The 57,671-nt window shown below is 59.8% G+C and carries 38 protein-coding genes and 1 tRNA gene (1 of these 39 running past the window's edge); 16 read left to right on the forward strand and 23 right to left on the reverse strand.

Going from position 1 to position 57,671, the window contains the following annotated elements:
• Nucleotides 1–401, forward strand: a 401-nt coding sequence (locus ACEW8N_RS04915; protein ID WP_373498690.1) for a HEAT repeat domain-containing protein, incomplete at its 5' end; no start/stop codon positions are given.
• The gene (locus tag ACEW8N_RS04920; protein WP_373498691.1) at nt 377–1,018 is read left to right on the forward strand and encodes a lysostaphin resistance A-like protein; all 642 of its coding nucleotides are present in this window, start codon (nt 377–379) and stop codon (nt 1,016–1,018) included. The genes ACEW8N_RS04915 and ACEW8N_RS04920, both read left to right, overlap by 25 nt.
• Here ACEW8N_RS04920 and ACEW8N_RS04925 read toward each other — a convergent pair.
• On the reverse strand, nt 1,009–2,256 hold the full coding sequence (locus ACEW8N_RS04925; RefSeq protein ID WP_373498692.1) for a lipoprotein-releasing ABC transporter permease subunit: 1,248 nt from the start codon (nt 2,254–2,256) through the stop codon (nt 1,009–1,011). The two genes, ACEW8N_RS04920 and ACEW8N_RS04925, sit on opposite strands and share 10 nt — an antisense overlap.
• A 27-nt stretch (nt 2,257–2,283) precedes the next feature.
• Entirely contained in the window at nt 2,284–4,029 is a 1,746-nt protein-coding gene (locus tag ACEW8N_RS04930; RefSeq protein ID WP_373498693.1) for a YcaO-like family protein, read from the reverse strand.
• 130 nt (nt 4,030–4,159) lie between these two features.
• On the opposite strand from ACEW8N_RS04930, the gene ACEW8N_RS04935 reads away from it, so the two are divergent.
• Nucleotides 4,160–4,235, forward strand: a tRNA-Ala gene (locus ACEW8N_RS04935).
• Between the two features lie 180 nt (nt 4,236–4,415).
• The gene (locus tag ACEW8N_RS04940) at nt 4,416–5,642 is read left to right on the forward strand and encodes a tyrosine-type recombinase/integrase (protein ID WP_373498694.1); all 1,227 of its coding nucleotides are present in this window, start codon (nt 4,416–4,418) and stop codon (nt 5,640–5,642) included.
• Nucleotides 5,643–5,810: 168 nt separating this feature from the next.
• On the opposite strand, the gene ACEW8N_RS04945 is transcribed toward ACEW8N_RS04940, so the two are convergent.
• From ACEW8N_RS04945 to ACEW8N_RS05040, 20 genes are all read right to left on the reverse strand, one after another.
• On the reverse strand, nt 5,811–6,773 hold the full coding sequence (locus tag ACEW8N_RS04945; RefSeq protein ID WP_373498695.1) for a transposase: 963 nt from the start codon (nt 6,771–6,773) through the stop codon (nt 5,811–5,813).
• Nucleotides 6,774–6,943: 170 nt separating this feature from the next.
• Nucleotides 6,944–8,167 (reverse strand): patatin-like phospholipase family protein, encoded by a 1,224-nt coding sequence (locus ACEW8N_RS04950; protein WP_373498696.1) that lies wholly within the window; start codon nt 8,165–8,167, stop codon nt 6,944–6,946.
• A 34-nt stretch (nt 8,168–8,201) separates the two neighbouring features.
• On the reverse strand, nt 8,202–8,405 hold the full coding sequence (locus tag ACEW8N_RS04955; protein ID WP_373498697.1) for a hypothetical protein: 204 nt from the start codon (nt 8,403–8,405) through the stop codon (nt 8,202–8,204).
• Nucleotides 8,406–8,664: 259 nt separating this feature from the next.
• Nucleotides 8,665–9,714 (reverse strand): AI-2E family transporter, encoded by a 1,050-nt coding sequence (locus tag ACEW8N_RS04960; RefSeq protein ID WP_373498698.1) that lies wholly within the window; start codon nt 9,712–9,714, stop codon nt 8,665–8,667.
• A 318-nt stretch (nt 9,715–10,032) separates the two neighbouring features.
• Nucleotides 10,033–11,385, reverse strand: a complete 1,353-nt coding sequence (locus ACEW8N_RS04965; protein WP_373498699.1) for an OmpP1/FadL family transporter — start codon at nt 11,383–11,385, stop codon at nt 10,033–10,035.
• A 243-nt stretch (nt 11,386–11,628) separates the two neighbouring features.
• On the reverse strand, nt 11,629–12,084 hold the full coding sequence (locus ACEW8N_RS04970; RefSeq protein ID WP_373498700.1) for a hypothetical protein: 456 nt from the start codon (nt 12,082–12,084) through the stop codon (nt 11,629–11,631).
• A gap of 19 nt (nt 12,085–12,103) precedes the next feature.
• Nucleotides 12,104–12,886 carry a DUF2092 domain-containing protein gene (locus ACEW8N_RS04975; RefSeq protein WP_373498701.1) on the reverse strand — a complete coding sequence of 261 codons (783 nt, stop codon included), beginning with the start codon at nt 12,884–12,886 and terminating at the stop codon, nt 12,104–12,106.
• Between the two features lie 74 nt (nt 12,887–12,960).
• Entirely contained in the window at nt 12,961–13,350 is a 390-nt protein-coding gene (locus tag ACEW8N_RS04980; protein ID WP_373498702.1) for a hypothetical protein, read from the reverse strand.
• A 125-nt stretch (nt 13,351–13,475) separates the two neighbouring features.
• Nucleotides 13,476–15,236 carry a SulP family inorganic anion transporter gene (locus ACEW8N_RS04985; protein WP_373498703.1) on the reverse strand — a complete coding sequence of 587 codons (1,761 nt, stop codon included), beginning with the start codon at nt 15,234–15,236 and terminating at the stop codon, nt 13,476–13,478.
• Nucleotides 15,237–15,302: 66 nt separating this feature from the next.
• The gene (locus ACEW8N_RS04990) at nt 15,303–15,827 is read right to left on the reverse strand and encodes a hypothetical protein (RefSeq protein ID WP_373498704.1); all 525 of its coding nucleotides are present in this window, start codon (nt 15,825–15,827) and stop codon (nt 15,303–15,305) included.
• Nucleotides 15,828–15,864: 37 nt separating this feature from the next.
• Entirely contained in the window at nt 15,865–16,425 is a 561-nt protein-coding gene (locus tag ACEW8N_RS04995) for a carboxymuconolactone decarboxylase family protein (RefSeq protein ID WP_373498705.1), read from the reverse strand.
• Nucleotides 16,426–16,461: 36 nt separating this feature from the next.
• Nucleotides 16,462–17,139, reverse strand: a complete 678-nt coding sequence (locus tag ACEW8N_RS05000; protein ID WP_373498706.1) for a hypothetical protein — start codon at nt 17,137–17,139, stop codon at nt 16,462–16,464.
• 69 nt (nt 17,140–17,208) lie between these two features.
• Nucleotides 17,209–17,607, reverse strand: a complete 399-nt coding sequence (locus ACEW8N_RS05005; protein WP_373498707.1) for a cupin domain-containing protein — start codon at nt 17,605–17,607, stop codon at nt 17,209–17,211.
• Between the two features lie 284 nt (nt 17,608–17,891).
• Complete coding sequence (locus ACEW8N_RS05010; protein ID WP_373498708.1) at nt 17,892–19,580, reverse strand: FAD-dependent oxidoreductase; 1,689 nt, start codon at nt 19,578–19,580, stop codon at nt 17,892–17,894.
• Between the two features lie 65 nt (nt 19,581–19,645).
• The gene (locus tag ACEW8N_RS05015) at nt 19,646–20,203 is read right to left on the reverse strand and encodes a YSC84-related protein (RefSeq protein WP_373498709.1); all 558 of its coding nucleotides are present in this window, start codon (nt 20,201–20,203) and stop codon (nt 19,646–19,648) included.
• 24 nt (nt 20,204–20,227) lie between these two features.
• Nucleotides 20,228–20,734 (reverse strand): hypothetical protein, encoded by a 507-nt coding sequence (locus ACEW8N_RS05020; RefSeq protein ID WP_373498710.1) that lies wholly within the window; start codon nt 20,732–20,734, stop codon nt 20,228–20,230.
• Between the two features lie 50 nt (nt 20,735–20,784).
• A complete protein-coding gene (locus ACEW8N_RS05025) occupies nt 20,785–21,177 on the reverse strand; it encodes a response regulator transcription factor (RefSeq protein ID WP_373498711.1) in 393 nt (130 codons plus the stop codon).
• A 234-nt stretch (nt 21,178–21,411) separates the two neighbouring features.
• Nucleotides 21,412–22,053: a response regulator gene (locus tag ACEW8N_RS05030; RefSeq protein WP_373498712.1), complete on the reverse strand. Its 642-nt coding sequence runs from the start codon at nt 22,051–22,053 to the stop codon at nt 21,412–21,414.
• Nucleotides 22,050–23,339, reverse strand: a complete 1,290-nt coding sequence (locus ACEW8N_RS05035; RefSeq protein ID WP_373498713.1) for an ATP-binding protein — start codon at nt 23,337–23,339, stop codon at nt 22,050–22,052. The genes ACEW8N_RS05030 and ACEW8N_RS05035 overlap by 4 nt, the downstream gene beginning before the upstream one ends.
• A 242-nt stretch (nt 23,340–23,581) precedes the next feature.
• Complete coding sequence (locus ACEW8N_RS05040) at nt 23,582–24,235, reverse strand: CRISPR-associated endonuclease Cas3'' (protein ID WP_373498714.1); 654 nt, start codon at nt 24,233–24,235, stop codon at nt 23,582–23,584.
• Nucleotides 24,236–24,446: 211 nt separating this feature from the next.
• Between ACEW8N_RS05040 and ACEW8N_RS05045 the strand changes: the two genes are divergently transcribed.
• The 5 genes from ACEW8N_RS05045 (at nt 24,447) to ACEW8N_RS05065 (ending at nt 29,429) form a co-directional block, all read left to right on the forward strand.
• On the forward strand, nt 24,447–24,716 hold the full coding sequence (locus ACEW8N_RS05045) for a hypothetical protein (RefSeq protein WP_373498715.1): 270 nt from the start codon (nt 24,447–24,449) through the stop codon (nt 24,714–24,716).
• A complete protein-coding gene (locus ACEW8N_RS05050) occupies nt 24,691–25,611 on the forward strand; it encodes a hypothetical protein (protein ID WP_373498716.1) in 921 nt (306 codons plus the stop codon). Before ACEW8N_RS05045 ends, ACEW8N_RS05050 begins: the two co-directional genes overlap by 26 nt.
• A complete protein-coding gene (locus tag ACEW8N_RS05055; protein WP_373498717.1) occupies nt 25,608–26,396 on the forward strand; it encodes a hypothetical protein in 789 nt (262 codons plus the stop codon). Before ACEW8N_RS05050 ends, ACEW8N_RS05055 begins: the two co-directional genes overlap by 4 nt.
• Before the next feature lie 244 nt (nt 26,397–26,640).
• A complete protein-coding gene (locus ACEW8N_RS05060; RefSeq protein WP_373498718.1) occupies nt 26,641–26,880 on the forward strand; it encodes a helix-turn-helix transcriptional regulator in 240 nt (79 codons plus the stop codon).
• An 11-nt stretch (nt 26,881–26,891) separates the two neighbouring features.
• Nucleotides 26,892–29,429 carry a hypothetical protein gene (locus tag ACEW8N_RS05065; RefSeq protein WP_373498719.1) on the forward strand — a complete coding sequence of 846 codons (2,538 nt, stop codon included), beginning with the start codon at nt 26,892–26,894 and terminating at the stop codon, nt 29,427–29,429.
• Between the two features lie 300 nt (nt 29,430–29,729).
• On the opposite strand, the gene ACEW8N_RS05070 is transcribed toward ACEW8N_RS05065, so the two are convergent.
• Nucleotides 29,730–30,203 (reverse strand): hypothetical protein, encoded by a 474-nt coding sequence (locus ACEW8N_RS05070; protein WP_373498720.1) that lies wholly within the window; start codon nt 30,201–30,203, stop codon nt 29,730–29,732.
• 100 nt (nt 30,204–30,303) lie between these two features.
• Here ACEW8N_RS05070 and ACEW8N_RS05075 point away from each other — a divergent pair, with 100 nt between their 5' ends.
• The 7 genes from ACEW8N_RS05075 to ACEW8N_RS05105 all read left to right on the forward strand — a co-directional run.
• Entirely contained in the window at nt 30,304–38,322 is an 8,019-nt protein-coding gene (locus tag ACEW8N_RS05075) for a SpvB/TcaC N-terminal domain-containing protein (protein ID WP_373498721.1), read from the forward strand.
• An 86-nt stretch (nt 38,323–38,408) separates the two neighbouring features.
• Nucleotides 38,409–39,575 (forward strand): NUDIX domain-containing protein, encoded by a 1,167-nt coding sequence (locus ACEW8N_RS05080; protein WP_373498722.1) that lies wholly within the window; start codon nt 38,409–38,411, stop codon nt 39,573–39,575.
• A 24-nt stretch (nt 39,576–39,599) separates the two neighbouring features.
• Nucleotides 39,600–48,962, forward strand: a complete 9,363-nt coding sequence (locus ACEW8N_RS05085; protein WP_373498723.1) for a neuraminidase-like domain-containing protein — start codon at nt 39,600–39,602, stop codon at nt 48,960–48,962.
• Nucleotides 48,963–49,913: 951 nt separating this feature from the next.
• On the forward strand, nt 49,914–52,025 hold the full coding sequence (locus ACEW8N_RS05090) for an N-6 DNA methylase (RefSeq protein ID WP_373498724.1): 2,112 nt from the start codon (nt 49,914–49,916) through the stop codon (nt 52,023–52,025).
• Nucleotides 52,022–53,218, forward strand: coding sequence for a restriction endonuclease subunit S (locus tag ACEW8N_RS05095; RefSeq protein WP_373498725.1), 1,197 nt, complete (start codon nt 52,022–52,024; stop codon nt 53,216–53,218). Before ACEW8N_RS05090 ends, ACEW8N_RS05095 begins: the two co-directional genes overlap by 4 nt.
• Nucleotides 53,215–54,852 (forward strand): ATP-binding protein, encoded by a 1,638-nt coding sequence (locus ACEW8N_RS05100; RefSeq protein WP_373498726.1) that lies wholly within the window; start codon nt 53,215–53,217, stop codon nt 54,850–54,852. Before ACEW8N_RS05095 ends, ACEW8N_RS05100 begins: the two co-directional genes overlap by 4 nt.
• Before the next feature lie 157 nt (nt 54,853–55,009).
• Nucleotides 55,010–57,671 carry the 5' portion of a type I restriction endonuclease subunit R gene (locus tag ACEW8N_RS05105; RefSeq protein ID WP_373498727.1) on the forward strand. It continues 581 nt past the right edge of the window, so 2,662 of the gene's 3,243 nt are visible here — the first part of the coding sequence; the start codon lies at nt 55,010–55,012; its stop codon lies beyond the right edge, outside the window.

The following is a 57,671-nucleotide window of genomic DNA, read 5'->3' on the forward strand; positions in this document are numbered from 1 at the left end:
GGGTTTCGGGGGAAAGCGCCCTCCGGTCGCTCCTCGAAGCCGACGATCCCGCCCTTCGGACAGCCGGGCTGGCCTGGACGGTCCGAAATCGCCGCGAGATCGCGGGGCTCGCGGACCTCGAATTCCTGGCCCGCAGCCCGGACCTCCGGGAGCGGCTGTGGCTGGCCAGGGCCCTGGGGGTCAGCCGCCGCCCCGACACCTTTCCGGTCCTCGCGGGGCTCCTGGAGGATCCCCGGATCAATGTGGCCTATCAGGCCTGCCATGCCATGGGCGAGAGGGGGGACCGCCGCGGCGTCGGGCCGCTTCTGTCCCTGATCGGACGATCCGGGGAGTGGTATGTCCAGCTTTACGCTTACCGGGCGGCGAGGAGGCTGGGATGGCACCAGGTCCCGTCGGGCTGAGGCCGCTGATCGCCTGCATTGCCGCCGCCGCCGTCATAGAGCTGGCCATGGCCCGGATGATCGATGCGGGCCGGATCGGCCCCATGGCGGCCCTGGGCTGGGGGCGGACGGCCGAGGCGGCGGCGTTTATGGTCGTCATGAGCCGGTGGGGCGGTGGGCTCGGCCGGATCGGGCTCCTGCCGGAGGCGATCCTCCCCGGTCTCGTCCGGGGGGGGATCTGGGCGGCTTGCGTCGGCCTTCTTACGGCCGCGGGATTTGCCGTCCTGCATCTCCTGAAGATCGACCCACTGGCCCTCCTGCCCGTCCGGCTTCCCCGGGAGGCCCATGCCCGCATCGTCCTGTTTGCCGTGGGAGGGCTCATCGGGCCGGTGGCCGAAGAGATCTTCTTCCGGGGAGTCCTGTACGGCTACCTCAGGCGGTGGGGGGTGATTCCGGCCGTGGCCGTCAGCACCGCCGCCTTCGCCCTGCTCCATGCCGGCGCGGGCCTCGTCCAGGTCGCCGGCGGCCTGCTCTTTGCCGCGGCCTATGAAATCGAAGGGCGCCTCGCAGCGCCCTTGGTGATCCATGTTGCGGGAAATATGGCGATCTTCGCCCTTCCCCTGGTGTTTCAACCGTAGCGGAAGGCCTCGACGGGGTTGTAGCGCGCGGCCCGGCGGGCCGGGTAGAGGGTGGAGACATAGCAGACGGCCAGGGTGGAAACCACGATGAAAAGGACGTCCAGGGCCTCCAGGCTGACCGGGAGGGTGGTGAAGAAATAGACGTCTTTGGGCAGTTCGATGAAATGATACCGCTTCAGGACGGCCGATAGCACAAATCCGCCGATGGTCCCGAGAAGGGTCCCCACCACGCCGATCACCATCCCCTTGTAGACGAAGATCTTCCGGATGCTGCGGTCCGTGGCGCCCATGGCCTTCAGGATGGCGATGTCTCCGGTTTTTCCCATGACCATCATGATGAGCGCGCTGGCGATGTTGAAGGCCGCGACCAGTACGATGAGGGCGAGGATGATGAACATCACCGCCTTCTGGAGTTTCAGGGCCGAAAAGATGTTGCGGTTCAGGCGCATCCAGTCCTGGGCCCAGTATTCGTACCCGAGGCCCGCGGCGGCCCGTCTGGAGATCTCTCCGGCCTGGTAGATGTCGTTCACCCGGATCTCGATTCCGGTGACCGCATCCGGCGTCCGGAGGATCCCCTGTGCGTCTTTCAGCGTCACATAGGCCATGGCCTTGTCGAATTCATAGAGCCCCGATGCAAAGGTCCCGACGACCCGGAACTGGCGGACGGTGGGGAGCCGTCCGAGGCCGCCCGGCTCTCCGCCGGACCCGCCCGGGCCGCTGGGTCCATTGGGAATGATGAGGGAGACGAGTTTCCCGGTTTCCACGCCCAGGATCCCGGCCAGCTCCTTGCCCAGGATGACCCCCGGCACCCCAGCTTCCGGCGGTTCACCCAGGATATCCAGGGTCTTGGGGTCGAGGCTGGGGATCACCTTGCCCGCGGTGGCCGGATCGATTCCCCGGAGAATGGCGCCGGTGAGGCCCGACGGGGACCGGAGCATGACCTGGGTGAAGACATAGGGGGTCGCCGCCGTGACGCCGGAGGTTTGGCGGATCCTGGCGAGGGCCTCTGGGTAATCCGTGAACGCCTCGCCGTGGCGGAGGATGGCGGCGTGGGCGGTAATGCCCAGCATGCGCGACCGAAGCTCGGATTCGGCCCCCGACATGACCGCGATGACCACGATCATCACCATGACGCCCACGGCCACCCCGGTGGTGGACAAAAAGGTGATGAGCGAGACGAAGGCGTGCTTCTTCCGGGTCCTCAGGTATCGATTGCCGATGAAATATTCAAAGGACATGGGTGCTCGATCCCGGCCTGTCCTCCATTAGCGGGAGACCCCGGCGGAGGAGAGGAGCCGCTCCAGGTTGTCCTGGGCGAAGGTGATGGACGGATCCATGGAGAGGGCCATCTGATAATAGAAGATCGCCTTTTCCGGATTCCCCATATCCCGGTAGTTGGAGGCGATGTTGGCATAGTCGATGGCGGAGCCGGGGTTGATGCGGAGCACGGCCTTGAAGCTTTCGATGGCCTGATCGTGCTGCTTCAGCTTGAAATGGCAGAACCCCTTGAGGTTGTGGAGGTCGGTCCGGTCCGGGTCGAGCTGAAGACCTTTTTCGAGCGCCGCCAGGGCCTCCCGGTAGCGTTCGAGGTCCTTGAGGCACACCCCCATGAACGAATAGATGCTCGGGATGTCCTGGGGCGCCGGGTTCAGGTCCATGGCACGCTTCAGGCAGGCCAGGGCCGTATCGGTTTCGCCCATGTCGAGATAGGCGGTCCCCAGATAGAACTGGACGTAGTATTTGTCGGGCATCTGCTTTTCGACATCCCGGAGTTCCATGACCGCTATCGGCGCTGGATTGGTCTCGGCGATGAGTTTGGCGCAGAACATCCCCACGCTGCCCCCCTCGGCCCGCTCCCGGAAATGGGCGCCGGGAATGACGGTGTAGAACGCCGGGATTTCGAGGCCTTTATGGGTGACATCCACGGCGAGAACGTCCATGTGATGCCGGGAAAGGGCCGCCAGCAGGTGGTTGATTTCCACCTTGAGGTTGTCGTGGGACAGGTCGGGCAGGGCGCCTATGGCATGGAAGCGTTCCGGCTGGGTGATGTACTGCGCCTCATCGATGTCGGTGAACTTGGGCAGACCGCTGGCCAGAAAGTTGGACCCGGTATTGAAATCCCCCCCGAGCTGGGCGGTTTCGCTCAAGGCCCGGCTCAAGGCCTTCTGGGGGTTGGGCGTGGTGCCGGCGGTCCAGACGATCTCGCTTTTGTCCGGGAAGGTGGCGGGGTCCCAGGCCAGCACGGCGACCGTGGGGACGCCCGTGTCCAGGGTGAAGTCCGAGAGGTGGATCCGCACCCCGGCCCGATGGAATTTATCGATCATCCCCCGGACCACCGGGTCGGTGACGGAGCCGGGGTCGATCCCGGGGACATTCAGCCGGCCCCGGCTCACCACCGAGGAGACATGCCGCTCCACCACCTCGCAGATCCCCTGGCTCAGGGCCTCCTCCACGCAGTTTCCCGCGCAGGCTCCGTTGAACTCGTTGATCGTGAAAAACCAGTCGAAGGGGAGGAGGACCGGCGCGTCCTGGGTGAGGTTGTATCCTCTGGCCCACCGGAGGGGCATCTCCTCGAAGATCTTCCGGGCCCGGTCGATGTCTTCCGAGGTGTCGTGGACGGACCGGGCGATGGATTCAAAGGGCAGGGACGGCCCTTTGAGCTCCTTCCGGGTGGCGGTGATGAAATTCCTGGGGTCGCGGTAGTAGCTGAAAAAGCTGTAGCGCTCTCCCAACTCCATCACGGCGCTCGCCTCGGCCTGTTCAGGGGTCGCCCCTTTCCCCATCTGCTTCCGGGTGCCGGTGACCTTCTCGGCGTCGGGGCTGCAGTAGCTCATGTAGACGGGAATATCCAGGCGGCCGTTGTCGATGCGGACGACCTCGTCGAGGATCTTGACATCCAACTGTTCGATTTTCTGCTTGAACCGCCGGACGGTCTCCTCCGGCGGCAGGGTTTTGTCCAGGTCGTGGGTCGATTGCTTGTATATGTCTTTCAACACGATTTTATCGGTCATTCGTTTTGTCTCCATGGGGTACGCTGATCTTTACGGGGGCTCATCATGCACCTTTTTCAGGGAATAAAACAAGCGTTTTTTTGAATTGACTTCGCCAATTCCTTTTGGTATAGACACCATCTCATGTTGTGGGGATGTAGCTCAGTTGGGAGAGCGCAGCGTTCGCAATGCTGAGGTCAGGGGTTCGATCCCCCTCATCTCCACCACCATCAAATCCAACAGCGTCCAAAGCTGTCCAGAAAGGCCTGATAAATCGGGCCTTTTTCTTTTTTTGTTGTCCGATAACATCCAATGGGATAGGATAAAATCCAAGAGGTTTGGGGGTACATATGGGGGTATTCAGCCCCTCCCCAAACAGAGATACCCCCAAAAATGAGGGAGGTCCTATGCCTAAACGGATTACGCCGCTCAGCGACACCAAAGTCAGAACGATCAAGCCGGCCGAAAAGCCCCAGAAGCTCTTTGATGGTGGAGGGCTTTTCCTCCTGGTCACCCCGACCGGCGGAAAGCTCTGGCGGCTCAAGTATCGTTTTGGGGGTACGGAGAAGCTGCTGGCCATTGGCTCATACCCCCAAATCTCCCTTGCCGAGGCCAGGCAGAGGCGTGACCAGGCAAGCGCCTCGATAGCCAGCGGCATTGACCCCAGTGACACCAAGAAGGCCCAAAAAGCGGCAGACACCCAGGAGACCGAGACCTTCGAGGTCATCGCCCGGGAGTGGCACACCAAATTTTCACCGACCTGGGCCGACAGTCACGCGAACAAGATCATCCGTCGCCTTGAACTCTATGCCTTTCCGTGGTTGGGAAGCCGGCCGATACGGTCGATTACGGCGCCGGATCTGCTTACGATCCTGCGAAGGATTGAGGCGAGGGGTGCACTTGACACCGCTCATCGGACCCAACAAACCTGCGGGCAGGTCTTCCGGTACGCCATAGCAACGGGCAGGGCCGATCGTGATCCATCCGGCGACCTTCGCGGCGCTATCCCCCCGGCCGCGGGCAAGCACATGGCCACCATCACCGACCCCAAGGAAATCGCCGGCCTGTTGCGCTCCATTGAAAGTTACCGCGGCAGCATCGTTACCCGATGCGCCCTCCAGTTGGCGCCATTGGTCTTTGTCCGCCCGGGGGAACTGAGGCATGCCGAGTGGTCGGAGTTCGACCTGGATGCGGCGGAATGGCGGATTCCCGCCGAAAAGATGAAGGCGGGCGCATTGCATATCGTGCCCTTGTCCAGGCAGGCTTTGGATGTACTTCGGGAGATTCAGCCGTTGACGGGGCATGGCCGGTATGTCTTTCCAAGCCCCCGGACCGATGCGAGGCCGATGAGCAGCAACGCCATATTGTCCGCCCTTCGCCGCATGGGATACGCCAAGGAGGAGATGAGCGGCCATGGCTTCAGGAGCATGGCGAGCACGCTGTTGAATGAACAGGGGTGGAATCGGGACGCCATCGAGCGGCAGCTTGCCCATTCCGAAAGGGACAGCGTCAGGGCCGCCTACAACTACGCCGAGTTCCTGCCGGAACGGAAAAAGATGATGCAGGCCTGGGCCGACTACCTGGACGGACTCAAGGCCGGGGCCAGGGTCATCCCGATCCGGGCGACAGGGTGAATTCGGCGTAATTCCATTGATATAAAAGATCCGGCAACCAGGATAGGGGGACTTAACCAATACTTGGGTTTAATTTTTGTAAAAACACAAAATCGCGCGAGGGCTTGACGCACGGGCATCCGCACGACTGAACGCGATTCAGCGTGTGTCTACAAAATCGGGGGGTTTTCAGGACAGTTTTTCCAGCTCGACGACCTGCTTCGGCGGGGTGATCTTTAACAATTTAAGCATGTTGATGGTTGAGGCGGGCAATTCGTTGCGCATGAGCACACGAAATTTTAAATTGAAAAATTCTGTGATCTGAAGCGCATCCAGCGCCGCCTGAATCTGGTTCCAGGGCTTGCCGCAGGCCAGCTCGGCGACGCGTTCGATCAGGAGCGCCAGGACACAGATTTTGACGTGGGCCTCGATGCGCCGGGATGCCCAGTGGTACATGGGCATCATCTTGATCTGAGTCCGTTTGAGGGAACGGAAGCAGCGTTCGATGACCATCAGACCCTTGTAGCCGCAGGCGGCGTCTTCCAGGCTGATGGTGTCGTCGTTGGTCTCGAGGACCCACTTGCCGTCAAACTTTGCCGCTTCCCGGATTTTGGCGCGATCGATACGGACCTTGTTGGCGTCGGTAACCGACAGGTATCGTTTGAAACGGCGGGAGGCCAGGAGCTCGATGGCCCATTGGGCGGATGCCGACGCATCCTTGTGGGATGCAAGTTCCTTCTCCAAGATGTCGACGGTCATTTCCCGGTGCTTGCGCTGACGCTCCGCCTCCCTGGGATTGTAGCACAGGATGTAGCGCCTGCGCCGCTCGCCGTCGCCCACGACCACCTCCTTTGCATGAAGGTTTTCCTTGAAAACGGTGTAGCGGCCGCGCTTGCTCAGGACATCCTTGCGGATCTCGGCCACGTTGGACATGCGGCATGCCAGGAGATACTTGCCGCAGGCTCTGGCCAACTCCTTGCGGTTTTCCTCGGAGTTCATGCCCGAGTCGGCGACAAACAGCGCACGGCCCAAGTTCCAGCCCCTCAGGTCGGCGCGGACCTTCTCGACGGTCGCCACGTCGGAGGTATTGCCCGGCAGAACCCAGCTGCGCACGGGGATGCCCTCGCGGGTCACCGCCAGGGCGACCACCACTTATACCCACTATTCTCGGGCCTCCGCAAGTTTCTTTTCCCTTTCTTCCTCACAATTTTATGCAACTACAGGGATAACCTATTGAACTGAACCAGTGCCGTGCGCACTCGGTGGGTCAATTTATCTGAGCACAGGTGGATCCGTTTTCTTTAGCGTCCAGGACCTGCGCGCTACGGCGCCGTTTTAACTGCTGCCGCAGCGTCCGCTTGAGCGAATCCCGGCGGTACTTTGATCCACGGGAAACCCTTCAACATCATGTCATAACCAGTTTTGTAAAGCGCGCGCATGTACTCGGTGTCGAATTCCTCCTTGTGGGGCGCTTTGAAACTCGCCGGTATGAACCCGAGGTTGAAATCCACGTCGTCGCGCTGGGCGGTGGCGTAGATTCGGTAGAGATCACCAATGCCCTGACTGTGGATCAACGAAGTGACCGCACGCCCGGCGATGCTGAGCGTGCTGCGTTCGACCTCGGCCCATTCCGGGTCGAGCCGCGCGTTGCGAATCACGTAAAGCTTGCGCTCGCGAGTTACGCCCATTTTCGCCGACGCGTCTTTCACGCGGATTGCCGCCGGATACGCGAATACCTGCGCCATGATGCCGCCGTCCACGTGCATTTCCTGATAAGGCTTGCCGTCGGCTTCCACATCGACCATGATCGGCGGAAAACCGCCTGGAATCGCGGCGGATGCAATCATGACCTTCACAAACAGATCCAAAGCCCTCGGGCCGCCGTAGGTCGCGATTTTCCCCATGTCCCACATGATAGCGCGGCGCGCATCGAGATCGGCGGTGGCGATCAGGAGAAAGCGGCCTTTCGCGTATTCCGCGGCGATCCGCTTGAGCAATGCCTCGTCGACAATCTTGCGCGTCAGGTTCACCAGCGGTGTATTGTCCGCCATGGCGTCGCTCAAAACGCCGGAGATGAAATTGCGCGGTGCGATGACGTCTTTCGGAGAGAGGGTGGTATAGACCTTTTTCAGCGTCGCATCGTAATCCGGACCGAGGAAGGCAAAAGGCCCAATCAGGGCGCCGGTGCTGATGCCGGTAACCAGTTTGAACTCAGGGCGCGTGCCGGTGGCTGTCCAGGCATTCAGCACCCCCGCGGTGAAGGCGCCATTGTCGCCCCCACCCGAAATCGCCAGGAAAACCGCCGGAGGTATCGGCCCTTTATGCCCTTGTTTCAAAAGGGTATCCTGCTCCCGCCGCAGTGCTTCCCCCGCAACCTGGAGGAACCCGGTCATGTCGCCGCCTCCGACATACCGTACCCCGGGCATTCCCGGGATCTCCGCTTTGGATGTCAGCGGGGGCGGAACCGCCGACAGGCGCGACGGTGTCATCGCGCAGCCCTGCACCAGCAGCAACAAGATCGCCATCAGATAAGTGGTTTTCATCATCCTTCATTTCCTTTTCGTTGGGATAAGGTATCTCTCATTCGACCTTCACAACCACGTACTGTGTGCCGCAGGGCTGATAATACGTTCCGCCGCACTGGTGAAGGGTAACCCCTTCGATAACGACGGTAGAGCAGCCCCCCGGCAAGGCGGCGGCGTAAACCGCCGTTCTGCGGATGGTTCGCCGGGTCGTACGGCGGGCAACGCCGGCGACACTGACCGGCGTCAAGGGTCTGTTCAAACCCCATGAGGTTCTTTTCCCATGAATAACCGTTTCCGGCAAGTTGATATCTCAGCCCCGAAAACACCGCCGACCAGGCCAAGAACTTTTCGTTGATCCGTTCGGGACCCGCCGACCGTCGGCCGAGCCTTCTAATCCGATCGGTTCCCGAGATCAGCAGTTTGGGATTTGACGGCCTCCAGAAATCGGTCCGGGTCGTCCGGCGTGAACCGGATGTGTCCTGTCGGTGGCGTTGAGGATGGCAAAATAGGGATTTCTGTCAGTTCTGCCCTTCGCTGACCCAGTGCATTATCAGGTTGTAACCTACTGAAAGAACGATGGCCCCGGTGAACAGCCCGATCAAGCCGGAGAAGACAAACCCACCGATGGCGCCGAGGAAGATGACCATCATTGGCACGGTGGAACCTTTTCCCATCAGCAGGGGTTTCAGTACATTGTCGGAGAGGGCACTGGCCAGCAGCGGGATCGTCCACAGGATAGCCGGCGCCAGCTCTTTTACCGAGAAAAGGTAAATGATGACGGGTAGGATGACAATGATCGAAGGCAATTGAAGAATGGCAAAAACCAGCACAGCAAAGGCCCAGAGTCCTGGAAGAGGTACATTCGCCAACACGAACACCGCACCGGCTGTAAGAAACTGAAAGAATGCAACCCCGAGGATGCCTTTGGCGACATTCTTGACAGTCACTCCTGTGATAGAGATCATTTCATCGCTGCGTTCTCCGGCCAGGCGATGGATCAGCTTTCGCGCAAAATCGGCCGAAGTATCGGCTTTAATAAGAAATGCGCCGGCGATGATCACCGAGACGAAAAACATGAGGAGGCCCTTCCCGAAACCGCCTATCGGCCCGATAAGGGTCATGCCGAGTTTCGACAGGGGTTCCCTGTAAGTCGTGATAGCCGATTCCAGGCTCTGGGAGGCCAGCAACCATATTTGGGAAATAGGTTTTCCGATCAGGGGCCATCCAGCCACAGACGGGTCGGGGGGAGGGATCACAAGGGTCTGACTCCTGAACTGGGTGGCCAGGCTTTGTATCCCCTCAACCAGCGATTTGACAAGCAAGGCGGTTGGCAGCAGGAGGATAACAAGCATCAGTAGGGTCAACAAGACCCCTGCCAGGGTATCCCGTTTCCCCACCCAGCGTTTTACCATCGCAAAGAAGGGGTGCAGCCCGATGGCAATGATGGCACCCCAGATCACGGGCTCGAGGAAGGGGAGGATGATCCCGATGCACCAGGCGATGAGCAGGAAAAGCACGACGATCCTGAGAATGGTGTCGATTAAAGGAGTTTTAACGGTTTGGTTCATACGCTTATTTTACCTCACAAGGGAAGACGTAGAGGCCGGGGACCGCCTCGATAATTAGGCCGGACACAAGATCTATTGCCGGCCCAACACCATGAACAGCAAGATGGCTGTCACCAGATCGGACGCCCACTGTACCGGCGGCGCGAGCGTAAAAAAACCGAGAGCCCGTCCGCCAGCGCAGCCACAGTGAAGGCCAAGGTCGGCCTTCTCCTGGAAAAGGGTTTGCGGGGCGGACGCTGGGGTTCCTCGCCAGGCTGAATTGGTGTTTCTGCCGACATAACCTCGCCTGGTACCTCTGGAATCATGGATAATCTCCTTTCAGAAGGCCCAGTTGAAGTTGGCGGCGATGAAGAAAATGCCTGTATCCGGGTACGATCCAACGAGATCGCCTCGGCCGCCCCCCTCGACTGGCGATGTGCTTTGCTCGTTCACGTCGAGGGTGCCTCCGTAAGCGTACTCGGCCGCAACGCCCCAGCTGAAAGTCTTGCTCACTTGGTTCTGGACGCCGGCACCGAAACGCCAGGCATCATTCACCGGAAGGATCGGGGAAACCGTTGAGCCGCTCTGGAATTTTGAGTCATAGGCCACGCCGAAATTGAGCAGCCACGGGTCACTCAAGCGGTATTGCGCGCCCGCCGCGAAGTGCCAGGTATCCTTGAAGTCGAGGTCCTGCGTGAGGCTGGTGGGATTGGCCGTGTTGTCGATGCCGAGCTGCAGCTGGCCGAACTTCGACCACTGCTGCCAGCCCACACTGCCCAACACCGCCCATCGAGGGTTCACCTGGTGGAAGACGCTCGTCATCAGCTGCTGGGGAACCTTGATTCCCATGTTGATGTTCGGATTCAGCAGCCCAGCGTTCTGAAGAGTGGTCCCGAACTGACCCAGGTTGGAGAACTCGGGCGGGGCGCTGAAGTCGAGGTCTATCTGCGAGTTCCAGGTGAACCCGAGCCGGGTGCCGGCGTTGAACTCGTAGAGCAGCCCCAGGATAACGCCCCAGCCCCAGGTCTGGTCCTCGAAGTTCATCCCTGCATCGGTTTCCGCCCGGTGAGTCGGCACGAAATTCCCGGGCCGCTGCGCGTTCGGGATGTTGATCGCCAACTTGTACTCGGAGATGCCGTACATGGCATTCACGCTCGCCCCGAGCGAGAGCTTGTCGGTCGCCTTGTAGGCGATCGAGGGCAGGAAAGAAAGTCCAAGCATCGTGATGTCCTGGACATAGTAGCGGCCGACCCAGTCTTCGTCGTAACTCCCGGCAAGACCGAGGTTTCCCGTCATGGCGAAGCCGAGCTTGAGGTTGGCCGAGGCGCTGTAACTGAAGAACGCGCCGCCGCCCGGGAACCAGCCAATAGGATTGCCGCCGTCACCGGTGCCGAGGCTCGACGAAGTCCCGGACCCGATCGAAAATCCATAGTCGCCATAGAGCGCCTGTACTCCGAGAAGGGCCTGCGAGCCCTCGAGGCGCGTCATGCCGGCCGGGTTGCTGAGTATGGCCGAGGCATCCTGCGCGCGCGCGCCCCAGCCGGCCGAAGCAAGGCCTACGTCGGCTGTGCCGACCTCGTAAAGCAGGAGCCCGCCCGCAACGGCCTGACCGGCGCCGAACACGCCCAACCAAAGCACTGAGGCGATTAGAATAAGTTTCGTGCTGCGAATTGCTCTCTGCTGCGTGTGCATACGATCCTCCTCTTGGTTCTTAAGTTCGTCGGGTCACTGCCTGCGTCGCAGCGCTCCGCCCTCCTCACATATCACCGGACCGGCGGCGATAACGGTTTCTTGAACGACAGGCCCGGCCGCCAGGATGAACCTGATTCGCAGCATGCCCCCTAACCCCAACGTCTCGACCAGGGGCGGCTGTTTGAGGACCAGGAAGACGGTCCGGCGGATCGAGTTCCACTGCTCATTAGGTTCGCGATGCTTTCATTTCGGGTTCGTCGTTACATACTTCAGGGTGCTTCCCTCATATGCGGCCTGGTAGTAGTTTCGGCCGCACTGGTAGTAATTCACCCCGCCCACCGGGGTGGAAACACATCCTGGAGGAAGAGAGGAAACGACGGTCCCTAGCGGCAACGGGTTCCCGGAGGCGGCGGCCTGCTGCTGAGCCACTGCGGTCTTTTCTTTTTCAATAGCGAGCTGCTGCTCAGCCGCTGCGGTCTTTTCTTTTTCAATGGCGAGCTGCTGCTGAGCCGCTGCCGCCTCGGCCTCGGCCGCTGAGGATCCTGCTGAGCCGGCTGCGGCCCCGACGACGAAGGCTGCACCTCGGCCACGGAACGCCTGCGCTTCGGGCACCAGTTTTTCGGACAGATTCGGTAGACCAGTGATAAACATCAAGAAAACAATAATGACTGCTCCTGAAATCTTGCATATCAGTTTCATGGTTTTCCTCCTTTCGGTTTCAGCGGTTGGACACGCCGGTTGTTACGGGTGGCAAGAAAGAGATCGCCTGGGCATCCTTGGGCGGCACGAAGCTGAACCGGGCCTCGTCCACGGCAGGTGCAAGGTTCCAGTCGCTCAGGAACGTCGTGATGCTCGGCATCGAGGGGATTGCCGTTTCAGTAACAACATACTTGCGCGGCCATGGCCGTTCGCCTTCGGCAACCCAGACCTGGAAATCGACACCCGGCCGGCTGAAGAGCACATGATCGCACTTGACCCCGCCTACGAATGTCTTGCCGACCACCGCCGCCAGGGTCACATCCTGCATCAGCAGCGGAAAGGCATTGCGGTAGAGCAGATCGGCAGCGGGGAGCAGGATGCCGACCGTTTCGCGCGCGAAATCGATCGTCTTCTCGATCGTTTCGGGCGCTGTCTTGGTCGCATAGACCTTTTGGGATGGGTTGTACAGCGCCAGGGTTTTGCCGTCATAGAAAAAGCGCTGGTTCATCAATTCGCCTGTGCGCGCGGCGCGCAGCTTGTTCGGCCGCTTGACGGTCACATCCGCTGAGAGGTCATAATCAACCCGGTGCCCCGAAACGTGCAACTCCTCGATGATGCTCTGCGTCTTCACACTGAACTGCTGCAATCCGTCGAGAAAATCGGTCATCCGTTTCAATATCTGGACAGCGGCCGGATCCACCGCCGGCGCCTGGGCCTGGGCGTCCGTAGAAACGGTCACCAACAGGGCCAACACCCCGAGGGCGAACCAGGCCGCGACATTCCGTCTTTTCCATGTGTTCATTTTTTGCCTCCTTCTTCGATTGGTTTAGTTTGACAACCGGGGAGATTCCGGCCTTGTTCAGGGGGTTAACCTCACTAACGGCGGATACCTCTCCTATTTCCCGCCGCACCCGGCTGGTTGATTCCGGGGTCCCGCCCGACATTTCCCGCCGCACCGGGCTGGTTGATTCCGGGGTCCCGCCCGACATTTCCCGCCGCACCCGGCTGGTTGATTCCGGGGTCCCGCCCGACGTTGCCCGCTGCACCGGGCTGGTTGATTCCGGGGTCACGCGCGACATTGCCCACTGCACCCGGCTGGTTGATTCCGGGATCACGCCCGACGTTGCCCGCTGCACCGGGCTGGTTGATCCCGGGGTCACGCGCGTTCGACGTACCGGGCAGCGCCGCGACCATCGCAATGCTAATAACAATGGTCAGAATGAAAAGCGCTGCACTATCCAGCCAGTTGGATCGATAGTTGCTCATGTTCTTTCTCCTTTCTATGGTGCCGGTTTGTCTGTACAACTAAGCCCGGCCGCCTGCATGAACCTGATTTACCGCATGCTGTTCTGATGTTATCGAGTTCAGCTTTCACTGATTACGAGCGCGTCTCACTCCGCTCCCGTTTCCCCCGTCTCCCGGCGAAACGCCTCGATCGCATGGCGGTTGGTCGGGTACAACCGATTTTCCCCGATCAATTCCAGCAGCTGATAATGCTTCAACAAAGCTGAGGTCGGCTGATTGGCACGGCTCAGGGCTACAGTCACGCCGCGTTTGGCCAGCCACTTCAGGACCTGATGCAGGGTTTGCTCGCCGGTGGTATCAATATCAACCATCGCTTCCGCATCCAGCACGAACCATTTGACGGGTGTGGCGGCTTGCGTGATCAGCTTCTCTACCTCTTCCTCAAAAAGAGTGGCATTGGCGAAATAGAGTGGTGCCGCAAACCGATAAATGATGATCCCGGAAGGTTCAGGGGCATGGTCTGTTTCCTCAGGCACAAAATGACTGCCGTCCGGTGCTTCCCGCAAGGTCCAGGTGCCGGGCCGGGAGGCCCGCCGGAGCAAATCGATCGTAGCCATCAGAAAGGCAATGATGACAGCCTGCAGTGGCCCAAACACCAGGACACTGAGCAGACAGACGGCAGCAACCCAGAACTCAGACCGGCGCATCTGCCACAATTCCCGAAGCTCCTTGACTTCAATCAGGTTTAACACAGCGTTGGCGACAACACCGGCCAATGCCGCCGTGGGCAGGTACGCCAGCTTATCTGTAAAGAAAACCATGACCAGCGCAACCGCTGCTGCCGCCACCAGGCTGGAGAGTTGAGTGCGGGACCCTGCAGCTTCCATGGCCGCGGTACGCGAGGCACTGTTGCCCATGACCAACGAACCGGTGAACCCGCTGGCGATGCTGGACATGCCGAAGGCGAACAACACCTGATCACCATCCGCCTTGGTGTTGTGCTTGCGGCTGCAACTGCGGACCAGCAGCAAGCCCTCACACAGGGTGATGCCGACCACGGCCATGGCGCCGGGCAGCAGGCGCAAATAGTCGGTTAGCGGCACGTTGGGCAGTGTCAGGGATGGCAGGCCCGACGGCATTGCGCCCAGCACTCTAACCCCTTTTTGATCCAGGCCGAGCACGGCTACGATCACCGTTGTCAGGATTAGTGTTATCAACGCCGCCGGTGTTTTAGGTGAGTATTTTTTCATTAAACGCACAATAACAAAAGCGCCCAGCCCAATCGCGACTGAGTAAAGATTCGCATGAGGTATTGACTCAATCAGGGCGATGAGTTCCACAAAATAACCAGTAGTGTCAATGGAAGTTGCCATCGCATCATGGAGTTGCTGTGCGATCGCCTCCAATCCCGATCCACCCCCATGAACCGCTCCAAGAATTTTCCTGACCTGGTTGGTCAACACCTCGATACCCAGACCGGTAATAAAGCCTGCCAGCACGGCTCGCGATAAAAAATTGGCCAGAAATGCCAGCCTGAAAAACCAGAATACAAAAAACAGCAGACCGCAAACCAAAGCGAGGGCCAGGGCATATTGCAGACGCAACGGGTCTCCTACAGGAGCAAAACTAATAAGTATCGCTCCCACGATCGCGGAACTGGCGGCATCTGGGCTTCCCACAAGATGCCGGGAGCTTGTGAATATCGCAAACACAGCGAGTGGAATAATCCCCGCATAAAGGCCGAGCACAGGAGGCAACCCGGCCACTTGCGCATATCCTATATTGAGAGGGATGATCAAGGCTGCCAGGGTTATGCCGGCAGAGATCTCGCGGGGCAAATTGCCCCAAGTGAATCCCTGCAGACCTGAAAACATCTTGGGCCATTGAAACTTATCTGCAGCACTCATGCATCATTCCTCTTTTAGTTTGCGTGTTTATCTTGTTTTTCGCACTCCCGACCACGCATACTCAATTCACTGCGCCTCTCTTCTCCGGAAAAAGAGATTCGTCATTTTGTCCTGTCCTAATACCCGCCCCAACTCCTTGAAGGCGAAGAAGGGGATAAAGGCTACCAAAATGATCATACACCCGGCAAGAAATTCATGGGGTCCTTGCTCAAAGTAGTCAACCAAACCTCCCGTGAACCCCTTCCCCGTCAACAGGCCCTTGATCGCGTTCTCCATAAGGGTAAAGACAGCGACAAAGATCGTAAAGACGACAGTCTTGTGAAGGGTGGGATAGATCAAGGGCTTGTTTTCAAGGCCGCGACCGAGGCGGAACACAGCTCCGATCATGATGACTTTTGCAAAAATCAACGCTTCAATTACGGCCACCCAGTAATTCGTGTAGGTGATATCATGGGCAGCCAGAACGATTCTTCGGTACTGCGTAAAGGCGGCGAACACAAGGGCGAGATAGGCGACATTTATCCAGTACTCGACCAGCTCCTCGAATAGAATTTTCTTCCAATTCCTTTTTTTCTTAACAGGGCTGCTCATGATTTGTGACCCTCCCACGAAACATCGTTACCCCCACTCAGCGGAACCGGCCGAGAAAGGCGTCCACAGTGTTGCCCGTGAGGCTGCCGAGCGTGATTGCGCGCACATAGGCGAGGATCTCGGCTATCTGGGCGTCGCTGTAGTAATTGCGCAGGTTCTCTATTGATTCCGGGTCGAACCGATCGAGATTCTCCGCGTAGTGCTGAGCGAAAAGGATCGCTGCGGCCTCGGCCGGGTTCTTTGCCTTCAGCGACTCGATCTGATGGCCGAGGATCTGGTTGACCTCCTCCAACGGCACGCCTTGGGCCATGGCCCAGTGGGTGTGACCCCACTGGCAGTAGCGGCAGTCGGTGATCGATGTCACGCCGAGCATGACCTTCTCACGCAGCGCAGCAGAGGTTTTCGGCCTGAACAGCGCTGCGAGAAGGACGGGGCCCGAGGCCAAGACGTTGGCGACCGTCTTGAAGAAGTTGCCAGGTGTCAGCGTACGCTTCATCTTCCCTGGGTGCGTCGGCGGTGCGTTTGCGTCACTCTTCGGGTGCTGATCATCCACAGGCACTTCGCCCCTGCTGCCGGTGAAGTGGCGAGACTCTGCCATCACTTCACCTCCTGGTTCACCTCCACGCACGACGGGTTAGGGCACGTAGTTGGCGCTGGTGTCTTTTCCGTAGCCGCAGCCCTGATAGGTGTTGCCGAGTTCGTCGCGAATGATGGCCGCCCAGCCGCCGGCGCGACCCGTATCCAGCGAAAGGTTCTTGTCGAGCACCTTGGTCTCGAACTTCCAGCCCTTCGGCAGGGTCTTCAGCTTGCTGCCCACAGTGTTCAGGTTGTCAGGGGTCAGACTCGGATCAACGGCCTTGGTGTATTCCTGCAGGACCCAGACTGTGCCGCCTGGCTCGCGCAGCAGGTGCAGGGGCTTGCCCGCATGCCAGATCCAGTTGGTGTTACGTTGGATCAATGAGGGCACGTACGCGCTTTGGAATTGGGCGATCATTTCGGCCCCGGTCATGTCGCCGGCCCAGTTCATTTTGACGCCGTGAAAGTCCACGGAGTCTCCGCCGGCGTAATCCACTTCGTCCATCATCCAGAAGCGGCCATGATTGACCGCGCATTTATCCACTTCGAGTTCACGGGCCAGCCGCTCCGGATCGATCTTCTTGTAGTCGTCCGGGCCCACCGGGAGGGTTGCCGCCGTATAGACGTGAGCCCGCTGGGTCTTGCCGATGCCGACAAAGGCGCCCATGCCGCAGAACGCGGCACCACGGGTGTTGTTGGCGTGGACTCTTCGAGTAGGACCTGTTTTCAGTTTCATTTTGTTTTCTCCTTCTTGGGGAATCGGGCGCGGGAGCACCGCGCCCCGATGTTTGGGGCACATCAACACTTACTTCTTCATCTGTTTCTCGACAAACTCCTGGACTCTCTTGCCTTGCTCAGCCAACCCTCCAGCGGTGCTGAACTGGAGGATCTCGGCCCCTTCCTTCGACTTGAAGTTGTGCGGAGCCGGCCAGTAGCACACTTCCCCAGCGCGGCAAATCTCAACGGTCCCGTCAAGGTAAATGACCTCCACCGAGCCCTTCAAAACGTAAGCCCAGTGTTCAACCCCGCACAGATCGTGCTCCAGTCCCTTTCCCTTCAGAATGTCTGTGAAGTCAGTACCCGGGGCAAAGATGTGGTAGGCGCACTGCATGCCGCCCCATTGCTCATCCCAAATTTTGAGGCCCGGGGTGTTCCGGGTGACGAAGTCATCTACGGGGCGCATATCCGTCAATTTCTTTCTCATATGTTTCCTCCTTTTTGTTTTTGTGCCTCATCGGGCCGGCGGTGATGGCGATTTGTTCAAAGCCAGACCCGGTCGCTTGGACAAACCTGGTTATGCACCAACGATCATCGGTTACGGTATGTAGTTGGCACTGGTGTCGCGGTAATTCGAAAACCTGACGTGGTTGAAGGAATCAAAGCCTGAATGTGATAATTTCAGTTTGCTTTCTCCTTTCGTTTCAATGTTGAGGTTTTGAAGCAGCTTGAATCGGTTGTGAAACCTTTTCATTTACGAAAATACGGTTTTCACTTTGGCACGAGCATCGAGCGGGACAGCATACCGCCGGAGATGATTCGAGCCTTGAACCCGTTCTGCATCAGGATGCGCGTCGCAAAGTAGGCGCGCCCGGCGGAGCGGCAGATGATATTGATCTCGCGATCGCGGGGCAGTTCACCCAGCCTTGCGCGGAGCTCCGGCAGCGGGATGTTGACCGCGCCTGGCACTGACTCTACGGCGAGCTCCGGCGGATTGCGCACATCGAGGAGGAACCCGCCATCCACAGAATTCCAGTGGCAGAGCGGCATATCGCCCCGAAGGACGTTGGCCGGAACCATCCCCGCGAAGTTGACGGGATCTTTTGCGCTTCCGAACTGAGGCGCGTAGCACAGTTCGGCTTCTTCCAGGTCATACACGGTCGCACCCATCTGGATCGCCATGGCCAGGGCATCGATCCGCTTCTCAACGCCATCCAGGCCCAGGGCCTGCGCCCCGAGCAGACGCCCGTCGGATTTCCGGAAAATGACTTTCAGCACGATTGTTTTAGCGCCCGGGTAATACCCGGCGTGCGAATTCGGGAAGATATAGACTTTTTCGAAATCCTTTTGCCCCAGCCGGGTGAGAAGCTTTTCGTTGGCGCCGGTCATGGCAACCGTGGCCCCGAAGATCCCGAGGACCGAGGTACCCTGGGTGCCGCGGAACTTGGAGTCGCGGCCCGCGATCACGTCGGCCGCGATCCGGCCTTGACGGTTCGCCGGCCCGGCGAGCGGGATCAGAGACCATTCCCCGGTGACGAAATCCTTGACTTCGACCGCGTCGCCGACGGCGAAAATATTCGGGTCGCTCGTGCGCATCTGCTCGTCGACGCGGATCCCGCCGCGCTGTCCGATCTCGAGACCGGCCGCCTTTGCCAGCGAGGTCTCAGGACGCACGCCGATGGCGAGGATCACGATGTCTGCCGGGTGCGACTTCCCGGACTTCGTGAAAACCTCCAGCGAGCCGCCCGCCGTCTGCTTGAAGCCGGCCACCGCGTCACTGAGCGCGAGGCGGACACCGTTCTTCTCCAGGTATCGCTCGACGAGGTGGGCGCATTCCGGATCGAGCGGGGCCATGACCTGATCGAGCATCTCGACGATTGTCACTTCGAGACCGCGATGGACCAGGTTTTCCGCCATCTCGAGACCGATGTATCCGCCGCCCACCACCACCGCATGCTTCGGCTTCTCCAGCGTCTGGAATGCTGCGGACGTTCGCTCCTCGGGCAAATCACTTGAACCCCGTTCAATCCACTCCCGGATTACCTTTGCATCCGGCACGGTCCTCACTGAAAAGATCCCCGGAAGATCGATTCCGGTCAGGGGAGGACGGATCGGAGCCGCCCCGGGGGAGAGCACAAGCTTGTCGTATTTCTCGGTGGTGACCTCGCCGGTCGTTGCATTCCGCAGGTCCACGGTCTTCTTCTTCGGCGAGATAGAGATTGCCTCGGTGTTCGTCCGCGCGTCGATCGCGAACATTGCACGGAACATCTGAGCGGTGAACACGAGAAGGCTCGACTCCTGCTCAATCACGCCGCCGACATGGTAGGGCAGCCCGCAGTTGGCGTACGAAACATAGGGTCCTCGCTCCACCATGAGGATTTCGGCCTTTTCATCCAACCTGCGCAGGCGTGCCGCACACGATGCACCCCCTGCCACTCCGCCAACGATGATGACTTTCATGTGTTTGTTCCCCTCCTGATGACATTTTGTTTACCATTCTGGCCTCTCAATGCTTTATCCAGATACTATTTCTCTATCTTTGTTATTTTGGTTCCCTGTAATCCAAGGCCTCCCATCAGTCCCTTCTGATTAAAAGTGAAGGCGTAAACGTCAGACTTTGCTGTAGTGGTTGATAGGCTGCGGGCTGCTCCTTCGTCTACAATGACAATGCTTGGCCCGGTGCCCACTTCCCAGCCATCGCTTCTGTCGAGGTACGCCCGCGCGGAGTCTGTCATAAAAAACAACGCATACCCGTAGGTCTGGACACCCGCCTGCAGACCGTACGAGACCGAGACCGTGTTGTAGTAGGCTATGGTCTTTCCCGCCTTCATGAGGGCGCCTTCCCCATACTGCCCACCCACCATAAAACCCCCCTTGGTAATTGCCGGAAAGACGAGGATAGCCTTTGCCTTTTCGCCAAGGGCTTTTGCTGAGCCTGATATTTTGTACAGTTTCTGCAGAACCCTATTGGCGTCACGGTTGATTTCTGCTGCGGACGCTGCATGTGCAGGATTCGAACACAGGAGCGTGAACGCAGCGAACGCCAGGCCTAAAAAAACAGTTGTCAAACGTAAGTGTCTCATCAGCGTATCCTCCTTTTCTGATAACTACTGCGCCGCTTTCATGAGCGGGATGTTTGCAGCGAGTTCATACATCAGCACCGCATTGATCTTGTTCTCGATCTGGTAGTAGCGAACGACTTTTACCTCCGGCAAAACCTGGCGCAACTTTGGAAGATAGGCCTGACGAAGCTTCAGGCCCAGGGAATCGATTTCCATCAGTTCATCGAGCAGCGCTTTCGCCTTATTGTTGCTCATCTTTTCATGGGCCTCAGCATAGTCATTGATCAATTTCAGGGTGCGTGTGCGCAGAAGGAACAGTTCATCCTGATACTTCTCATAAACCGGCCAGAAAGCCTTGGCCTCCGAGTCGGTTAAAATAATGTTTGAAGCAACAAGCAGCTTCTTGTCCACCATGATTTTTTCGCGCAGGATCTGCATGTTGTCTGCCGGCTTGTCCTGCGACAGCGCGGGGAGGGGGATAGCTGTGATGACCACCAATAATGCGATCACAGAGAGTGGTGTCCATAATGCTTTAACCCTTCTTGTGCTCATACTTGTCTCCTTTTTGAGTTGATTTTCTGATTCACGACAGTGCCTTGTAATCAGGTTATGCCCGGCGAAATGTAGTTGCAGCCCTGCAGTATTCCGCGAATGGCCGGAATCAAATCGATCACCGCTCTGTGCTTCAAAATAAACCCCTCAACTCCTGCTGCCATCACATCGTCCAGCACCGATTTTTCATCATGGACGCTCAGGATAATCACTTTTATTTTGGGAAAATTTGTCTTGAGCACCCAGGCAATGTTTTTTTCCGTTGAACTGGGGAGCGAGAGATCTGCGACGACCACATCGGGGCTGTGGGTCTCCAAGGCATGGTTGAGCGAAATCTCGTCGGTCACCATCAAAACCGTCTCAACCTCGTCTTCCAGAAGACGACGAATCCCTGCCAGCACATTTGAATGTTTATCGGCGAGAATGATACGTCCTTGTCGCATGGTTGTTCCCTTCTGGGGCGCTTTTTAGGAATGCTTACAAGTACTTGTAGAAATGTTTGGGACGGTATGCGCAGCTAAGATCTTCGAAAGCCCAACCGACCGGTGTAAGCCGAGTCGAGCATATGAATCTTTTGGGGTTATAGTTGCCAGAAGGTGGGGAATAAGACAACTCGGAAAATTACCTGGTTTTGGAGGGAAAATTTACTAGTCTGTCACCCAGCAATTTTACGAGCGCTATATGGAGATGATCCCGTGTTTCACGGCGTACTGGACCAATTCGGCACTGGTCTTAATGTTGAGCTGTTCCATCATCTTGTATTTATGGAATTCAACGGTCCTTGGCGAGATATTCAAGACGGATGCGATCTCTTTACCGGACTTCCCTTCAGCCAGGAGCTGTAGGATCTCCCGCTGGCGGGGGCTGATTTTCTTAAATAAATCCATTTCCGGGGAATCTCCTTGCCGATAGGTGCGGATAAGGTCTCCTGCAATCAGGGGACTCACGTACGTTTGTCCTTTCATTGCTTCATGAATCGCCGTGGCCAATTCGGATGGGGCCGAGTGTTTCAAGACGAAACCTGAAGCGCCGGCCTCGAAGGCATTCGCTGCATAGGTGGCGTCTAAATGCATGGTTAGAAACACAATCTTGATATTTTTATCGGTTTTCTTAATCTGTCGGGCCGCTTCAATGCCGTTGAGTTGGGGCATTGAGATATCCGCCACAATCACATCCGGATGCAGTGTGGCAGCTTGATCCACGAGGGCTCGTCCATCCCCCACGCTTCCTACAACCTCAAAATTGTCTTTCAGAAGGCTCTTCAATCCCTCGATCACGATTTGGTGATCATCCGCCAATAGAACACGCGGTTTTTTCATTCTCCCTCCCTCGCTAAAGGCACCCTGAGGGTGATCACCGTTCCTTTTTCCGGCTGGGAATGAATGGAGAGCTCGCCGTGGATGAGCCTTGCCCGTTCGCGCATACTCGAGAATCCCAGACCCGGGTTTTCCTTTACTTCCGTCCAATCGAAGCCAATACCATCATCCTGAACCGATAACAAGACGTCATGATCGAAGCCTTTTAAAGAAACAGTGATGTGCTCCGCACAGGCATGCTTGGAGATGTTGGTCAGTCCCTCCTGGATCATCCGGTATAGGGGGAGAGAAACCTCCTTCGGGATGACCCTTGGAATATTCTCATGCTTGAAGACGACTTCAATCCCTTCCCTCCTCGAAAAGCGGGTGCATTCCGATTCTGCTGCCTTGATCAACCCCAGATCGTCCAGGATGGATGGGTGAAGTTGGCGCGAGAGGCTATGGACGTCTTGAGAAATTCTCACAATGCTGTTCTGCATCTCACGAAGCTCTTCCCGAACAAGGGCCGGCGAATCCATCAACCGTTGCTCTATCCGCCCGACATCGATCGCAAAAACCGTCAAACGCTGCGCTAAATCATCATGGAGCTCACGCGCTAAACGGCTCCGTTCCTCCTCCTGGGCGTGAATCAGTCTCCCCGCAAGCTTTCGGAGATCACTCTCATTCTGTCTCAGTACCCTCTCACTTTCTCGGGATGTCTCCTCCGCGTGCTTGCGCTGCAGGGCGTTTACAAAGATCTCCCCGAGCAGGCGCAGCCGCGGGAAGAATTCCTCCGGCCAGACCCGCTCACGCTTTACCGAACTGACGTGAATAAAATCAACGAACTCGCCGATCAGGATGGGGATGTTCACATAGGATCGGATACCCATTTCGATGCATGTTTGCCTGTCTACGTTCGCCTCGGCCGGCAGATCATCAAGCCTCGAAATGGACATCACCTCGTGCTTTTCTACCAGCTTTTCGTACGCCCACGGGAAAATGGATCGGGGCAATTCGACCCTTACGGAAACGGGCGGAACATCATCCGAGGCGGCAATGTGGGTGATCTGCCATGAGGTCTTATCCGACAATATCCGGAGCAGTGCGCAGCGGTCGACCTGGAAGAATTCCAGAACCTGTTTCAGTCCGTCCTCAATCTCAGATTCCACCCGCTCAGGAGGCATGTTCACGAACCTCGCCGAGAGGTTCGAAAGCAACGCCTCAAACCTCAGACGCTCTTGTAGGACCCCCTCCCCCTGCTTGCGGGCGAGCGCGTTGGCGAACACTTGCGCGATAAGCTTGAACCCCATTACGTCCGTCTCCAGTCAGCTTCTCTCTTCACGCATCATATACTCAACTTTCGACATTAGCCAAACTTTGCAGTGTAGTTGTTTAACATGCCGAAATAGAACATAAAAAACTTGAAGAGCCCATTCCTTTGATTTATAGTGAGTTTGCGTAAAACAATATAATATCAAGAGGAAATGGCTCAAAAGGAACATAACAGGATTGGCTCCGAAGCTCAAGATAGTATTCATGTCAGCAGCAAAATTCATGACTTTTTTGACCATTTCCGGATCGGCACGTTGCTGCACCAGTGTGGGGTTCGAAAACGCCACGGGTATAGCGTTCGTTCTTTGATAGCAGCGATATTTGCTCTGCCTTTTCTCGGAAAAAATTTCTTCCGGGGCATTGTGACCAATGAGCAAGCTGGCGTCGGCAAGGATGCAGCGGTTTTATCACTGCTCAGGCTTACTGTATCATCGACGGTGAACGCCGGCCGCCCGTGATGGGAAAGGGCCGCCAGGAAAAGGCGAAAAACGGACTCCGGTCCATCCACCCAACGGATCAGCCGCTCACACTCGAAGATCCGGTAGAATTCCGATGCCAGCGAAGAATCGACAAACAGGGGCAGGGTTTCTCTGGTATGGCCTGCGGTGATGCGCGCCTTCGGATCTTCCTTTGCCTGAAAGCCCCAGTTGCATTTGCCGAGATCATGGACAAAGGCAAACACCCCCAGCCGATCCAATTGCCTTGAAGCAAGGTTCACGCCGGCGGCATGGTTCAACGTGCGAAGGATGGCCGGCATTTCGCAAAGCCGTCTGAACACCATCGCCACATCGAGGGAATGGTCGGAGAGCGCCAACGTATCGAGAACCTCACCGGTTTCTTTGTCCTGCTTCAGCTTGCCCCAGAACAGGTTCAATTAAAAACCTCTTTGAAATAACGCGAAAAAAGACACCTTGCATGTGGGACACGTGCTCTTTCACGGTCTAATCGTTGCAAGGCGATTTTGGTGATTTTAGATGAATATTTTTTTGCCGCGATCAACCCTTTACTACGAATGTGGAGTAATGTACAGAGATGTTCAATAACATACGATAACTATCTAGAAGAAAACGTTAAAGTGAGGAACCATGGCCCGCCACTACTCCACCAAAGATTTCTTCCGTCAAATTCCGAATGCCCTGCTGGCCCGCTACTTCCATGAGCGCGGTTTGTTTCGGGATATGGACTTCGCCGCCATGAAGGAGACCAGGCCGGATGAGTTGTTTTCGGCCCGGCTGGAGCTTCCGGATGGCAAGCGCAATGCGATGGATACGGAGTTCCGGGAGATTTTCGAGATGAGCTGCGAAAAAGTATACCGCATTCATGGAGAGGATGTCCTCCCTTCCCAATCACTATGAGCGGGCCATGACCACCTTTCTCGACAACAACATCTTCTGGAAAGGGGCGACCCGATTCTACCATGCGGATACCCTGCCTTACTGGCGCAAGCGAAAGCTCATGTCTCACCGGCCGGCGGCGGTGGACGAGGCCAGCATGCGGGAGCTTGCCGAACTGATCCGCAACTATTTTCACCGCACCGAGGGCCGGGGCAAAAACTGCGTGGTGGAGCCGTTTTGCCGGGGCGCTCTGGATTATTTTTTCGCGTATCCCGAAGACTATTCAAAGCAAAGCATCGAATGGGTCGATGGGGAGTTCAGCCCGCGTCCGCAAAATCCCGCCTTCGAGGTCATCTATGTCTATTCGGAAAAGGAGGGCTCCCTGGATTTGAATTTTCGCGGATCCTACAAGGCGATAGAGCCGCTTCAGTGGATCTTTGCCACGGCGATTCTCAAACTCGAACAACTGCCGCCCGATCCCAAGGATAACCGGGTTTACGATCTGAACCCGCTGCTCCGGAGGGATTTCCAGTTTATCTACGATGTCGGCAGCGGGATCGAGAAGGTGGTGGTCAAAAAATTGCGCCTCTCTTCGCGAAGCCAAGCCGGTGAGCGCATCACGGTGGAGGTCGATGCCCACGGGAATCCCCATTCCATATATTACTTGCTCGAAAAGCTCGGTCGGTCCATACCGCTGAACATGTATAACGTCACCCAGGCGGAGCTGTCGGCCTCACTGATGGTGGATGCAGATAAGCCCCCAAAAAGGGTGACGATCCGAATCACCCACCCCAACTCCTGTTCCCTCAAATATGACGAGCTGGACCTGAGGCTGCGCGATATGCTCGAAGCCTCCGGGATCGAACTCAAGGAGCCGCCGCAAGAGGCTGGGGCAGATGGGGCGAATAGGCAATGACGCCCCGGGATGCCTTGGTCGAACTCCTGGAGCGCCTGGGCGCTTCCCAAGGGGCAGGGGTTCTGGTCAATGGCGAGGAGTTGGCTCAGTGGCCGTCCGAAGCCGTCAAGGCCATGAAGGCGCAGAAGATCATCAAAAAAGCCCGTCGGGCCGGCAGCGCGGTATGCCCGGGGTGCGAGGAGAACTGTGCCATGCCGGTGGAGGTCCTCCCGGCGGCAGATGGAGCCCCATCATCCTTTATGGTTTGTGACAAGCGAAATGATATCAACCGGGTGCCGGTTCCCCCCGAACAACTGGCCCAGTGGTTGTGCAGCGAGGATACCGTGTGCGGGTTTGTGGCGGCCTGTCTCGGCCTGCGCCGCAGCGGTAAGCAACGGGGCACGGACAACCTTTGGGAAGTCGGCGTTGCCTCCGGTGACAAGCGCACCCAGATGCTGTCCCTACAGAGCAAAGGCACCTTGGCCCTGGCCACTGGAGACAACTCTCTCCCCCTGGCCGAGTTGATTCAATATCAGGACGGCGCCTATGCCCTCGATGAGGCCATGGTCCGCCGGATGGTGGATATGGCAGCCACGGCGGACCCCCGCTATACCCCAAGCGAGGCCAGGCGGGAAGTGCGAAAGCTCGATACCCAGGCCATGTATGAGCGTTGGCGGAAGGAGTACCGCAACCTGAAAAAAAAGTACCCGCACAGGCGCGATAGGTGGATCTCTCAGAAAATTGCCAAGATGGAAATCGGAAAGGGACGAGACGCCGAAACCATCCGAAAAAACATGACAAAGTAAAAAAAACTGGGCGGAATTTTTTCGCCCAATTCAACATGCCCTCAACCCCTTGATTTTCAAAGATTCCTCTCAGGAAACATCCCAGTGTTTGGCATCAAAATCCCCGCCCAGTAAAATTTTAATTAACTGAAATAAAAACGAAAAACTTTAAAACCTGGGGGATTTTCGGGGTCTGTTATCGCCCAAATCGCCCCAATATGGTTCGTCTCAACAATCCACTACCTTTCAAGGAGAGTCGAAGACGATGAATACCATATTAAGAGTTCCAGACGTCAAATCCCAATCCGGCCTTTCCCGTTCCACCCTCTACCTGCGGATCGCTCAGGGGCTGTGGACAAAACCGGTAAGCCTCGGCCCTCGGGCCGTGGGGTGGCCCGCTGAGGAGGTCGCGGCCATCAACGCGGCGCGCATTGCCGGGAAGCCCGACACTGAAATCCGGGCCTTGGTGGAAAGGCTGCATGCCGCCCGTAAAGGTGCGAAGTAATGGTGGCGGCAATGAACGATAATGTGACAGTTTTTCCGATCCCCCGGCTCGAAACCGAAAAAACCGATGAAACCAACTTCGTCGGCAATGAGGCGTTCCTGAAAGAGGTCTTTGGCCTCGGCCTTTCAGAGGTCCTGCCGATCGTGGTGAGCTTCCCGGGGAATCCTGCGGGCGTACCCGGCAGTGTCTGGTTCGGGAGGCCGTGGACGGGCGACATCGATATGGCCGATGGACTGCCCAGGACCGCCAACAATTACTTCAGCCTGGCGGTATTCCGGCCCGACGATGCTGGAAGGTACCGGCGGCAGAAGGCGCGCTTCAAGGCCCTGTGTGCGGTGATGCTCGATGATGTGGGCATCAAGGTCCCCATGGAGCGGCTGACCCTGGCGCCGTCCTGGCTGCTGGAAACCTCCCCGGGGAACTTTCAGGCCGGGTATCTGCTTGGGGAACCGCTTGCCGATGGCTTTGCCGCCGATCGCCTGATGGATGCCATTATCGAGGCGGGGTTGTGCGATCCCGGGGCCAACGGGCCGAGGGCGAGGCTGGCTCGGCTGCCGGTGGCGGTTAACGGGAAGCATTCCCCGCCATTTCGATGCAGGATGGCGGCCTGGTCCCCTGAGCTTCGCTATTCGGTGGAGGAACTGGTCGACGGCCTTCAACTGGAGATGAAAGGGGCGGAACGGCATAAACGCCGGAAGTCCCGCCCGCCTCAAGAGCGCCCTGCCGACGGTGATCCGGTCTGGATTCCGGGTCCCGATGAAAATGCCGTTCTGGTCGCCCTGAAGGAGCGTGGCCTTTACAAGGCGCCGCTCGGCGAGGGGAGGCACGACATCACCTGCCCATGGGTCCATGAGCACACCGGGGAGGTGGACAACGGTACAGCTTATTTCGAGCCGGATGATCTCTATCCCATCGGCGGTTTCAAGTGCCTTCATGGCCACTGCGCCGACCGGCATATCCACGCTCTTCTCGGGGCGCTCGGCATCAAGCCCAATGCGGCCCGCATGAAGCCGACGATCCGCGTCGTGGCGGGGGAGATGAATCGGGTCCTGGACGCGGCCGAGCGAGAGCTGGCTGAAACCGGAAGACATTACCAGCGGGGTGGGCTGATCGTGACCGTGGTGACCGATCCCGGCACCCGGGAGACGCGGATCGAAAACATCAGCCAGCCAAGCCTGGTGAGGGCTTTGGCAAGGGTGGCGAAGTGGGAACGCTATGACGCCCGCAGCGAGGACTGGGTCCGCTGCGATCCTCCGGCCCGCCATGCCACCGTGCTGTATGATTCGACGGCCTATCCCCATTTACCGGTCTTGAACGGACTGGCGCGGCAGCCGTATTTGCGCCCGGATGGCAGCCTGATGACGGCTGCGGGGTATGACCCGGCCACCGGCATGTTCGGCGTTTTCAACGCCCGCGAGTTCTCCGTTTGCGATACCCCGACCCTTGATCAGGCCCGGGAAGCCCTGGCATTGTTGAAAGAGTTGCTCGCGGAGTTCAGATTCGCCGGTGAATCCGATCTGTCGGCCGCCCTGGCGGCGATCCTTACGGCGGCAATCCGGCCCAGCCTCGACCATGCGCCGATGTTTCATGTCCGGGCGCATATGGTCGGCTCCGGCAAATCCTATTTGTGTGAGTTGATTACGGCCTTCGCAACCCCTCAGCGAGGCACCCCGACCACCTTCCCATCCGACGACGAGGAATGCCGAAAGCTTCTCCTGGCCGAGTTGCTCAGGGCGCCGGCTGCCATAGCGTTCGACAACCTTACCGGTGATCTGGTTGCCCACAAGAGCCTGTGCACGGTCCTGACCTCGGAGTTCATGAGCGGGCGCATTCTGGGGGTTTCCAAAACCGCCACCGTCAGCACCAGGACATTGTTCCTCTCCAGCGGCAACAACGTCGGACCGGTTCAGGATATGACGCGGCGCTGTATCTCCATCCACCTGGACCCCGGCTGCGAGACCCCGGCGGCCCGAACCTTCAGGCGGCCCGATCTGGTGCGCGAGGTACTGCGGGAACGGGGACGCTATGTTTCCGCGGCCTTGACCATTGTGCGCGCCTGGATTTCCGACGGCGGGCAGAAGGCCATCTGCAAGTCCCTTTCCGGGTACGGCGACTGGTCCGACCTCTGCCGGCAGCCGCTCTTGTGGCTTGGCTGCGCCGACCCGACGATATCCGTGTTCGAGGCAATAGCGGAGGACCCCGATCGGGAGACCCTGGGGCGCCTGCTGGCGGGATGGCAACTGGCATTTGGAAAGCAGCCAGCTATGGTGCGAAACGCCGTCCATCAGGCGTTTACGTACACCCAACAACTGGAAGAACTTCTTGAGGTCATCCGGGATATCGCCGAGGAGCGCGGCGAGATCAACCGCCGGAAGCTGGGGCGGTGGATCAAACGCCACGCCGGCCGTATCGTCGATGGCCGCCGCTTCGTCCCAGCCGGCGGGAACCGTCCGGCTGAGGCTTGGCGGGTGGATGTCGTGGAATCGGTTTCGTCGGTTTCATCGGTTTCCATCCCGACGAGCGTGAAAAGAGTCAGCGCGCATCAATAGATGAGGCCGGTGTAGGTTTCGGCCTCAGTGGACTTCTACCGACGGGATGAATCGGCTATGAGTTACCGCTCTCCAGCCGTTCTCTCGTCGGTATCCATCTCCCGCTGGGGAAATGGAAATCGTAGCCCACCGGATTGGTGGCGGCCATGTGGGGTTATACCCTGTCGGGAATCTATGAAAAGCCCCCGGGCGCCCGGATTGACCCTCTGATCTCATTTTGCCGTCCGGGAAAATTGCTGACGCTATCGGTCCATGGGCAGCGGACGGCCCGGGATATAACCGTCGCTCCACCGGCCCATGTCACCTCCATAACCCGATAAATTTTCGGTCGATGATGTCCCAGGCCAGGGCGTTTGCGACCTCGGCCTCCATGCGGAGCCGGTCGAAGGTCTTCTGGTGCATCCCCTTCGGCCGGCGCCATATGGGCATGGTGAGGTTATCGCTGGCCTTCAGCCGCTCCCGGATCTTCCGGGCCTTCCGCATCATCCTGTCAGGTATGCCCTCCCGCTGGCTGCTGTAGGCGAGGCCATAACAGTGGCGGCACCAGAAATATTTCCCTCCATAGAGGACAGCCACCCGTTTTCCGCATCGAGGGCAGAGAAGCCATGTCCGATGGCCTCCGTATCGGCAAGGGGTCTTCTCGAAGCGGACAACCTGCTGAACGTCTTCCCAATCGCCGCCATGAGACCGACTTCGATAATCCAGAACCATGTGATCGGCATACATCCGGTAGCCGATGGAACCGGTCTTCTCGCCGCGGCTCGACCATGACAAAATGCCGGCGGTTCCGGGTCGAAGATACCCTTGCCGTTTCATCCACCGGATGTCTACCCGATGCTGACTTTCGGTCGTCGATTTTTGACTCCACCGAAGAATGACTCAAGCGGAGATAGCAAAAGCTGGGAGCGACGGCGAACGGAAACCTGCTGCACCCTCCATCTCTCTGCCCAAAGGCGGCGGGGCGATTCGCGGCATTGGCGAGAAGTTCGCCGCCAACCCGGTCACCGGCACAGGTTCGATGTCGGTGCCCATCGCCACCAGTCCAGGGCGTTCCGGTTTCGGGCCGCAGCTCTCGCTCTCATACGACTCCGGTGCCGGCAACGGTCCTTTCGGCTTCGGCTGGAGCCTTTCGCTGCCTTCGATCACGCGCAAGGTCGATAAGGGACTGCCGCAGTATCTCGACACGGTCGATTCCGACGTTTTCATTCTTTCCGGCGCGGAAGACCTGGTGCCGGTTCTCCAGGCCGACGGTACGCGCTTCCGTGACGACACGACCGCGCCCGGGTTCGTCATCCACCGCTACCGTCCTCGCATCGAAGGGCTCTTCGCGCGCATTGAGCGCTGGAGCAAGATCGGCTCGCCCGGCGATGTCCATTGGCGCTCGATCTCCAAGGATAACATCCTCACCCTCTACGGCTATGACGCGAATTCGCGCATTGCCGACCCGCTCGACGCCAGCCGCATCTTTTCATGGCTGATCTGCGAATCCCGAGATGACAAGGGCAACGGCATCCGCTATCTGTACAAAGAGGAGGACGGCGCCTACCAACCCCGACCGGGCCAGGCCGATCCGTTCAAGCAGGCTCACCAGTTTAACCGTGGCCTATCCTCCGACCAGCGCCGCACCGCCCAGCGTTACCTGCAGCATGTGCTGTACGGCAACTGCAAGCCTCTGCTGGATGCCCAGGGACAGCGTCCCCGGCACTTGAGTGATCTGCCTGAGCCACCCGCCGATACTACCGACGAATGGCTCTTCGAGATCCGCTTCGATTATGGAGAAATGGACGAGGTCAACCCCACGGGGCAACCGGAAAAGCCCTGGTTCTATCGTCCCGATGCCTTTTCCAGCTACCGATCGGGCTTCGAGGTGCGCACCTGCCGCCGTTGTGAGCGGGTGCTGATGCTGCACCACATCCCCGATCAGCCGGCGAGCCCGGGACGGGCTCCTCAAACCGGTTACCGGGGCGTAGTGCGCAGCACCGATTTCACCTACGACGACGAACTCGATCCCAGCCTCGTCACCCGGCCCGTCTACAGCTTCCTGAAGCAGGTGGTACAGACGGGGTGGAATCGGGAAAACGGCTCCTACATGCGCCGCAGCCTGCCGCCTGTGGAGTTTGAATATACCCAACCCGTCGTGCAGGATGCGCTAGAAGTCCTGGATTCGCTGAGTATGGAGCATCTGCCCGTTGGGCTGGATGGCGCCGCATTCCGATGGGTTGACCTGCATGGCGAAGGCATCCCCGGCATTCTCACCGAGCAGGCCGGCGCCTGGTTCTACAAGCGCAACTGGAGCCCGATCCCGACGAAGCTACCGGACGGCAGCGAGGTCGTGAAGGCGAAGCTCGCCCCGCTCGAAACCGGCGCCCTCAAGCCCAGCGTCGCCCTGAGCGGTGGGGCAGAGATCATGGACCTGGCCGGTGACGGTCAACCCGACGTGGTCCTGATGGAAGGCCCCGCTCCGGGCCTGTACGAGCACGACGAGGCCGAAGGCTGGCAACCCTTCCATCCCTTCACCTCGCGCTTAAACCGCGACTTCCGCGATCCGAATCTCGAGTTCGTGGATCTGGACGGTGACGGCCACGCCGACATTATCATCACCGAAGGTGACGCCTTTGTCTGGCATGCCTCACTGGCCGAAGATGGCTTCGGCCCGGCCCGGCGAGTCGCGCAGGCGCTCGACGAGGAGAAAGGCCCACGCATCGTCTTCGCCGACGGCACGCAATCCATTTTTCTCGCCGACATGAGCGGCGACGGCCTTACCGACCTGGTGCGCATCCGCAACAGCGAGATCTGCTACTGGCCCAACCTCGGTTACTGCCGCTTCGGCGCCAAGGTGACGATGGACAACGCGCCCTGGTTCGACAACCCGGACCAGTTCGATCACAAGCGCATCCGCCTTGCCGACATCGACGGCAGCGGCACCACCGACATCGTCTACCTGCACCGCGATGGCGTGCGCCTGTACTTCAACCAGTCGGGCAACGGCTGGAGCCAACCGCACGCGCTGATGGTGTTCCCTCGTGTCGATGATCTCGTGAGCATCGTGCCCACCGACCTGCTCGGTAACGGTACCGCCTGCCTGGTCTGGTCATCACCGCTGACGGGCGATGCGCGGCGACCGATGCGCTACATCAACCTGATGGGCGGCCGCAAGCCACACTTGTTGGTCAAAACTGTCAACAACCTCGGCGCCGAGACGCGCGTCGACTACGCCCCCTCGACCAAGTTCTACCTGCAGGACAAGCGCGACGGCAAACCCTGGATCACCCGGCTGCCGTTCCCAGTGCACGTGGTCGAGCGCGTGGAAACCTGGGACCACATCAGCCGCAACCGCTTCGTCACCCACTACGCCTACCACCACGGCCACTTCGACGGGGTGGAGCGCGAGTTCCGTGGCTTCGGAATGGTGGAGCAGTGGGACACGGAACAGCTGGCCGCACTGGCTGGCGGCGCCATGCCGGCCGAGAACATCGACGCCGCCTCCCACGTTCCGCCGGTCCACACCAAGACCTGGTTCCACACCGGTGTCTACCTCGGCCGCGAACGCGTCTCGCGATATTTTGAGAACGAGTATTTCAGTGAGCCGGGACTGACCGTCGTTACCGCGCGGCTACTGCTGCTCGACGACACCATCATTCCGCCCGGCCTCACCCTCGATGAAGAGCGCGAAGCCTGCCGTGCCCTCAAGGGCTCGATGTTGCGCCAGGAGGTTTATGCCGATGACGCCGACCATCCCGGTGCCACGCCGAAGCAGATCGAGCGCGCCCGCAGGCCCTACACCGTCACCGAACAGAACTTCACCATCCGTCCGCTACAGCCACGAGGTGCCAACCGCCACGCCGTCTTCTTCACCCATGCGCGCGAGGCACTCAGCTACCACTACGAGCGCGACCCCGCCGATCCGCGCGTCCAGCACGCGCTGACGCTGGAAGTCGACGACTTCGGCAACGTGCTCAAACAAGCCGCCATCGGCTACGGCCGCCGCGCCTCGCCGTTGTCGGAGCAATGGGATCGTGATCGGCAAACCACGCCGCTGCTCACCTACACGGAGAACCGCGTCACCAACTCCATCGAGTCACTTGACACGCACCGCAATCCGCTGCCGTGCGAAGCTATCACCTACGAGCTGACCGGCTACACGCCAACCGCGTCCGCCAGCAGGTTTCAGGCGTCCGACTTTGTCCAACCGGATCCCGCGAATGCGGGTCGTCTGCGGCACAAGTTCGCCGCGCCTGAAGTCGCCTACGAAGCCACGGCCGCCGGGAACCAGCGCCGCCGCCCGATCGAGTGGCTGCGTACGCTGTATCGTCGCGACGACTTGACCGGCCTCCTGCCGCTCGGTGACCTGCAACCGTTCGCCCTGCCCGGCGAGAGCTACAAGCTCGCTTTCACTCCCGGCCTGCTCGCGCAGGTCTTCCAGCGTCCTCGCCAGGGCCAGGCCTCCGAGCCCCTGCTGCCCGACCCGGCATCGGTACTCGACGGCAAAGCCGGCAACCGGGGCGGCTACCTGCAAAGCCAAACCCTCGAGGCGGACGGCCGTTTCCCCGCCAGCGATGCCGACGATCACTGGTGGATCCCCTCGGGGCGTTCCTTCTACAGCACGAACCCGGCGGACAACGCCGCCACTGAGGTGGCTCAGGCCCAGCAACACTTCTTCCTGCCGCGCCGCTACCGCGATCCCTTCGGTCAGGACGCCGTTGTCGATTTTGACGCCCAAGACCTGCTGATGGTCGAAACCCGCGATGCGCTCGGCAACCGCGTCACGGTGGACGCCAACGACTACCGCGTACTGCAGCCGCGCCTCGTCAGCGACCCGAACCGCAACCGCACCGAAGTCGCCTTCGACACGCTCGGCATGTTGGTGGGCGCCGCTGTGATGGGCCAGCCGCTGCCTGCGCCGGTCGAAGGTGACATGCTCGCCGGTTTCGTTGCTGACCTCACACAGGCCCAGCTCGACGGCTTCTTCAACGCCACCGATCCGCACACCACGGCATCTACGCTGCTGAGGGACGCCACCACCCGCATCGTCTACGACCTGGATCGCTTCCGCCGCACGCAGCAAGCCAACCCCGCCGACCCAACCCAATGGCGACCCGCCTGCGCGGCCACGCTTGCCCGCGAAACGCATGATAGCAGCCCGTTGCCGCCGCAGGGCCTGAAGATCCAGCTCAGCTTTTCCTATTCGGACGGCTTCGGCCGCGAGATCCAGAAGAAGATCCAGGCCGAGCCGGGGCCCCTGGATGTCAACGACCCGCAGGCGCCCATCGTGAATCCACGCTGGGTCGGCAGCGGCTGGACCATCTTCAACAACAAGGGCAAGCCGGTCCGCCAGTACGAGCCCTTCTTCAGCGCCACGCACGGCTTCGAATTTGGCGTCATGGTCGGCGTCAGCCCGGTGCTGTTCTACGATCCGGCCGAACGTGTGATCGCCAAGCTGCACCCGAACCACAGCTACGAGAAGGTGGTGTTCGACCCCTGGCAGCAGACCACCTACGACGTTAACGACACCTGCGCGCCGCGACCCGCACAACCGGGCGATCCAAGACCACCGCAGACCGGCGACCCGCGCACCGACCCCGACATCGCCGGCTTTGTCGCCGAGTACTTCAAGACCCAGCCCGCAACCTGGCAGACCTGGCACGCGCAACGCATCGGCGGCGCCTTGGGAGCGGACGAGCAAAGGGCCGCCCAACGGGCCGCAGCCCACGCCGACACGCCCACCACCGCCCATTTCGACGCACTGGGCCGCCCCTTCCTGACCGTGGCACGCAACCGCGTTGTCTGCCCCGGCCACGACCTCGATGGCACCGAAGACAGCTTCGCCACCCGTGTCGAGCTGGACATCGAAGGCAACCAGCGCGCAGTGCGCGATGCCATCCAGCAGGCCGGCGACCCGCTTGGCCGCATCGTTATGCGCTACGTCTACGACATGCTCGGCAATCGAATCCACCAACTCAGCATGGAGGCCGGCGCCCGCTGGATGTTGAACGACGTGGACGGCAAGCCCATCCGCGCCTGGGACAGCCGCGGCCACAACTTCACCACCACCTACGACGCGCTGCGCCGCCCGGTGGAACAGACCGTGCGCGGCACCAGCGCGGAGTCCGACCCGCGTACGCTGAACCGCGACATCCTGGTTGGCAAGATCGAGTACGGCGAGACACTGGCCAACGCCGAAGCCCTCAACCTGCGCACTCGCATCTACCGGCACTTCGATTCCGCGGGCGTCGCCACCAACGCACGGCTCAACGCCAACGGCAACCCGACCGAGGCCTACGACTTCAAGGGCAACCTGCTGCGCAGCACGCGGCGGCTGGTCAGCAATTACAACGCCATCCCCGACTGGCTGCTGAACCCGAAGTTGGACGATGAGTTCTTCGAGGGCAGCACCCGCTACGATGCACTCAACCGCCCCATCCAGTCCGTCGCCCCGCGCAGCAGCCTGGGGCGCGGCAAGTTCAATGTCATCCAGCCGGTGTTCAACGAGGCCAACCTGTTGGAACGGGTGGACGTTTGGCTGGAGCGCGCGGCAGAACCCGCTGCGCTGCTGGACCCGAACAACGAGGTGGCATCACCCGTCGGCGTCGCCAACATCGATTACGACGCCAAGGGCCAACGCCAGCGCATCGACTACAAGAACGGCGCCAGCACTTTCTACAGCTACGACCCGTTCACCTTCCGGCTCACCCAACTGCTGACCAAGCGCAAGGCGGCGGACTTCCCCGGCGACGACCCGCAGCCCCCCGTCGCCGGCTGGCCGGGCAAGCAAGTGCAGAACCTGCACTACACCTACGACCCGGCCGGCAACATCATCCACATCCAGGACAATGCACAGCAGACCGTCTACTTCAAGAACAAGCGCGTCGAGTCGAGCAACGACTACGTCTATGACGCCCTCTACCGGCTGATCCAGGCCACCGGCCGCGAGCACCTGGGCCAGGGCGGCGCATCCATCTCCCATTCGTACAACGACGCCGGCCGCGTGAGCCTGCTGAGCGCCGATGCGGCCGGGCGTTTCGCCCCGAACGACGGTAACGCCATGGGTACGTACATCGAACGCTATGTGTACGACGCCGTCGGCAACTTCCTGCAGATGCAACACCGCGGCAGCGATCCGGTCCTTGCGGGCTGGACGCGCGCCTATGACTACCTCGAACCCAGCCTAATCGAAGACGGCAACGGCGGCACGCTGCTCAAGAACAGCAACCGCCTGACCCGGACCACGCTGAACCCGGGCGGCAACATGCCGCAGCCTGAAACCTATCTGCACGACGCCCACGGCAACATGCGGCGTATGCCGCACCTGGGCGGCGGCCTGCCTGGGCCGAATATGCACTGGGACTACAAGGACCAGTTGCGCCAGACTGATCTGGGGGGCGGCGGCGCGGCCTTTTACGTGTATGACGCCTCAGGCCAGCGCGTGCGCAAGGTGTGGGAGAAGGCGCCGGGTTTCACCGAAGAGCGCATCTACCTCGGCGGCTTCGAGATCTTCCGCAAGCACGGCGGCGCCATCGGCGCGAACACCGCCTCGCTGGAGCGCGAGACACTGCATGTGATGGACGACAAGCAGCGCATTGCGCTGGTGGAGACGCGCACGCTTGACACGTCAAGCACTGACCAAGCACCCCGACAACTGATCCGCTACCAGGTCGGCAATCACATTGGTTCGGCCAGCCTTGAGCTGGATGACCAAGGACAGATCATTTCCTACGAGGAGTATGCGCCCTACAGCAGTTCGACCTATCAGGCTGTGCGCAGCCAGACGGAGACCCCGAAGCGGTATCGGTATACGGGGAAGGAGCGGGATAAAGAGAGCGGGCTGTATTACCACGGGGCGCGGTACTATGCGGCGTGGCTGGGACGATGGACGGCATGCGACCCGGGTCGATTGATCGATGGCCCATGTCTGTATGCGTACGTCCGAAACAATCCTGTCGCGAATAAGGATCCAGATGGACGGCAATCGACAGGTACTACCAAGGAGCAGGAGCTTGTGACTAGGCCGCCGCCGGGCACCATTACGGTGGAAAGCGAAGTCGTCATCCTGGGGAACGACGGGAGGATCTCCCGGGCGACAAAGTCCGTCACCCACATCGAAGGCGCGAGACAGGCAACCGTCGAGCGTGTGTTCACCCCGGCTGAACTGGAAACTGCGCAGAAGAGGATGGATGCTCTGCGCCGCGATCGGTCCGGGATGCAAGATACGCCGACCTCATCCGGTGCCACCAAATTCTCCAATCCCCTCGGAGACACTAAGTATGGCGAAGGACGTGGTGCAACAGGCACAGGCGGACACGGGTTGGACAAGGACGTCAACACGAATGACTGGTCGACCAAGGCCGCGCAGGACATGATGGCGCCGGTCGGCGCTCCAGTTCGGGCGGCGACCGCCGGCACGATCGTCTGGATCAACCTCGACACGCGCGACAAGCACACGGGGAAGATTTTCGGAGATCAGGTAACGATCAGGTCAGCGGATGGCCAACTCAAGACCTTCTACACCCACATCGACCTGGATGCCGACATCAAGGCCAAATGGCAGGAAAAGCCGGGGCGACAGGATATTCAGGTCGGCCGTGGACAAGTGATAGGCCACGTGACGACATGGGAAGACGCTCCGACAGGAACGCACCTTCACTTCGCCGCCGCCTCCAGGCGCGAAGATGGTACCTACAAGGGTATCGACCCCGTGCCCCTGCTCAACCAGACGAAGGGCTCGACAGAGGCTCACGACGTCACGCCGTCACCCGATGGAGGCTACATGGTGGGAGATGCTCAAGCGGGCACTGCACTTCCTGTGGCTCCCCTTGTGCCACCCCCGCCACCGGAGCGCCGCACTTTGCCTGCCGACTACGACTGCGTGCGACCATTGCATCGTGGAGGGCAGTGATGCTTCGGGTAATTGGGGAGAGACCACATTTATGAGTAACAGCAAGCAGTAGGGGTATGGTGACCGGGAGATAGCGAATAAGACAGATGAACTTCGATCCCCAGAAATTCTTCATCGGCCTGATGGACTTTTTCTCCATCCTGCTGCCGGGCGCGCTGCTCACCTGGCTGCTGATGGGCGAGGTGGGTCCGATCGCGCTGGGGGATCGCTATGCCAAGCTCGATGGCGCAGAAGCCTGGGCCGCTTTCCTGTTCGCAAGCTATCTTTTCGGCCACTTGATCTTCCTGCTCGGCTCCTGGCTGGACGAGTTCTACGACTGGGCGCGGCGCTACACGCTCAACACGCAGATCACGCTGCTCGCCCGCCGCGGCCGCCTGCTGCCCTGGCCCGCTCGCGCCCTGATCTGGCTGGTGTTCAAGCGTGAACGCAACCTCGCCGTGGAGCGCGCCAGCAAGATCAAGCGGCAGGCGCTTGGCCCCCTTCAAGCCCAGGACGCCGTCAACACCTTCCAGTGGTGCAAGGCGCTTCTGAATGCCGAAAGCCCCGCCAGCCTGGCCGTCGTTCAACGCTTCGAGGCCGATTCCAAGTTCTTCCGCTGCTTTGCGGTCGTCTTGCTGCTCCTGCTCATCGCGTGGCCCTGGCAGCACCAATGGCCGCTCGCAGGCATTCCCGTCGTGCTCGCGCTGCTCCTGCTCGCACTATGGCGCTACATGGAGCAACGTTACAAGGCCACAAATCAGGCCTATTGGTCCATCATCACGCTCGCGGCCAAGGACGGCAAGGTCGCACCCGACAAGACCGCGACCGAGGCCCGCACCCCCACCCACGCCGGCGGTGTCGTGTTCCGTACACGTCGCGGGAAAGCGGTGTACCTGCTCGTCGAAGCCGCGAACGACCCGGGCCAGTGGGTGCTCCCGAAGGGGCACGTGGAAGACGGCGAGCAGCACCGTGAAACCGCCGCACGCGAAGTGCACGAGGAGACTGGTGTCTGGGCGCGCATCGTGAGCGATCTGCGCGATGTGAGCTGGTCTGCTGATGGAGCAGTCATCACCACGCGCTTCTTCCTGATGCAGGCCGTGGGACGCGGACTGCGAAAGGACAAGGATCGCCAGCATAAGTGGTTGGCGTTAAAGGATGTCATCGCGCGGGCCAGCCATATCGAGATGCGGGAGCTTCTGCAGTCTGCGGAGCAACGGTGCTCAACAAGTTCGGGCGCGAAACCCGCCCCAGCAACAGGGAAGATTTTGAATTGAACAAGAACGAACAGGAGACCAGCCATGACCCCGCAAAGGACCCAGTTTCAGTTTCCCCTGCATCCAGGCGCCCGGGGTGCCGACGTTGCTCAGACGCAGACCATTCTTACCGAATTGGGCCTGCACATATCATCAGTGGAACTGCGCGAGCAGCACTTCGGGCCCACGACGGCCGAAGCCGTGTCTCACTGGAAGCAGCGGCACGGACTGCCGACTGAATCCGGTCTCGATCGGGAGGCGCTCGACCGACTGTGGCAGGAAGGAAGGAAACTGCCACGCACGGTGCAGGGCAGCGTGACCCTCACCGATGGCACACCGGTACCGAATTTGCGCGTCGTGGCCATTGATCGCGATTTCCGCGCTGAACAGGTGCTGGGCGAAGCGCGTACCGACGATCAGGGTCGTTACCGTATCGCGTACTGCGCCGCCGACGCCGTGCGTGCGGAGAAGGGGTCTGCCGATGTCGGTGTCCGCGTCTTCGCCGCGGATGGCGAGACGCTCTTGCTAAAGCCGACTAGCCGAGACGTGGTGATGAACGCGCCGGTCGAGGCGCGCATAGATGTGACGGTGAGCTTGCCCGAGGGCGCCGTGTCATCGGAGTTTGCGCGTATCGCTGCCGCGTTCCAGCCGCTGATCGGCGAGGTGCCGGTGGCCGACATCGGTCGTGACCCGGCTTCTGACGAGGGGGATTTCCTCGCACGGGAGAGCGGAATCGACTTCGACCGTTTGGCGCACTTCGTCGTGGCGCACCGTGTGGAAGGTGAAACGAAACTGCCGGCCGAGTACTTCTACGCGCTGTTGCGGGAGGACGGCCTGTTCGGCGTCGGCCCGGACAGACCGCGTGCGGTGCTCACACCGGTAGACCTTGGCACCAACACGCGTGCCGTGCTGTACGAAGCCGTGCTGCTTCAGGCCGATGCGGCCAAGGCGGCACTGCAGCGCGCTGTGCGCAGGCACCTGGTTAACCCAGATCTGCTGAAGCGGGTTAACAAGATTCACGAGCGCTTGCAGCGTTGGCGGCAGGACGCACTGGCCTATGTCCAGCAGGCGCTGCCGAGGCGCATCCTGGACGTGGTGGATGACCTGCTCGTCGATGGCAGGGCGCAGGACTTGCTCGACGCACTTGGCCCACACGATATCGGCGATCTACCCAAGCTGTTCGAGCGTCTCGATGCGCAGGGCCTGTTCGCGGCCGCAGCCAAGCCCGCCGCAGCAGCGCGGCTTCAGTTGGCCGATCTTCTGGGTTTCAACGTTGGTCTGGTCGAAGAAGTGACTCAGGGCCTGGGTGCCGACGCGCCAGAGAAGGTGCGGAAGCTGGCGCAGCTCGAGCGCAAGGACTGGTCGGAGCTCATCGAACGCGGCAACGTTCGCATGAGTGGCAAGGCTGTCGATCCCAAGCTGGCGCGACGTCAGGCTTCCGCGATCGTGCGCAGGTTCGAGAAGCGCTTTCCAACTGCGGCGTTCTCTGCGCAGCTCGCCCGCCGCAAGCCGAAAGCGGTGGCGAACCACGAGAAGGTCGTCGCCTTCTTCGATGCTCATCCCGATTTCGAGCTGGGGCAGCACAAGCTGCAACCGTTCTTGAAGTCGGCAGGCGTCGACTTGAAGACCGTCGAACCCGAGGTGGTGGCGGATATCGAGAAGGTGCAGCGCATGTTCCGGCTCACCGGAGACTACCGCAAGACGGAAGGTTTGATCGCAGCCGGCTACCGGGCCTCGGCCGATATCGTGGCGGCGGGAAAGCCCCGCTTCGTGGCTGAAGCCCGCCGCAGTGCAGGCATGAGCACCGCTGAAGCGACGAAGACCTTCGAAATTGCCGCCAACCAGAACTTGGCCGCGGTCATGGTGGCGACCAACCTGCGTACGCTGAGATTGCCCTCCGCGCTAGAAGGCGAGTCGGCGCACCTGCTGTCCAAGCAGATCGAGCGCATCGTCGCCGAGCAACCCGATCTGAAGTCGCTGTTCGGCTCTACCGACGTTTGCGCCTGTCGCCATTGCCGGTCGATCTATGGCCCGGCGGCCTACTTTGCCGATGTAATGCGCTTTCTGCGCAACCGGCTGGTGTTCGACAAGAAGAACACTGCGGTTACGAGCACTAAGACCGCCAAGGACGAACTGTTCAAGCGCCGCCCCGACATCGGTGAGATCGATCTGAATTGCGAGAACGCCGAAGTACCGGTGCCGCACATCGACATTGTGTGCGAGCTGCTCGAAGAAGCAGTGGCGCCCGATCCGGGGTTCGGCTTCAACGGAGCTGTGGCCGCTGGCAAGGCCTCGGCCGGAATCCTTGTCGCGATCCGTGCCCAAGGACTGGAGGTCGGTGACGATGCAATCATCTACGGGCCTTACACCGGCAGCCGCTTCATGCTGCGCGACAAGGGCATCACCGTCGCGGTCGATGGTCCGGGGCCCAACTGGAAGTTGCGTCGCCTGCGCCAAACCCACGGAAGTCCGGAAGAGCGTGCCGCCTCGCCCGAGTACGTCAATACCGCGGCCTACGTAGCGTTGGCCGCGGGCAAGGCCGCCTTCGGTTTGCCGTTCGACTTCTTCCACGCGGAAACACGCGCATTCCTCAGTGCTGCTGGTGTCGAGCGCGCAGACCTGATGCGTGCGCTGGCAGCCGGTGGCGTCCCCAGTACCAATGTGATCGCCGGCGAGGGCTTGGGGATCTCGGCGTCCGAAAGAAGCCTCATCTTCTCGGCCTCCGTGGCTGATCAGCCTGTGATCTGGGGTGTGGCCGGGCCGGCGGCTGCCAACGCGATGCGCATGCTCGACGTCTTCACTTCCCGCACCGGGCTTGTCTACACGGAGGTCGAGGCGCTGCTGAAGGGCGCGTGGGTACGCAGCGGCGTAGATCTCTACATCCGTCACTTGGACAACACCTGCAACCTCTCAGCCAAGGAGATCGTCAATCTCGACGACACGGTGCTCGACCGGATGCACCGCGTACTGCGGTTGGCCCGCCGCACCGGCTTGAGCGTGCGAGACATCGATCGGCTGGCCTTCGCGCCGAGCCTGGGTGCGTCCGACCTGGGTGACGCCGCGCTGCGAGCGTTGCCGGAGTTGCAACGCCTGGCTGCGGATCTGAAGGTGGATGTTGGCCGGCTCATCACATGGCTGGACCGCATCCCGACTGACGGTGATCCTTCCGAGCACGCGCTGCTGTTTCAGAACCCGGCTGCTACCGGCCCTCTATATCCCGGACTCACAGCCGCCGCCGTTGCCGCCAACGAGGCCTCGGAAATCGCGGTGCCTGGCAGCGGACAACGCCTTTCTGATCCGCTTATCGTCGCGGACATGGCGCTTGCCTTCGGCGTCACCGCAGCGGATCTGCAGCTTTTGCTGAGTCACCTCAGCGTCGCGGCGCTGTTAGGCGTTAATCCCCCGCTTACCGCTATCGGACTGGCGGCGATCAACGGTCGCGTGGGGTTGGCACGGGCGCTCGGGCTGAAGGTCGCTGACTACCTGGGCTTGGAGCGGTTTTGCGCCATCGATCCGCTGGCCAGCGTGACGAATCTATTGGCGCTAGCCGATGCGGCCCGCCGCGTCGATGCGGCGGGTGTTCCGATCCCTGAACTCGAATATCGCCTGGCACGGCGTGCTGCAAACCTAGCGGTGTGGGACCTGGCTGACGTCGCGATCACCCCGTCATTGCAAGGATTCCGCACGGCACTTGTCACCGCGTCAGAGGCCAATCGCTCGCCGTACAACGCCAGCCTCACGGCTTTCGAACAGATCGGCGCATTCGAGGCGCTGCTCCAGAAACAGCCGTCGCTCGACGCTGCGGCAATCGCTGCGTTGAGTGAACTGATCCGTACCGACACGCCAACCGCAGCCATTGGTAACGCGGCCAAGGCAGTGATCGATGGCCCCCTGGCAGATCGAGTCGATGGTGTGGCGATCAAGGCCGCCATCGATGCCGTTGTCGCCGCCCCTGGGGCTGATGCGCCACGCAAGGCGCTTCTGCAGGCGCTGATGCTGGGCCTGTGCGACAGCGCGCGGCGGGATGCCGCCTCCGCTGCGGCCAGCAGCGCGTTATCGGCACTGTTGCGCGTGAGCGGCGAGATGGGGGAGGTGCTGCTGCGTGGTGTCCGCCTTATGATTGGCGCAGTCCCGACGCCGCTGGCCGATTTGCTTACCCAAGGCGCCTTGGCGAATCCGGCAGTTGTGTTGAGCCCGGCAAGCACGCCCGACCTCTATCGGGCCCTGCGCCTGGCCCATGTCGTGGCCGGATTGATCGCTCCGTTCGAACCAGCACCCGAGACGGTAGCCTTCATGCTGAAGAATGCCGCCACACTGGGCTGGTTGGCATTGGACGGGACGCCGTTCGAGGGACCCAGCCCGGCGCCGGCTGCAGCCATAGTGGCCCTTGCCGATTGGTTGTCGTTGGTGGACGCGTTTGCGCTCATCAAGCGATACCCGGCGACGGATGTACCAGGGCAACCCGACCAGACGGTCTCGGCACTGTCGGTGTTCGAGATGGCATTGGGTGCCGGGCCGGCCAAAGGCCCACTGCTCGATGCCCTTTCAATCTTGAGCGGATGGCCTCGCACGCTGCTAGGCTATGTTGACACTCGCCTGGCCTGGGTGATGGCCGACTACCGGCGGCCGTCGACGTGGAGCGTGACGGAAAGGGCGGTGGCCTTGATGCATCAGCTCGGCGTATCGCTGGCCGAGGCGGTGGCTTACTGTGCCGAGAACCTCACCGATGCCGATCGTCGCAATGCCCGCCGCCTGCTCCGCGCCCGATACAACCCTGTCGACTGGCTGGGTGCGCTCAAGGCGCTGATGGACCCCATTCGCGAACGCAAGCGCGACGCTCTCGTGGCCTACCTGCTTGCCGCCAACCCCGCGTTGAAGAGCAGGGCGGACCTCTATGACTACTTCCTCACGGACACCGAGTGGTCGGCCAAGATGCCGTCGTCAAGATTGGTGCAAGCGCATTCCACCCTCCAACTGTTCATCCGTCGCTGTATCGAAGGGCTGGAACCCACGGCAGTTACGGACCTCGACGGCGACGCCGACTGGAGGTGGTGGGATTGGATGAAGAACTACCGCGTCTGGGAAGTGGGGCGGAAGGTCTTCGTCGAAGCCCACTACTACCTCCGGCCTGAATGGCGCGACGACAAGACCGAAGGTTTCGCCGACTTCGAGACGGCGTTGCTCCAGAACGAAATCAATGACGAGAACACCTCGGCTGCCTTCGAGGGCTACCTGGATCGGCTGGATCAGATCGCCTTTCTCGACGTGCTGGCGACCTGCTACGACTTCGATGCGCAGAACCTGCACGTCTTCGCGGCCACCAAGGGCGGCGAGCCGCGCACCTACTTCCACCGCATGTTGCAGCGCGAGCGCGTTTGGACTTCCTGGCGCAAGATCGACTTGGACATCGCTGGCGAGCACTTGATTGCTTTTTTCCGCAACAAGCGGCTCTATCTGGCCTGGGCCACGTTCGTGGAAAAGGGGGACGATCAGCAACAGGCGACCTACCCGCAACCGGCCAGTGGTGCACAGGATCTTCCGAAGTCCCGGCGTTGGTCCGAGATCAGTCTGGCGGTAAGTGAGTACACGGGCAAGAAATGGTTACCAAGACGTGTATCGGTTGATCCCGTCGCAACGCCAACGAAGACATGGTCGTTGGACAAGAAGGACATTGTTCTTAGCGTGTCACCTGACCCCGAAAACTTCACCCTCGATGTGTTCTGGGTGTGGGATGCGAACGCGTATCCGTATCGCATTGGCAGCTTTCTGCTGACCGGTTGCAAAGGCTATCCCGAGGCACGCCAGTCAAGTGGACCATCGTTCAACTTTTTGCCGCGTTTCAAAGATACCCGGTTACGTGGTCAACGATTGGTCGAACAGAATCAGGACAGCGACGATCAGCTTGCGTTGCAGGGTGTGTTCAGCGGCGCGAACTTCTCGACGCTATTTGGCAAGACATTCGGCCAAACGCCTGCAATCTTCCGGGTGAGCTATCCGTTCCAGGCGTCGGAAATAGACCGGTTCCTGTCAACCTTACTGTACGCCGCCAAGTACAAGTACCGCGAGCTAACGAATCTCGTCTTCGGCACATTCATGCCGTTCTTCTTCGAGGACAATCGCCACGGCTATGTGCTGATCCCCGGCTTCTATGGCGCGATCAATCGCGAGACGAGGGAGCGGAGCACCATCAAGACATTCACGAACATCAGGCAGTTGTTCGTTGATGTCGTGGCACTCATCACAAAGTACCTGCAACTCTGGGCCGCTGCGCAGACTGACGCGGAAAGGCAGGCGGTTATTGCACAACTGTTGGCTGACCCGGAGTATGCCCGCATCCTGCAGGAGTTCGATAGCTATCGACACACGCAGTTCGGCATCGTCGTGTGCAACTTCTACCACCCGATGGCCTGCCGTCTGCGCGAGCGCTTCTTTCAAGGCGGTGTGCCAGCACTGCTTGCTCGCAAGACGCAACTCGAAGTGGGTAGTTTCCGCTTTGAGGATGCCGTCACCGGCTACGCGCCCGACCCCATCATCCTGCCGCCGTATCCCAAGGAGGAGATGGAATTTGATCGCGGCAGCGCCTACGCCGACATCAACTGGGAGCTGACTTTTCACGCGCCGCACATGATTGCATCCAAATTGATGGAGGAGGACACGGTCGAGAGCTTCGATGCTGCGGAGACCTGGTTGCGTTACGTGTTTGACCCTCGGGGCTCGTCCAACGACCCAGCCCCCAAGCGCTACTGGAACACCAAGCCTTTCTATCTCCGCACGGCGGCAGACTATGGCCGACAGATGGTGACTGCGATCATGGACCGGCTTGCTCATGATCCCAATGGCGCCGCCGAGACCGAGCTCGCCGATGCAGTCTTGGAGTGGCGTCGCAGCCCGTTCAAGCCATATTTGGTTGCTCGCTCGCGGACGGTCGCATTCCAGCAGGCCATCGTTCATTTGTCCGCAAGACTGTTCATTGGCCGGGGCGACGCGTATTTCCGTCGCGACCAGCTCGAGGATCTGGTGATGGCATCGCTCGATTACTCCAGAGCGGAGCGGCTGCTTGGGTCTCGTCCACAAATTGTTCCTCCGTCCGTAGAGGTACCGCCAGAGACGTATAACCAACTCGAAGCGCGGCTCGACCTGTTTGGCAATGCACTTTGCCGCCTTGAGAACCTGCTGCCCGACCTGTCGGTCTTGCCACACGGCGGCGCCGAGCTTCCCCCACCGCCGCTCTCGCTGGAGAGCCTGTATTTCTGCATCCCGCCGAGCGACAAGCTCTACGAGTTGTGGGACAAGCTCGAGGAGCGGCAATTCAACCTGCGCAACAGTCGAACCATCGACGGCGTCGAACGGGAATTGTCACTGTTTGCGCCGGCGCTTTCAGTCGAAGCGTTGATTCAGGCTGTAGCGTCCGGTCTGTCGGTGTCGGCGGTCCTAAGCAGCCTGAGCGCACCGCGTCCTCCGTATCGTTTCCGCGTCATGCTGCGGCACGCGATCGAATTGGCTGATGTGGCTGCCGCCTTCTCGCAGAAGCTTGAACAGACATTGACAGCGCGCGATGGCGAGGGTCTGCAACGACTCAAGGCTGAACATGAAGGGCAGCTCCTGAAGGAACAGACCACGGCGCTGCAACAAGAGCTGCTCGCCGCTGGTAAGGCGATCGAGAGCGCACAGAAGAACCGACAGATGCATCAGGAAGCCCAGACGTTCTACGCTGGGCGGCCCTACATGAACGCTTGGGAGATCGCGGCGACCGCGAGTTATGCCGCGTCGTTTGCGTTGCAAGTGGTTATGGCGGTTGGTTATATAGCTGCCGGAGGCCTTGCGCTGATTCCCAAATTCATGATCGGTGCTGCAGGCTTTGGTGGCTCTCCAACTGCCAACGCACAGACTGGCGGCGACCAGATTTCCCAAGCTGCACGCGATGCGATGGTGGGTGCGATCACGGCTACTGCCGGAGCGCTTGACAAAGCGGGCAGTATGCTCAGCCAGCAGGGCAACTACTTGGTCCGGCAGGAGGATTGGCAGAACAGCGCACGCGTTGCCCAGCGCGAAATGGAGCGCGCGGACATCGAAATCAAGATTGCGCAGATTCGGCAGACCATAGCCAGCGAGCAACTCCGCGTGCATGGGATACGCCGCCAGCAAAGTGCGGCGGAAGAGGCGTACCTGCGTACCAAGTTCACTAACCGAGAGCTGTTCGATTGGCTTGCTGGACAACTGCGCGGACTCTCGCGTCAAGTCTTCAACTTGGCCTTCGAGGCGGCGCGCGCAGCAGAACGTTGTTTCAACTTCGAACTCGGTGCAATCGAATCATTCGTGCGTGCAGGCCAGTGGAATGACACGCGCCGCGGACTGCTCGCCGCCGAGAATCTCATTGCGGATCTCCGGCGCATGGACAGCGCCTACTTGCAGCGGAACGTGCGTGAGCGTGAACTGACCGAGCACCTTTCACTCGCGCGCCTTGACCCGACGGCGCTAACCGAACTCCGGATGTCGGGTCGCTGTGTGATTCAGGTGCCCGAAGCGGTGTTCGATCTGCACCATCCCGGTCACTACTTCCGCCGTATCAAGGCATTGAGTATCACTGTGCCCTGTGTCGCGGGTCCCTATAGTTCGGTCCCGCTGAAGCTCACGCAGACATCCAATCGGATTCGTGTTGAGACGGGGCGCAGAGCCGACCCAGCTCCCTCTGGCGAGAACCCCGACGTTTTTGCCTATGCAGAGAATCCCGATGGAGACTCACGATTCCGCTACAACGTTGGCGCGATCCAGTCCATCGCGCTGAGCCGCGGCCAAGATGATGCGGGTCTGTTCAATCTGAACTTCGACGATGAACGCTACCTGCCGTTCGAGGGTAGCGGGGTGATCGGCACCTACATTTTGGAACTCCCGCCGACCTTGCGACCCTTTGATTATGGGACGATTTCCGACGTGGTGCTCCATTTTCGATACACCGCCCGCGACGGTGGTGGTGCCTTGCGTACCCTGGCAGCCAATACCCTGCGCGAACGGCTGAACGTACTCGCACTGAAGACGGGGCGAACGGGTCTATTTCAGGCCATCGACCTTCGACGCGACAGGCCCGATGTGTGGAACCACTTGACTACTGCCGGCAGCGCCACGTTAGAGGTCTCTGCTGATGACTTGCCGTACTTCACCAGCGGCCACGCTGCTTCCATAAGCGTTGCGCGCATCATTGCGCGCGTTGACGGCGCTCCTGCAGGCTATGCGATTACCGTCGGCGGAAATGTCGTGACTCTGAACCCTGCTCCAGAAGCCGAGCTGTCAGGCCTTCTTGCTTCGTCGGTGAACGGGGTGGCGCTGGCGACTCCATTAGTGCTGTCGGCGCCGTTGCCGTCGAAGCTTCGTGAACTGATCGTGATTTTAAATTACTCATTGACCATCTGAGCCGGGAAATGCAGCCTCGCCAAGTGGAGCGTCGACCGAGTATCGGTCACCTCAACGGAGCGGGAACCTAGTGGAGCGTCAGACGAGATGCCGACGAACCCATAAGGTTTGATCTGACTGGGCAGCACGAGATACCCCATGACAAGCCGAGTCGGCTTCCCGATCAGAATCAACTCCTTATCGGGATAGGGAATAGCCTCGCGGCTCCACCCTCACACGCCACCGGATGAACGAACGGGTTAAGTACCTGGCGGTTCGGCTGATGAGATAAAGATGGGCCTTAGGGGAACGACCCGAGCTGATCGAAGTAGGCTCCGACAGAGCGATCTCAATCCACTTTACTTTACAAATGGCGCCACGCTTCTTTTGGAGCCCTAACTGACAGTAGACACCGTTGTGAAAAAATCTGTGATGCCGATTTTTTTTCGAGACAATTCTACCTTAATGATCCTAAACTTGGGCATTCTGAAACCGACTTTCTTAAGGATACCGACACAAATATTGATTTTGTGGTGACCTGGATTCAGAAGAGGTCGATGCAGGTGAGGGGGCTACGAAAAATAAGATGCTGGGAGGTGGGAATTTTTTTGGGGGTATATTTGGGGGTATTTCGATTTTTAAAAATATAAAATATTGTTAAATAGCAATATGTTAAAATATTAGTTTTATAGTCTCATCGACAAAGCTTTCGGGTAACTGCCTGAAAGCTTTTTTATTTGGGTCGAACCAAACCCACCGGACCCGCCTCAAATTTTCAGTTTCTGCCGTGTTTGGGCTGTTTGTACAAAGTGATTGTACAAAGCCCCTGATTTCACGATTCCAAAGGCACGGCTGAAACGGCATCTGTTTCAAAATTTCGGTCATATCTTTTGACACCAATCAACAAAATCTTATATCATCCACTATCCGCGCGACTTGCGCTTTCCATGGTTGAAACCGAACGGAGTGAAGTTGGCCCAGTTAGAGCACATCGAAGCAATTGAGAAACGACTCTGGGGCGCGGCGGATACCCTGCGCGCCAACTCCAATTACGCCAGCAACGAATATTTCCTGCCTGTCATGGGCTTGGTGTTCCTGCGGCATGCCTACAGCCGCTTCCTGGCGGTGAAAGACAGGATCGAGACCAACCTGCCCAAACGCGGCGGCAAGCCCCGGCCCCTGACCAAGGAGGACTTCTCGCAGCAAGGTGCGATCTTCCTTCAGCCCAAGGCCCGGTTCGATACCCTCGTGGCCCTGCCCGACAGCGTGGATCGTTCCAAGGCCATCATCGAGGCGATGGATTCCATCGAGGCGGACTACGAGAACCTGCGGGGCGTGTTGCCCAAGGGTGAATACCAGGAGTTGGACAACGACGTCCTCGGCCAGCTCCTGCGCACGCTCAATCCCGACGAACTGAAGAAGGTCTCGGGCGACGTCTTCGGACGCATCTACGAATATTTCCTGACCCAATTTGCCGATCAGAAGGCCCATGACGGCGGGGAGTTCTTCACGCCCATCTCCCTGGTTTCCCTGATCGCCCATGTGCTCGACCCCGATCACGGCACGGTGCTGGATCCGGCCTGCGGATCGGGCGGCATGTTCGTGCAGAGCGCTCGCATCGTGGAGGAGCAGGGCCAGCGTCCCACCGAGCGGCTTACCTTCCGGGGCCTGGAGAAGAACGCCACCACCATCCGCCTGGCCAAGATGAACCTGGCCGTCCATGGCCTTGAAGGCGATATCCAGAAGGCGATCACCTACTACGAAGATCCCCACGAGCTGGTCGGCAAGGCTGACTTTGTGATGGCCAACCCGCCGTTCAACGTGGACGAGATCGACGCCGACAAGGTCAAGACAGACCCGCGCCTGCCGTTCGGCCTGCCGGGCGTCAACAAGAAGGACAAGGTCTCCAACGGCAACTACGTCTGGATCAGCTATTTCTACAGCTACCTGAACGCGCGGGGCCGGGCCGGTTTCGTCATGTCGTCCCAGGCATCGAGTGCAGGCGGCGGCGAGGCTAAGGTGCGACAGAAGCTGATGGAGACCGGAGACGTGGACGTGATGATCGCCATCCGCTCGAACTTCTTCTATACCCGCACCGTGCCCTGCGAGCTGTGGTTCCTCAACCGGGACAAGCCCCAGGCCCACCAAGACAAGGTGCTGATGATCGACGCCCGCAATGTCTACCGGAAGGTCACCCGCAAGATCTACGATTTCAGCCCCGAGCAGCAGCAGAACCTCGTGGCCATCGTCTGGCTTTACCGGGGGCAGACCGACAGGTACCTCGACCGGGTCTCCGGATATTGCCGGCGCATTCTCGATGAAGGCTCGGCCTGCTTCAACGGTGATGAAGATGGTAAGGCCGTGCGACCTCTGCCGGACTTCGCCGATGCCCTCGATGCCCTGAACGGTGCCTTGAGGCCTTTCCTGGATACGCTGGGGGAGGGTGCGGCCCACGCCGAGGTACAGCAGGAGCTGGAGGGTGCCCTGCCCGCGTTCCATACCGATGTCTTGTCGTTCCAGCAGGCCCTTGCCGAACAGGAGAACGCCTGGAAAGAGCAGAAGGCCACCAACGGCGAACTCAAGAAGGCCGTCGACCGCCTCGCCCCCTTGGCCGAATCGAGCCGAAACCTCGTCAAACAGACCGATCTGCTCTACAAGCTGGCTGCCCGCCTCATCGAGACCTGCGAGAAGGCCTGCGAGGCCAGGCAGAGCGACCAATGGAACAGCCGGGACGTCACCCGTGCCCGCAAGGCCACCGACGAGGCCCGGCAACGGGCGGTCGAGCAGCTCAAGCAGGTTCGTTATTTCTGGAAGCAGGCCCACTGGCTCACCGATCGGTTCCCAGATGCCGAGCTTTGCGACGTGGAGGGGTTGGTCAAGCTGGTGGAACGGGCAGAGATCGAGGCCAACGACTGGAGCCTCACCCCCGGCCGTTACGTCGGCGTCGCCCCCGAAGCGGAGGAGGAGGGCTTTGACTTTGAGGAGACTCTGCGCGAGATCCATGTGGAATTGGAGGACCTCAACGCCGAGGCGGTAAGGCTGGCGGCGGCGATCAAGCGGAACTTCGAGGAGCTGGGGGTATGAACGCTTCACCACTCAGCGCAATCGTCGAAGAGTGGGGTGGCTTGATTCAGACTGGCCCATTCGGCTCTCAGTTGCATCAGCACGACTACTCAGAAGAAGGCATTCCTGTGGTGATGCCCAAGGACATTCGAAATGGTCGAGTTGACGAAAGTGGGATAGCCCGAATCCCTGAAAACAAAGCTAGCCAGTTGTCACGCCATTTGTTGAAGGCTGGCTCCGTGGTCTTTCCACGGCGAGGGGAAATCAGCAAGTGTGCTTACATAAACGAAGAACAGGCTGGATTCCTTTGCGGGACCGGGTGTATCAAGATTGAACCTCCTGAAGAAAGACTACGTTCCAAGTTCCTTTTCTATTATCTTGGACTTCGCCATAGTATTGAATGGCTTGAGCGTAACGCCGTTGGCACGACAATGCTCAATCTCAATACCAAGATTCTTGGCGGCTTGAAAATTTCTCTTCTGCCTACGAAGAAACAAGACGAAATTGTCGATGTCCTCTCCGCCTACGACGACCTGATCGAAAACAACCGGCGGCGGATTCAGTTGCTGGAGCAGGCGGCGCGGCTGCTCTACAAGGAGTGGTTCGTCCGCCTCCGCTTCCCCGGCCACGAACACGTCAAGATTGTCGATGGGGTGCCGGAGGGGTGGGAGAGGAAGCCTTTAAGAGAGATCGCAGATATCACCATGGGTCAAAGTCCGAAGTCAATATATTACAACAAGGATAGCAAGGGGCTGCCCTTCCACCAAGGCGTCACCAATTTTGGGATCAGATTTCCTTCGCACGAAACGTATTGCACGGAGTTGAACCGCCTTGCCGATCCGAGTGATATCCTTTTCAGCGTCCGAGCACCTGTTGGAAGGATAAACATCACACCTGACAAGATCGTTATTGGGCGGGGTCTCGCAGCTATCCGATCAAACCGTGGTCAGCAGAATCTCCTCTTCTACGCCCTGAAGAGCCACTTCTTCAAAGAGGATATGATGGGCGGCGGCGCGATCTTCGCGGCGATCACGAAGAAGGATCTTTACGGCGTCGAATTGTTGCAGGCCCCGGATAGGACCGCCGGGATGTTCATGGAGCATGTGTTGCCAATAGATCTTCAGATTGATAATCTTCAAAAGGCAATCGGTGGCCTCACCCAAGCCCGTGACCTCCTCCTCCCACGCCTGATGAACGGGGAGGTGGCGGTGTGAGCCTCGAAGGCCAGAACATCGACAAAAAGTCGTTGCGGATTATCATGGGCAAAACCGCCGACTGGCCGGAGTTGGCCAAGGACTGTGTCTGTTTTGCCAATGCACATGGCGGGCGGTTGCTGATCGGCATTGAGGATGGCGACAGCGAGCCCCCGGCGGAACAGCGTATTCCGGCTGGGTTGATCGAAAAGGTTCGCGCCCGGATCGGCGAACTGACGGTCAACGTGACGATAGCCGTGCAACCTCGCCGTTCGGAGACGACAGGCGGAGAATACCTGGAGATCACGGTTTCGCGTTCCGCTTCCCCGTCCTCGACAACCGATGGGCGGTTTTATCTGCGCGTGGGCGACGCCTGCAAACCGCTGGTCGGCGAAGATGTGCAACGCCTGCTGGAGGAGCGCAGTGCCCAGCCCTGGGAGACCTTGACCTCCTTGAGGCTGCCGCGAAGCGAATTTGATCCTTCCCTGCATGCGGACTTCGTCGCCGGAATCCGCACCTCCGACCGGGTCAAGGCTTCCGTCAAGGAAAAGAGCGACGAAGAGCTGTTCAATCACTACTACCTGGCCATCGGGCCTCACCTGACGAATCTTGGCATCCTCTGCATAGGCCGCCGCGAGGCGCGTGCCCGACTGGGGACGGCGCCCGTCATTCAGTTCATCAAATACGATGAGACCGGGCGCAAGGTCAATAAGATCCTCTGGGATGACCATACCCTAACCCCGATGCAACTGATCGATGCCGTATGGCGTGATGTCCCTGATTTTCGGGAAACCTACGAATTTCCAGACGGACTGTTTCGCCAGCATATCCCCGTCTACGATGGCCGCATCGTTCGTGAGCTTCTGGTCAACGCCCTGGTCCACCGGCCATACACCCAGCGAGGGGACATCTATCTGAACCTTCATCCTGACCGACTGGAAGTGGTCAATCCCGGTCTGCTGCCGTTCGGGGTCACCCCGCAGAACATCCTGCACCAATCTGTCCGGCGCAATAATGAACTTGCCCGGGTATTCCACGACCTTGGGCTGATGGAGCGCGAGGGCAGCGGCTATGATCTGGTTTACGAGGTGCTCCTTTCGCAGGGCCGCCCCTTGCCGAAGCTTTTCGAGGGGCCTGACTATGTGAAGGTGGTGGTTGAAAAGCGTATTGTGAAGCCGGAGGTTATCGACTTTCTGATGAAAGCGGACCAGACCTATCAACTCAGGCAGCGTGAGCGAATCGCACTCGGTCTGTTGGCCCAGAGCGAAGGCATGACCGCTCGGGAACTCGCCGATGCCTTGGAGCTTTCGGATGGTGTCGAGATTGCTTTCTGGATTGGCCGCCTTCCGGATATCGGCATTGTGCGACAGACAGGGCGGACCAAGGGCACTCGCTATTTCGTGGAGCCCGAATTTCTGCGGCGGCTGGATTTTCCCAGCCAGACGAGCCTGGCCCGGATCGAACCGCACCGGTTGGACGCCCTTGTCCTTGAGGATGTCGCCCGTTACCCAGCCTCGGCGATCGGCGAGATCCACGAAAGGATAGGGCCGGAAATCAAGCGCCGGCAGGTCAAACTCGCGTTGGACCGTCTCTGTGACAAGGGAAAAATACGACCTGAAGGAGATAAACGTGGTCGGAGATACTGGCCGAGATAATCAAGATTATCGACGTACTCTTTCCCAATACGCGATATGCGTTGATAACTTTCGTCGAAAATTTCTCTAACACACTGAAAATAATATTTGTTGTAATATTGACGCATGGTGAATCGTGTTGAAAAGAGGAAAATAATATGCTGGAGCCTTGGCTGAGATGACACCCGCCCCCTACACCGAAGACACCCTCGTTCAGCAGACCACCGCCCTATATCTGGAGCAGCAGCTCGGCTGGGACGCGGTCTATGCTTACAACAACGAGGACTTCGGGCCGGACAGCCTGCTGGGACGTTCATCCGACAAGGAGGTGGTGCTGCGGCGGATCCTGCGGGGGAAGCTCGCCCAACTGAATCCGGGCCTTCCCGATGCCGCCTATGACGACGCCGTGCGGCAGCTCACCGCCGTTGTGGCATCGGAGACCATCGTGGCCGCCAACCGCGAGAAATACGGCCTGATGCGGGACGGCGTGCAGGTTAAATTCCGCAACGACAAGGGCGAGCGGGTCCGGGATCGACTGCGGGCGTTCGATTTCGACGAGCCAGCCAACAACCACTTCCTCTGCGTTCGCGAGCTGTGGGTGCGGGGCGACCTCTACCGCAGGCGGGCCGACATCGTGGGCTTTGTCAACGGACTGCCGCTGCTCTTCATGGAGTGCAAGAACATCCACAAGAACCTCAAGGCCGCCTTCGAGCAGAACTTCTCGGACTACCGGGACACCATCCCGCGCCTCTTCCATCATAACGCCGTCGTGATGTTCGGCAACGGGGAACAGGCCAGGATCGGCTCGATCACCAGCAAGTGGGACCATTTCCACGACTGGAAGCGCCTGGCCGAGGACGAGCCGGGTGTGGTGGACATGGAGACACTGCTCAAGGGCGTCTGCGACAAGCGGAACCTGATGGACCTGGTGGAGAACTTCATCCTGTTCGATGATTCATCGGGCGAGGTCAGGAAGGTCCTTGCCCGAAACCACCAGTTTCTCGGGGTGAACCGCGCCATCGATTCGGTGCGGGAACGAAAGGCGCGACAGGGCAGGCTGGGAGTCTTCTGGCATACCCAGGGGGCGGGCAAGAGCTATTCGATGGTGGTCTTCACCCGCAAAATCCGGCGCAAGCTCGGCGGCAATTTCACCTTCCTCGTGCTGACCGACAGGGAAGACCTGGACACCCAGATCTACAAGACGTTCGCCGGGTGCGGTGTCGTGAACCACGACCGCGAGCCGTGCCGGGCCGCCAGCGGGAAGCACCTGAGCCAGCTCCTGGGGGAGCACCGGGCCTACGTTTTCTCGCTCATCCAGAAGTTCAACCAGGAAGTGGACCCCGACGAGGGCTATACGCCGCGCGACGACATCATCGTCATCACCGACGAGGCGCACCGCACCCAGTACGGCAACCTGGCCCTCAACATGCGCAACGCCCTGCCCAACGCCAGCTACATCGGCTTCACCGGGACCCCCCTGTTCAAGGACGACGAGATCACACGGCGGATCTTCGGCGAATACGTCTCGACCTACGATTTCCAGCGGGCGGTGGAGGACAAGGCCACGGTGCCGCTCTACTACGACGCACGCGGCGACAAGCTGGGCGTGGCCATCGGGGATCTCAATGAGCGCATCGCCGACAAGCTGGAGGCGCTGGAAATCATCGGGATCGACGTCGAGCAGCGGCTGGAGCAGGAACTCAAGCGCGACTACCACATCATCACCGCAGGCAAGCGGCTCGACCAGGTGGCCAGGGATTTCGTGAACCACTTCTCGACGGCCTGGGAGACCGGCAAGGCCATGCTGGTCTGCATCGACAAGGTGACCTGCGTGCGGATGCACCACCGCGTCACCGCCTGCTGGGATGAGCGGATCGCCTTGTTGGAGGGCGAACGATCCAAAACCGGAGGCGAGCAGGAGGAGATCTACCTTCAGCGCCAGATCGACTGGATGCGGGAGACCCGCACGGCGGTGGTCGTCAGCGAGGAGCAGGGCGAGGTGGAGAAATTCCGCAAATGGGATCTGGATATTCTCCCGCACCGAAAGCTCATCAAGGAGGGGATCGATCTGCCCGAGTCGATGCGCACCCAGCCCCGCTTCCGCAACATGCAGCGGATGCCGCTCGACGAGGCCTTCAAGGCGGAGGCCCACCCCTTCCGCATCGCCATTGTCTGCGCCATGTGGCTGACCGGGTTCGACGTGCCGAGCCTCTCCACGCTTTACCTCGACAAGCCGCTCAAGGCTCACACGCTGATGCAGGCCATCGCACGCGCCAACCGGGTCCACGAGGGCAAGAACAACGGCCTGATCGTCGACTATTGCGGCATCCTCAAACATCTGCGGAAGGCCCTGGCGACCTTCGGCGGGTCGAAACCCGACGATCAAGACGGCGGGACCGATCCGGCCAAGCCCAACGAAGCGCTGCTGGCCGACCTGGCCGAGGCGATCGGCTTCGTGCGGACATTCCTTGAGAAACAGAAGGCCTCGCTGGATGACGTCATCCACAAGACGGGATTTGAACGAAACGCCGCCATCGTGGCGTGCAAGGAGGCCGTCAACGAGAACGACGAGACCCGCAAGCGTTTCGAGATCATGTGCCGGGAGGTGTTCAAGAAGTTCAAGGCCTGCATCAATCATCCGGCGGTGAATGCACACCGGGCCGACCGCGATGCCATCAACATCATCTACAAGAGCCTCCAGCAGGACCGGGACCAGGCCGACATTTCGGACATCATCCGGCAGTTGCACCGACTGGTGGATGAGGCGATCGAGGTAAGGCCCAACCGGATGGCCGATGACCAGGCCCCTTACGACATCAGCAGGATCGACTTTGAGCGCC

It is taken from the genome of Desulfococcus sp. (genome assembly GCF_041737845.1).
Taxonomy (GTDB): Bacteria; Desulfobacterota; Desulfobacteria; order Desulfobacterales; family Desulfococcaceae; genus Desulfococcus.

What these genes read in the sequence shown, in the direction of transcription:
- ACEW8N_RS04920 (WP_373498691.1), top strand. Translation starts at nt 377, where the DNA reads ATGGCACCAGGTCCCGTCGGGCTGAGGCCGCTGATCGCCTGCATTGCC.
- ACEW8N_RS04925 (WP_373498692.1), bottom strand. Translation starts at nt 2,256, where the DNA reads ATGTCCTTTGAATATTTCATCGGCAATCGATACCTGAGGACCCGGAAG.
- ACEW8N_RS04930 (WP_373498693.1), bottom strand. Translation starts at nt 4,029, where the DNA reads ATGACCGATAAAATCGTGTTGAAAGACATATACAAGCAATCGACCCAC.
- ACEW8N_RS04940 (WP_373498694.1), top strand. Translation starts at nt 4,416, where the DNA reads ATGCCTAAACGGATTACGCCGCTCAGCGACACCAAAGTCAGAACGATC.
- ACEW8N_RS04950 (WP_373498696.1), bottom strand. Translation starts at nt 8,167, where the DNA reads ATGATGAAAACCACTTATCTGATGGCGATCTTGTTGCTGCTGGTGCAG.
- ACEW8N_RS04960 (WP_373498698.1), bottom strand. Translation starts at nt 9,714, where the DNA reads ATGAACCAAACCGTTAAAACTCCTTTAATCGACACCATTCTCAGGATC.
- ACEW8N_RS04965 (WP_373498699.1), bottom strand. Translation starts at nt 11,385, where the DNA reads ATGCACACGCAGCAGAGAGCAATTCGCAGCACGAAACTTATTCTAATC.
- ACEW8N_RS04970 (WP_373498700.1), bottom strand. Translation starts at nt 12,084, where the DNA reads ATGAAACTGATATGCAAGATTTCAGGAGCAGTCATTATTGTTTTCTTG.
- ACEW8N_RS04975 (WP_373498701.1), bottom strand. Translation starts at nt 12,886, where the DNA reads ATGAACACATGGAAAAGACGGAATGTCGCGGCCTGGTTCGCCCTCGGG.
- ACEW8N_RS04980 (WP_373498702.1), bottom strand. Translation starts at nt 13,350, where the DNA reads ATGAGCAACTATCGATCCAACTGGCTGGATAGTGCAGCGCTTTTCATT.
- ACEW8N_RS04985 (WP_373498703.1), bottom strand. Translation starts at nt 15,236, where the DNA reads ATGAGTGCTGCAGATAAGTTTCAATGGCCCAAGATGTTTTCAGGTCTG.
- ACEW8N_RS04990 (WP_373498704.1), bottom strand. Translation starts at nt 15,827, where the DNA reads ATGAGCAGCCCTGTTAAGAAAAAAAGGAATTGGAAGAAAATTCTATTC.
- ACEW8N_RS04995 (WP_373498705.1), bottom strand. Translation starts at nt 16,425, where the DNA reads ATGGCAGAGTCTCGCCACTTCACCGGCAGCAGGGGCGAAGTGCCTGTG.
- ACEW8N_RS05000 (WP_373498706.1), bottom strand. Translation starts at nt 17,139, where the DNA reads ATGAAACTGAAAACAGGTCCTACTCGAAGAGTCCACGCCAACAACACC.
- ACEW8N_RS05005 (WP_373498707.1), bottom strand. Translation starts at nt 17,607, where the DNA reads ATGAGAAAGAAATTGACGGATATGCGCCCCGTAGATGACTTCGTCACC.
- ACEW8N_RS05010 (WP_373498708.1), bottom strand. Translation starts at nt 19,580, where the DNA reads ATGAAAGTCATCATCGTTGGCGGAGTGGCAGGGGGTGCATCGTGTGCG.
- ACEW8N_RS05015 (WP_373498709.1), bottom strand. Translation starts at nt 20,203, where the DNA reads ATGAGACACTTACGTTTGACAACTGTTTTTTTAGGCCTGGCGTTCGCT.
- ACEW8N_RS05020 (WP_373498710.1), bottom strand. Translation starts at nt 20,734, where the DNA reads ATGAGCACAAGAAGGGTTAAAGCATTATGGACACCACTCTCTGTGATC.
- ACEW8N_RS05025 (WP_373498711.1), bottom strand. Translation starts at nt 21,177, where the DNA reads ATGCGACAAGGACGTATCATTCTCGCCGATAAACATTCAAATGTGCTG.
- ACEW8N_RS05030 (WP_373498712.1), bottom strand. Translation starts at nt 22,053, where the DNA reads ATGAAAAAACCGCGTGTTCTATTGGCGGATGATCACCAAATCGTGATC.
- ACEW8N_RS05035 (WP_373498713.1), bottom strand. Translation starts at nt 23,339, where the DNA reads ATGGGGTTCAAGCTTATCGCGCAAGTGTTCGCCAACGCGCTCGCCCGC.
- ACEW8N_RS05045 (WP_373498715.1), top strand. Translation starts at nt 24,447, where the DNA reads ATGGCCCGCCACTACTCCACCAAAGATTTCTTCCGTCAAATTCCGAAT.
- ACEW8N_RS05050 (WP_373498716.1), top strand. Translation starts at nt 24,691, where the DNA reads ATGTCCTCCCTTCCCAATCACTATGAGCGGGCCATGACCACCTTTCTC.
- ACEW8N_RS05055 (WP_373498717.1), top strand. Translation starts at nt 25,608, where the DNA reads ATGACGCCCCGGGATGCCTTGGTCGAACTCCTGGAGCGCCTGGGCGCT.
- ACEW8N_RS05060 (WP_373498718.1), top strand. Translation starts at nt 26,641, where the DNA reads ATGAATACCATATTAAGAGTTCCAGACGTCAAATCCCAATCCGGCCTT.
- ACEW8N_RS05065 (WP_373498719.1), top strand. Translation starts at nt 26,892, where the DNA reads ATGAACGATAATGTGACAGTTTTTCCGATCCCCCGGCTCGAAACCGAA.
- ACEW8N_RS05075 (WP_373498721.1), top strand. Translation starts at nt 30,304, where the DNA reads ATGACTCAAGCGGAGATAGCAAAAGCTGGGAGCGACGGCGAACGGAAA.
- ACEW8N_RS05080 (WP_373498722.1), top strand. Translation starts at nt 38,409, where the DNA reads ATGAACTTCGATCCCCAGAAATTCTTCATCGGCCTGATGGACTTTTTC.
- ACEW8N_RS05085 (WP_373498723.1), top strand. Translation starts at nt 39,600, where the DNA reads ATGACCCCGCAAAGGACCCAGTTTCAGTTTCCCCTGCATCCAGGCGCC.
- ACEW8N_RS05095 (WP_373498725.1), top strand. Translation starts at nt 52,022, where the DNA reads ATGAACGCTTCACCACTCAGCGCAATCGTCGAAGAGTGGGGTGGCTTG.